The 57,110-nt window shown below is 70.9% G+C and carries 50 protein-coding genes and 2 riboswitches (2 of these 52 only partly in view); of the genes, 15 read left to right on the plus strand and 35 right to left on the minus strand.

Translation table 11 applies throughout. The annotated features are described in order from the left end of the window. The 3 genes in view from IFU19_RS09340 to IFU19_RS09350 are tightly spaced (each overlapping or abutting the next) and all read left to right on the plus strand, a layout consistent with a single transcriptional unit that may run on beyond the window. Positions 1-185 carry the 3' portion of an ABC transporter ATP-binding protein gene (locus tag IFU19_RS09340; RefSeq protein WP_191915847.1) on the plus strand. The gene continues 532 nt to the left of window position 1, outside the view, so 185 of the gene's 717 nt are visible here — the last part of the coding sequence; the start codon falls outside the window, past its left edge; the stop codon is at positions 183-185. Beyond that, positions 182-910 (plus strand): ABC transporter permease, encoded by a 729-nt coding sequence (locus IFU19_RS09345; RefSeq protein WP_192013509.1) that lies wholly within the window; start codon positions 182-184, stop codon positions 908-910. The genes IFU19_RS09340 and IFU19_RS09345 overlap by 4 nt, the downstream gene beginning before the upstream one ends. Further along, positions 907-1,800 carry a hypothetical protein gene (locus IFU19_RS09350; RefSeq protein WP_192013510.1) on the plus strand — a complete coding sequence of 298 codons (894 nt, stop codon included), beginning with the start codon at positions 907-909 and terminating at the stop codon, positions 1,798-1,800. The genes IFU19_RS09345 and IFU19_RS09350 overlap by 4 nt, the downstream gene beginning before the upstream one ends. Positions 1,801-1,817: 17 nt before the next feature. Here the strand turns inward: IFU19_RS09350 and IFU19_RS09355 are convergent, their stop codons facing one another. Beyond that, positions 1,818-2,270, minus strand: coding sequence for a GNAT family N-acetyltransferase (locus tag IFU19_RS09355; RefSeq protein ID WP_191915850.1), 453 nt, complete (start codon positions 2,268-2,270; stop codon positions 1,818-1,820). Between the two features lie 272 nt (positions 2,271-2,542). On the opposite strand from IFU19_RS09355, the gene IFU19_RS09360 reads away from it, so the two are divergent. Together IFU19_RS09360 and IFU19_RS09365 are read left to right on the plus strand one after the other, a co-directional pair. Next, on the plus strand, positions 2,543-3,049 hold the full coding sequence (locus tag IFU19_RS09360) for a hypothetical protein (protein WP_191915852.1): 507 nt from the start codon (positions 2,543-2,545) through the stop codon (positions 3,047-3,049). A gap of 120 nt (positions 3,050-3,169) precedes the next feature. Beyond that, positions 3,170-5,389 (plus strand): NADP-dependent isocitrate dehydrogenase, encoded by a 2,220-nt coding sequence (locus IFU19_RS09365; protein WP_192013511.1) that lies wholly within the window; start codon positions 3,170-3,172, stop codon positions 5,387-5,389. A gap of 272 nt (positions 5,390-5,661) precedes the next feature. On the opposite strand, the gene IFU19_RS09370 is transcribed toward IFU19_RS09365, so the two are convergent. The 3 genes from IFU19_RS09370 to IFU19_RS09380 all read right to left on the minus strand — a co-directional run bounded on the left by IFU19_RS09370 (position 5,662) and on the right by IFU19_RS09380 (position 8,916). Further along, positions 5,662-7,062 (minus strand): L,D-transpeptidase family protein, encoded by a 1,401-nt coding sequence (locus IFU19_RS09370; RefSeq protein WP_192013512.1) that lies wholly within the window; start codon positions 7,060-7,062, stop codon positions 5,662-5,664. 106 nt (positions 7,063-7,168) lie between these two features. After that, on the minus strand, positions 7,169-8,533 hold the full coding sequence (locus tag IFU19_RS09375; protein ID WP_192013513.1) for an FAD-binding oxidoreductase: 1,365 nt from the start codon (positions 8,531-8,533) through the stop codon (positions 7,169-7,171). Continuing rightward, positions 8,530-8,916: a YrdB family protein gene (locus tag IFU19_RS09380; RefSeq protein WP_342343398.1), complete on the minus strand. Its 387-nt coding sequence runs from the start codon at positions 8,914-8,916 to the stop codon at positions 8,530-8,532. Before IFU19_RS09380 ends, IFU19_RS09375 begins: the two co-directional genes overlap by 4 nt. 126 nt (positions 8,917-9,042) lie before the next feature. Continuing rightward, a riboswitch (ZMP/ZTP riboswitch) is annotated at positions 9,043-9,128 on the plus strand. Between the two features lie 59 nt (positions 9,129-9,187). On the opposite strand from IFU19_RS09380, the gene glyA reads away from it, so the two are divergent. The 3 genes from glyA (at position 9,188) to IFU19_RS09395 (ending at position 12,205) form a co-directional block, all read left to right on the plus strand. Next, positions 9,188-10,462, plus strand: a complete 1,275-nt coding sequence (gene glyA, locus IFU19_RS09385; RefSeq protein WP_191915855.1) for a serine hydroxymethyltransferase — start codon at positions 9,188-9,190, stop codon at positions 10,460-10,462. 279 nt (positions 10,463-10,741) lie between these two features. Next, on the plus strand, positions 10,742-11,626 hold the full coding sequence (locus IFU19_RS09390) for a bifunctional methylenetetrahydrofolate dehydrogenase/methenyltetrahydrofolate cyclohydrolase (RefSeq protein WP_191915856.1): 885 nt from the start codon (positions 10,742-10,744) through the stop codon (positions 11,624-11,626). 90 nt (positions 11,627-11,716) lie between these two features. Further along, positions 11,717-12,205 carry a cytochrome C5 gene (locus tag IFU19_RS09395; RefSeq protein ID WP_156458725.1) on the plus strand — a complete coding sequence of 163 codons (489 nt, stop codon included), beginning with the start codon at positions 11,717-11,719 and terminating at the stop codon, positions 12,203-12,205. A gap of 68 nt (positions 12,206-12,273) precedes the next feature. Here the strand turns inward: IFU19_RS09395 and hxlA are convergent, their stop codons facing one another. Then, positions 12,274-12,897, minus strand: coding sequence for a 3-hexulose-6-phosphate synthase (gene hxlA / locus IFU19_RS09400; protein WP_055834260.1), 624 nt, complete (start codon positions 12,895-12,897; stop codon positions 12,274-12,276). A 37-nt stretch (positions 12,898-12,934) separates the two neighbouring features. Further along, the gene (gene hxlB / locus IFU19_RS09405; RefSeq protein WP_191915857.1) at positions 12,935-13,510 is read right to left on the minus strand and encodes a 6-phospho-3-hexuloisomerase; all 576 of its coding nucleotides are present in this window, start codon (positions 13,508-13,510) and stop codon (positions 12,935-12,937) included. Between the two features lie 101 nt (positions 13,511-13,611). Between hxlB and IFU19_RS09410 the strand changes: the two genes are divergently transcribed. Continuing rightward, complete coding sequence (locus IFU19_RS09410; RefSeq protein ID WP_055936443.1) at positions 13,612-14,451, plus strand: helix-turn-helix transcriptional regulator; 840 nt, start codon at positions 13,612-13,614, stop codon at positions 14,449-14,451. Here the strand turns inward: IFU19_RS09410 and IFU19_RS09415 are convergent. The 6 genes from IFU19_RS09415 to IFU19_RS09440 form a co-directional block, all read right to left on the minus strand. Then, complete coding sequence (locus tag IFU19_RS09415) at positions 14,445-15,245, minus strand: aldolase/citrate lyase family protein (RefSeq protein WP_191915858.1); 801 nt, start codon at positions 15,243-15,245, stop codon at positions 14,445-14,447. The genes IFU19_RS09410 and IFU19_RS09415 overlap by 7 nt on opposite strands. After that, the gene (locus tag IFU19_RS09420; RefSeq protein WP_191915859.1) at positions 15,230-16,015 is read right to left on the minus strand and encodes a fumarylacetoacetate hydrolase family protein; all 786 of its coding nucleotides are present in this window, start codon (positions 16,013-16,015) and stop codon (positions 15,230-15,232) included. The genes IFU19_RS09415 and IFU19_RS09420 overlap by 16 nt, the downstream gene beginning before the upstream one ends. A 231-nt stretch (positions 16,016-16,246) precedes the next feature. Further along, positions 16,247-17,407, minus strand: coding sequence for a 3,4-dihydroxyphenylacetate 2,3-dioxygenase (gene hpaD / locus IFU19_RS09425; protein ID WP_192013514.1), 1,161 nt, complete (start codon positions 17,405-17,407; stop codon positions 16,247-16,249). A 48-nt stretch (positions 17,408-17,455) separates the two neighbouring features. Next, positions 17,456-18,952 carry a 5-carboxymethyl-2-hydroxymuconate semialdehyde dehydrogenase gene (gene hpaE, locus IFU19_RS09430; protein WP_191915861.1) on the minus strand — a complete coding sequence of 499 codons (1,497 nt, stop codon included), beginning with the start codon at positions 18,950-18,952 and terminating at the stop codon, positions 17,456-17,458. 44 nt (positions 18,953-18,996) lie between these two features. Further along, positions 18,997-19,689 carry a GntR family transcriptional regulator gene (locus IFU19_RS09435; RefSeq protein WP_191915862.1) on the minus strand — a complete coding sequence of 231 codons (693 nt, stop codon included), beginning with the start codon at positions 19,687-19,689 and terminating at the stop codon, positions 18,997-18,999. After that, positions 19,686-21,149 carry a fumarylacetoacetate hydrolase family protein gene (locus IFU19_RS09440; protein ID WP_192013515.1) on the minus strand — a complete coding sequence of 488 codons (1,464 nt, stop codon included), beginning with the start codon at positions 21,147-21,149 and terminating at the stop codon, positions 19,686-19,688. The genes IFU19_RS09435 and IFU19_RS09440 overlap by 4 nt, the downstream gene beginning before the upstream one ends. 118 nt (positions 21,150-21,267) lie before the next feature. Here IFU19_RS09440 and IFU19_RS09445 point away from each other — a divergent pair, with 118 nt between their 5' ends. Then, on the plus strand, positions 21,268-22,650 hold the full coding sequence (locus IFU19_RS09445; RefSeq protein WP_055834288.1) for an MFS transporter: 1,383 nt from the start codon (positions 21,268-21,270) through the stop codon (positions 22,648-22,650). A 97-nt stretch (positions 22,651-22,747) separates the two neighbouring features. Here IFU19_RS09445 and IFU19_RS09450 read toward each other — a convergent pair whose 3' ends face one another. The 6 genes from IFU19_RS09450 to IFU19_RS09475 form a co-directional block, all read right to left on the minus strand. Further along, positions 22,748-23,263, minus strand: a complete 516-nt coding sequence (locus tag IFU19_RS09450) for a hypothetical protein (RefSeq protein ID WP_192013516.1) — start codon at positions 23,261-23,263, stop codon at positions 22,748-22,750. Between the two features lie 275 nt (positions 23,264-23,538). Further along, a complete protein-coding gene (locus tag IFU19_RS09455; protein ID WP_191915866.1) occupies positions 23,539-24,087 on the minus strand; it encodes a hypothetical protein in 549 nt (182 codons plus the stop codon). A gap of 32 nt (positions 24,088-24,119) precedes the next feature. Continuing rightward, on the minus strand, positions 24,120-24,353 hold the full coding sequence (locus tag IFU19_RS09460; RefSeq protein ID WP_191915867.1) for a hypothetical protein: 234 nt from the start codon (positions 24,351-24,353) through the stop codon (positions 24,120-24,122). Between the two features lie 80 nt (positions 24,354-24,433). Continuing rightward, positions 24,434-25,867 (minus strand): FAD-binding oxidoreductase, encoded by a 1,434-nt coding sequence (locus IFU19_RS09465; RefSeq protein ID WP_342343399.1) that lies wholly within the window; start codon positions 25,865-25,867, stop codon positions 24,434-24,436. Continuing rightward, the gene (locus IFU19_RS09470) at positions 25,864-27,516 is read right to left on the minus strand and encodes a thiamine pyrophosphate-binding protein (RefSeq protein ID WP_192013517.1); all 1,653 of its coding nucleotides are present in this window, start codon (positions 27,514-27,516) and stop codon (positions 25,864-25,866) included. The genes IFU19_RS09465 and IFU19_RS09470 overlap by 4 nt, the downstream gene beginning before the upstream one ends. A 212-nt stretch (positions 27,517-27,728) precedes the next feature. Beyond that, positions 27,729-28,433 (minus strand): IclR family transcriptional regulator, encoded by a 705-nt coding sequence (locus IFU19_RS09475; RefSeq protein ID WP_192013518.1) that lies wholly within the window; start codon positions 28,431-28,433, stop codon positions 27,729-27,731. Between the two features lie 117 nt (positions 28,434-28,550). On the opposite strand from IFU19_RS09475, the gene IFU19_RS09480 reads away from it, so the two are divergent. Then, positions 28,551-30,410, plus strand: a complete 1,860-nt coding sequence (locus IFU19_RS09480) for an FAD-dependent monooxygenase (RefSeq protein ID WP_192013519.1) — start codon at positions 28,551-28,553, stop codon at positions 30,408-30,410. Between the two features lie 222 nt (positions 30,411-30,632). Continuing rightward, the gene (locus tag IFU19_RS09485; RefSeq protein WP_192013520.1) at positions 30,633-32,105 is read left to right on the plus strand and encodes an NAD-dependent succinate-semialdehyde dehydrogenase; all 1,473 of its coding nucleotides are present in this window, start codon (positions 30,633-30,635) and stop codon (positions 32,103-32,105) included. 206 nt (positions 32,106-32,311) lie between these two features. Here IFU19_RS09485 and IFU19_RS09490 read toward each other — a convergent pair whose 3' ends face one another. Further along, positions 32,312-33,235, minus strand: coding sequence for a helix-turn-helix domain-containing protein (locus IFU19_RS09490; RefSeq protein ID WP_192013521.1), 924 nt, complete (start codon positions 33,233-33,235; stop codon positions 32,312-32,314). A 213-nt stretch (positions 33,236-33,448) separates the two neighbouring features. On the opposite strand from IFU19_RS09490, the gene IFU19_RS09495 reads away from it, so the two are divergent. After that, the gene (locus IFU19_RS09495) at positions 33,449-34,465 is read left to right on the plus strand and encodes a carbon-nitrogen hydrolase family protein (protein WP_192013522.1); all 1,017 of its coding nucleotides are present in this window, start codon (positions 33,449-33,451) and stop codon (positions 34,463-34,465) included. Between the two features lie 165 nt (positions 34,466-34,630). Here the strand turns inward: IFU19_RS09495 and IFU19_RS09500 are convergent, their stop codons facing one another. Then, positions 34,631-36,070 carry a helix-turn-helix transcriptional regulator gene (locus IFU19_RS09500; protein WP_055834316.1) on the minus strand — a complete coding sequence of 480 codons (1,440 nt, stop codon included), beginning with the start codon at positions 36,068-36,070 and terminating at the stop codon, positions 34,631-34,633. A gap of 117 nt (positions 36,071-36,187) precedes the next feature. Here IFU19_RS09500 and IFU19_RS09505 point away from each other — a divergent pair, with 117 nt between their 5' ends. Beyond that, positions 36,188-38,071 carry a phosphoenolpyruvate carboxykinase (GTP) gene (locus IFU19_RS09505; protein ID WP_191915875.1) on the plus strand — a complete coding sequence of 628 codons (1,884 nt, stop codon included), beginning with the start codon at positions 36,188-36,190 and terminating at the stop codon, positions 38,069-38,071. A gap of 288 nt (positions 38,072-38,359) precedes the next feature. Here the strand turns inward: IFU19_RS09505 and IFU19_RS09510 are convergent, their stop codons facing one another. The 15 genes from IFU19_RS09510 to sdhC form a co-directional block, all read right to left on the minus strand. Beyond that, positions 38,360-40,240: an ABC transporter ATP-binding protein gene (locus IFU19_RS09510; RefSeq protein WP_192013523.1), complete on the minus strand. Its 1,881-nt coding sequence runs from the start codon at positions 40,238-40,240 to the stop codon at positions 38,360-38,362. A 238-nt stretch (positions 40,241-40,478) separates the two neighbouring features. Beyond that, the gene (locus IFU19_RS09515; protein ID WP_055834326.1) at positions 40,479-41,930 is read right to left on the minus strand and encodes an MFS transporter; all 1,452 of its coding nucleotides are present in this window, start codon (positions 41,928-41,930) and stop codon (positions 40,479-40,481) included. A gap of 353 nt (positions 41,931-42,283) precedes the next feature. Next, the gene (gene ribH / locus IFU19_RS09520) at positions 42,284-42,757 is read right to left on the minus strand and encodes a 6,7-dimethyl-8-ribityllumazine synthase (protein ID WP_192013524.1); all 474 of its coding nucleotides are present in this window, start codon (positions 42,755-42,757) and stop codon (positions 42,284-42,286) included. After that, entirely contained in the window at positions 42,757-44,025 is a 1,269-nt protein-coding gene (ribA, locus tag IFU19_RS09525) for a GTP cyclohydrolase II (RefSeq protein WP_192013525.1), read from the minus strand. The genes ribH and ribA overlap by 1 nt, the downstream gene beginning before the upstream one ends. Beyond that, entirely contained in the window at positions 44,022-44,678 is a 657-nt protein-coding gene (locus tag IFU19_RS09530; protein WP_192013526.1) for a riboflavin synthase, read from the minus strand. The genes ribA and IFU19_RS09530 overlap by 4 nt, the downstream gene beginning before the upstream one ends. Then, complete coding sequence (gene ribD / locus IFU19_RS09535; protein WP_192013527.1) at positions 44,678-45,709, minus strand: bifunctional diaminohydroxyphosphoribosylaminopyrimidine deaminase/5-amino-6-(5-phosphoribosylamino)uracil reductase RibD; 1,032 nt, start codon at positions 45,707-45,709, stop codon at positions 44,678-44,680. Before ribD ends, IFU19_RS09530 begins: the two co-directional genes overlap by 1 nt. A gap of 56 nt (positions 45,710-45,765) precedes the next feature. Next, positions 45,766-45,914: riboswitch (FMN riboswitch) on the minus strand. Between the two features lie 85 nt (positions 45,915-45,999). Beyond that, complete coding sequence (locus IFU19_RS09540; RefSeq protein ID WP_192013528.1) at positions 46,000-46,863, minus strand: Fpg/Nei family DNA glycosylase; 864 nt, start codon at positions 46,861-46,863, stop codon at positions 46,000-46,002. An 80-nt stretch (positions 46,864-46,943) separates the two neighbouring features. Beyond that, entirely contained in the window at positions 46,944-48,746 is a 1,803-nt protein-coding gene (locus IFU19_RS09545; RefSeq protein ID WP_192013529.1) for a S8 family serine peptidase, read from the minus strand. 73 nt (positions 48,747-48,819) lie between these two features. Beyond that, the gene (gene trpS / locus IFU19_RS09550; protein ID WP_082516487.1) at positions 48,820-49,824 is read right to left on the minus strand and encodes a tryptophan--tRNA ligase; all 1,005 of its coding nucleotides are present in this window, start codon (positions 49,822-49,824) and stop codon (positions 48,820-48,822) included. Between the two features lie 127 nt (positions 49,825-49,951). Beyond that, positions 49,952-50,800, minus strand: a complete 849-nt coding sequence (locus tag IFU19_RS09555; protein WP_055936531.1) for an exodeoxyribonuclease III — start codon at positions 50,798-50,800, stop codon at positions 49,952-49,954. An 80-nt stretch (positions 50,801-50,880) separates the two neighbouring features. Beyond that, positions 50,881-52,080 (minus strand): YhjD/YihY/BrkB family envelope integrity protein, encoded by a 1,200-nt coding sequence (locus IFU19_RS09560; RefSeq protein ID WP_192013530.1) that lies wholly within the window; start codon positions 52,078-52,080, stop codon positions 50,881-50,883. 153 nt (positions 52,081-52,233) lie between these two features. After that, positions 52,234-53,019: a succinate dehydrogenase iron-sulfur subunit gene (locus tag IFU19_RS09565; RefSeq protein ID WP_055834355.1), complete on the minus strand. Its 786-nt coding sequence runs from the start codon at positions 53,017-53,019 to the stop codon at positions 52,234-52,236. A 1-nt stretch (position 53,020) separates the two neighbouring features. Further along, positions 53,021-54,850 carry a succinate dehydrogenase flavoprotein subunit gene (gene sdhA / locus IFU19_RS09570; RefSeq protein ID WP_055834358.1) on the minus strand — a complete coding sequence of 610 codons (1,830 nt, stop codon included), beginning with the start codon at positions 54,848-54,850 and terminating at the stop codon, positions 53,021-53,023. A 46-nt stretch (positions 54,851-54,896) separates the two neighbouring features. Further along, a complete protein-coding gene (locus tag IFU19_RS09575; protein WP_055834361.1) occupies positions 54,897-55,355 on the minus strand; it encodes a succinate dehydrogenase hydrophobic membrane anchor subunit in 459 nt (152 codons plus the stop codon). After that, complete coding sequence (sdhC, locus tag IFU19_RS09580) at positions 55,355-55,789, minus strand: succinate dehydrogenase, cytochrome b556 subunit (RefSeq protein ID WP_082509292.1); 435 nt, start codon at positions 55,787-55,789, stop codon at positions 55,355-55,357. The genes IFU19_RS09575 and sdhC overlap by 1 nt, the downstream gene beginning before the upstream one ends. A 243-nt stretch (positions 55,790-56,032) precedes the next feature. Between sdhC and IFU19_RS09585 the strand changes: the two genes are divergently transcribed. Continuing rightward, positions 56,033-57,110 carry the 5' portion of a mannose-1-phosphate guanylyltransferase gene (locus IFU19_RS09585; protein ID WP_055834364.1) on the plus strand. Its footprint extends 41 nt past the window's final position, so only the first 1,078 of its 1,119 coding nucleotides appear in the window; it begins with the start codon at positions 56,033-56,035; its stop codon lies beyond the right edge, outside the window.

The following is a 57,110-nucleotide window of genomic DNA, read 5'->3' on the forward strand; positions in this document are numbered from 1 at the left end:
CCGATGCCGGAGGCAGCGTATTGATCTCGAGTCATCAACTCGCCGAGCTCGAACACATCGCCGACGAGGTCGTTGTGCTCAAGCGCACCGTCCTGTACGACGGGCCGCTGGGCGAGCTCGTGCGCGGCGACGGCGATTCCCTCGAAGACCGCTACTTCGACCTCGTCGAAGGAGAACGGGCATGAGGGCCGCGGTTCGCGCCGAGATGCTCCGGGCGCATAGCGGGTTCAGCACGATGGCGGTGGTCGTGTTGGCCCTATTCATCCCGGTGATCGTGCTCACGAGCGACGACACGCTCGGCAAGATGAACGTCCTCGATGCGCGCCGTGCGACGCTGCTCGTGGTCGCTCCGCTCGCGTGGTCGTTCGTCGCCGCCGCATTCGCCGGGTCGTTCTCGGTCACCCGCGAGTACTACTACGGCTCGATGAGTCGATCGGCGACGCAGGTCGGGTTCGCCCGCTTGTTCGCGGGCAAAGCCCTCGCCGCCATGGTGACCGGGCTCGTGCTCACGGCGGGTCTCGCTATGGTCTGGGCCGGTGTCGTCGTCGCCGTGCTCGGGGTGAACGGCCTGACTCCCGTCTTCTCGAGCGGGGTCATCCGTACGCTCGTCGGGGCGCTGCTAGGCGCCGTGGCCGGCGCCCTTCTCGGCACCGCGGTGGGGTGGATCGCGGGCAATTACTATGCAGCGGCCGCCGTTGTGCTGGCCGGTCCAACGGCCCTCGAGCTGGCGTTGTTGGGCACGGCGCCCGATATGGCGCGCTTTCTTCCCGGGCTGTCGCTAGCCGCGCTCGCCGACCCGCAGAACCATCTCAATCTTTTGCCGGCTGTGGCGGCCGTTCTCGTGGCCACGGCCTGGACGGTACTTCTCTCGGCGCTGGCCTGGATTGTCGGACGACGGAGGCTGACGTGACCGACGATCGCTCGCGCGACCCACGCGCGAAGGGAATCAACCGTCAGGGCAAGAGCGTCGAGCACGGGGTGCCGGCGGGGGACGGACGCGGCGGCGGGACGAGTCAGTGGGCGAGGGCGGCCGCAGCCCGTCGATCATCGGTGCCGGTGTTCGCTCAAGCGATCGCTGCCCAGGCTCGCGGCGCGGTCGCCGACATGACGTTGCTCGGTGTCACCGTCTCGGCCCTGCTGCTGTCGCTGTCGCTCGCGGCCGGGGTTCCGTCCGACCTCGGTACCGCTTCGGCGGCCGAGAAAGAGCTTGCCGTCGTTCCCCTGTCGGCTGTCGTGGCTGTGTACGCGGCCGTGATGGCCACGATCTACGGGTCGTTCCGCTACACAATCGACCTGCGTGTGGGCGTCGTCGCCCAGCGCGCCACGCTTCAGCCGCGCGGGGCCGCCATCGCCGCGCGAGTGCCGTTCACTGCGCTCGGGGGCGCGGTCGTCGCTGGACTCGCCCTAGCCGGCGGTCGTGTCGCTCTGGCGCCTGTCCTCGGCACGACGGGCCTCGGACCGGGCGTTGTGGCGGGGACGCTTGTCGTCGGCGCCGTCGCGGCGCTGTGGGGACTCGGCGTGGGGCTGCTGGTGAGGGCTCACCTTTTCGCCCTGTTCGTCGCTCCGCTTAGTCTCAGCGTGGCCCTCTTCGTCGGCGCCATGTGGCCGGAGCCAGCGGGATGGATGCCGCTGCCGGCTATGCTCCACGCTGTCGGTTTCGACCTCGCCTCGCTCGGGATCGTTCCCGCGGCATCCGGTCACATATTAGAACCAGCGGTCTCCACTGCGATTACGGCGACGTGGACGAGCGCTACGCTGGGGGCCGGGATCGTGTCGTTCTTGCGCCGCGATCTGGCCTGATCGCTTCGCCTGTCCGTTCAGACGCTGGCGCGCGCGATGACCTCGCCGTACTCGGTCTCGCCGACGGGCTCGAATCCCACGCGCTGGAAGAAGGCCTCGGGGCCGCCGACGCCGGGTTCGTAGATGACGTCGACGTGATCCATCCCACGCCCGCGCGCCTCTTCGAGGACGGCCGAGATGGCGTAGCTGCCGACGCCGCGGCCCTGCTCGTCGGCGTCGACGTTGATGCGCCACAGCACGGAGCGGAAGTGCTCCTCGTGGGCCTCGGGGTCGAAGTTGGCGCTGACGAAGCCGACGACCTCGTCGCCGTCGAGCACCACGCGCTGCCACGACGTCTGGGGATCGCTCACCGTCGCGGCGATGCCGTAGCTGACGGGAGCGAGGAACTGCTCCTGCCCGGGCTTGAGCGACAGGGTGTTCACGGCCACGATCGTGGCGGCGGACAGTTCGACGAGACGCAGGTCAGCCATGCGCCCAGGCTAGCGGCACCGCGCCCCAGTCCCAAGATCGCATGCCGCCGCATGGGAACCTGCGACGAAACAGAGGGGTTGCGGGTACCCCCGGGAATAGCCTTATCGGATGCATGGGACGACGGCATAGTGCGGGGAAGTATCAACCCGGGCGAGGCGTCTCGCGCCGCCGGAACGGCGCGGAGGAATGCCCTGCGCCTCGGGGTGCGACGGGCGCCCCGGGTGGGCGAGGTGGAGCAGCTCGAGGCCGACCTGGCCACCGGGTGGCCCGGATGAGCGCCGCCGCGCGCGCGGTCCCGCTCTGGCGCGAGTCGCTCGTCGGGGGCCACAAGATCCGCGCCGCGTGCCGTTTCACGGTCCCGCCCTCCGAGGCGACGGCCGGCATCGTCGCGGTGGGCGAGCTTCTCGGCCGGGCGGGTTTCACCCGCGCCGACGCGCCCGACGGCGTCATCGTCCTCCGCCGCGGGAGCGCCGTGGGCGACACGATCCTCAACGGCACGGGACTGTCGCTCCTCACCTCCCGTCTGGGCCCGCTGTCGCTGGAAGCCGTGGTCGTCGTCGAGGCGACGCCGCGCGACGATCTCACCGAGATCGTGGTGTCGATGGTCCTCGGCGACGAGTTGGCTCCGACCGTGGCCGTGGCCGTCGACGCGGTCATCGACGGCCTGGTCGCCCGCGGCGTCGCCGTCGGCGGCGCCGGCTGGGGCAGGGCGGTGGATCTGCCCGCCGAGAGCCTGGGCAATCCCAAGACCGCTCGCGAGCACGGCCTGCGCCGCTGACCGGCGCAGCGCGGGTCGGGGCAGGGCGCGGATGCCGGGAACTATCTCGACATCAAGAGACTTTGCCGCGGTGCGATAGGCTGAAACACAACCCTGGCCGCCTCTACGGAGAGATCTGACGTGCCCGATTCCACCATCATTTACACGTACACCGACGAGGCGCCGGCTCTTGCCACGGCGTCGTTCCTGCCCATCGTGCAGGCCGTCACGAAGCAGGCGGGCGTCGACGTCGAGACCCGCGACATCTCGCTCGCCGGCCGCATCCTCGCCGCCTTCCCGCAGCGCCTGACCCCCGAGCAGCAGGTGGGCGACGCCCTCGCCGAGCTCGGCGGACTCGCCACGCTGCCCGAGGCGAACATCATCAAGCTGCCGAACATCTCGGCATCCATCCCGCAGTTGAAGGCGGCCATCGCCGAGCTGCAGGCGCAGGGATACGACATCCCCGACTACCCCGACGAGGCGTCGAGCGTCGAAGACAAAGACGTGCGCGCCCGCTACGACCGCATCAAGGGTTCCGCCGTGAACCCCGTGCTGCGCGAAGGCAACAGCGACCGCCGTGCCCCGCTCGCCGTGAAGAACTACGCCAAGAAGCACCCGCACCGCAACAAGGCGTTCAGCGCGGGCTCGAAGACGCGCGTCGCCACCCTCGGGCACGACGACTTCCGCTCGAACGAGAAGTCGGTCGTGCTGGCCGACGACGACGTGCTGACGATCCAGCACGTGGCGGCCGACGGCACCACCACGACGCTCAAGGAGGGCCTCAAGGTCCTCCAGGGCGAGATCGTGGATTCCACGTTCCTCTCGGCCGCGGCGCTCGACGCGTTCCTCGCCGACACGTTGGCCGAGGCGAAGGCCGACGACGTGCTCTACTCGGTGCACCTCAAGGCCACGATGATGAAGGTCAGCGACCCGATCATCTTCGGTCACGTCGTGAAAGCCTTCTTCGCCGACGTGTTCGACCGCCACGGCGACGCCCTCGCGGCCGCCGGTCTCACGCCGAACGACGGCCTGGGCTCGATCCTCGCCGGTCTGTCGAACGTCGACGGCGGCGACGCGATCGCGGCCGAGATCCGCGACGCGCTCGCGAACGGCCCGCGGCTGTCGTACGTCAACAGCGACAAGGGCACCACCAACCTGCACGTGCCCTCCGACGTCATCGTGGATGCCTCGATGCCGGCGCTCGTGCGCAACGGCGGCAAGCTGTGGGGCGTCGACGGGGGAGAAGACGACACCCTCGCCGTCATCCCCGACTCGTCCTACGCCGGTGTGTACCAGGCGACCATCGAGGACGTCATCGCGAACGGCCCGCTGGATCCCGCCACCATCGGCTCGGTGCCCAACGTGGGTCTCATGGCCCAGGCCGCAGAAGAGTACGGCAGCCACGACAAGACGTTCGAGATCGCGGCCCCCGGCCGCGTGCAGGTCGTCGCCTCGAACGGCGACGTGCTGCTCGAGCACGAGGTCGAGACGGGCGACATCTGGCGCGCGACCCAGACCAAAGACGTCGCCGTGCGCGACTGGGTGAAGCTCGCCGTCACCCGTGCCCGCGCCGCGGGCGTTCCGGCCGTGTTCTGGCTCGACGAGAGCCGCGCGCACGACAAGAACCTCATCGCCAAGGTGCACGAGTACCTCGCCGACCACGACACCGAGGGCCTCACCATCGAGATCCTCGAGCCGGCCGAGGCCACGCGCTACTCGCTCGAGCGCATCCGCCGCGGCGAGGACACCATCTCGGTGACCGGCAACGTGCTGCGCGACTACCTCACCGACCTGTTCCCGATCCTCGAGGTCGGAACCAGTGCCAAGATGCTCTCGATCGTGCCGCTGCTCGCCGGCGGCGGACTGTTCGAGACGGGCGCCGGCGGTTCGGCCCCGAAGCACGTGCAGCAGTTGCTCGAAGAGGACTACCTGCGCTGGGACTCGCTGGGCGAGTTCTTCGCGCTGGCCGCCTCGCTCGAGCACCTCGCCGACACGACGGGCAACGAGAAGGCCCGCGTGCTCGCGCAGACGCTCGACGCCGCGACCGGCACGTTCCTCGAGAACGACAAGTCCCCCGGCCGCGCGCTCGGCACCATCGACAACCGCGGCAGCCACTTCTACCTCGCCCTGTACTGGGCGCAGGAGCTGGCCGGGCAGTCGAGCGACGCCGAACTGGCCGGAGTCTTCGCCCCGGTGGCCGAGAAGCTGGCCGCCGAAGAAGAGACCATCGTCGCGGAGCTCAACGCGGTGCAGGGCCACACGGCCGAGATCGGCGGCTACTACCGCCCCGACACCGCCCTCGTCGAGAAGATCATGCGTCCCTCGGCCACGCTGAACGCGGTGGTCGACGCTCTGCGCTGAGCCGCTGACACGCTGACGGGAGAGGGGTGGATGCCGCGGGCATCCGCCCCTCTTCCGTTTCCCGGCGCGGGGCCGGGGTCTGACCGGCCGCGTCGCGTGCGCCTCGTGCACGACCCCGGCACACCGGCGTGACCCGCGGGCTGTGTCGCGGTTCGGCGCTGTTCCGCAGGAGTCGTGCGCGGACACGTGCGCTCGTGCCGCGGCGGTGACGCGGGGCTAGGAACGACGAAGGGGCGGATGCCATCGGCATCCGCCCCTTCTCCGTTGCGGGCTCAGTAGTGGACCGAGACCTCGGTGCCCTTGTACGCCCAGTCGTAGAGTTCCTTGGCGTTGTTCACCGTGAGGTTGACGCAGCCGTGGCTCATGGGGGTGCCGAAGTTGTTGTGCCAGTACGTGCCGTGGAACGCCTCGTCGCCGTTGAAGTACGCGACCCAGGGGACGTCCTTCGTGCACCAGTCGTAGCCGGGAGCGCAGCCCATGTCCTGCATGGTGGTCTTCCAGCCGATGCGGTAGGTGCCCGTGTGGGTCTCCCACCCGCTCTTGCCCGACGACATCGACCAGTTGCGGTAGACCTGACCGTTCTCGTACAGGGTGACCGTCTGCGCGCTGAGGTTCACGTCGATGCGACGCTCGGTCTTCGCGGTCTCGAACGGCGTCTCGGAGACGGCGAGGGAGTACTTGGCGTTGCCGTCGGCGAGCTGAGCGGCGAAAGCGGCGGCCACGCCGGCGGTGTCGCCCAGGGCGCGACCGGTCTGACCCTCGGTGAGCGTCTTGATGACCTCTCCACCGCTGTCGACGATCACGTCGGCGTTCACGGCTCCGCGGTCGACGGCGCCGGGAAGACCGGCGACGGCCTGCTCGATGGCGGAGGTGTCGGCCGAGATGGCGAAGTCGCCCTTGCCGTCAGGGGTGACGGTGAGCCACGAGGCGGCGGTGGCGCGATCGACGGTGACGGTGCGCTCGTCGCCGACGTAGAAGCCGGCGGTGTCGAGCACGCCGTTGAGCGTGGCGACGGCCGCGTCGGCCTCTTCGGTGCTGACGGGGGCTTCGACCGGCACGAGCGCCGCGTCGACCGTGGTCGCGGGGGTGCCGGAGTCGAAGGCCGACTGCAGGGCGGCGGTGACGGCGGCGACGTCGATGCCCTCGCCCGCCTCGGCGGGGGAGGTGACGTACGTCTGCGAGCCGGCGTCATAGGCGACGGTGGCGTCGACGGGCGCGCGGTACGTGCCGGGGGCACGGTCGCGCAGGGCTACGGCGGCGGCCGACGGGTCGACGGCGACGGTGACTCCGGTGCCCTGCGGGAACCACGACGACGGCTTCCACATCGGGTTCTCGGAGAACGCCTTGTCGGCCAGGGCGGCCGCGTCGACCGAGGCGCCCAGATCGGCGCCGGTGACGGTGACTTCTCCGGCGGGGCTCTCGACCGTGATGGCCGTCTGCGCCAGTCGCGTCGAGATGGCCTGCGCGGCGGCGCCGGCGGTCAGACCGCCGATCTGCACGCCGGCGACCGAGGCCCCGGGAGCGATGAGCACGAGCGAGGCCGCGATGAGGGCCACGGCCGTCGCGCCGGCGGGGATGCCGATCCACAGGCCGGAGCGGTTCTTGCGCTTCGTGGGCTCGGGCGGAGCCCAGGCGTAGGTCGCGCCGTCGGTGCCGTTTGCGCCGTCGGTCATGTGTCAAACCCCCCGGTAGTCAGTCTTCCCATGGTAAGTGGGTCTGCTGCGCAATCGCCGGGAGCATTATCACGGTCTGGTCACGCCGCAGAAATGCAGGGGGCGATCACGGCGCGAAGACCTTGCCCGGGTTCAGGATGCCGAGCGGGTCGAACACTCGGGCGATGTCGCGCTGCAGCCGCCACTGGTCGTCGCCGAGCTCATCGGCCAGCCAGCGGCGCTTGAGCACGCCGATGCCGTGCTCGCCGGTGAGCGTTCCGCCCAGGCGCAGGGCCGCGTGGAACAATTCTTCGGCGGCCTGCCACACCACGGGCGGCACCTCGGGCCCCTCGAAGACGAAGTTGGGGTGCAGGTTGCCGTCGCCCGCGTGCGCGACGGTCGGGATGACCAGGTCGAACCGGCGCTCGATCCGGGCGATCTCGTCGAACACGTCGGGCAGGGCGCTGCGCGGCACCGAGACGTCTTCGATGAGGGCGGTGCCGAGGGTCTCCATCGCGGGGTGCATCGCGCGGCGGACGGCCAGCAGCTCCTCGCCCTCCGCGTCGTCGGCGGCGACGGACACGCGCCCACCCGCGGCCGTCAGCACGTCGGCGATCGCGCGGGCCTCGTCGGCCGCGACCGGTCCGTCGGTCTGGATCGTCAGCTGTGCCGCGCCCACCGGCGGGGCCGGCAGCGACAGCAGGCGGTGCACGGCGGCGAGGCTCGTGGCATCCATCAGCTCCATGATCGCGGGCTGGAGTGCGGATGCCGTGACCGCGACCGAGGCGACCGCGGCGGCGCGCACGCCGTCGAAGAGGGCGGTGAGGGTGACGCGCTCGCCCGCGATGAGGCGGCGGAGCTTGAGCGTGGCGCCCACCACGATGCCGAGCGTGCCCTCGGACCCGATCACGAGCGAGGTGAGGTCGAGCCCGGTGACGCCCTTCACGCTGCGATGCCCCAGGTGCATCAGACGCCCGTCGGCGAGCACGAGGTCGACTCCCAGGACGGCGTCGCGCACGACCCCGTACTTGGCGCACAGCAGACCGCCCGCGCCCGTCGCGATGTTGCCGCCTACGGTCGAGATCGCCCGACTGGCCGGGTCGGGCGCCCACCACACGCCGTGCGGTTCGAGCAGCGCATTGAGCTCGGCGTTGAGGATGCCGGGTTCGACGACGGCGAGAAGGTCGTCGGGGCGTACCTCGATCAGTCGGTCCATGGCGCGCAGCGACAGCGAGATCTCGCCGCCCCCGGTGTTGGCACCGCCGGCGAGGCCCGTACCGGCGCCCCGCGGGACGACCGGGGTGCCGGTGGCCGAGGCGATGCGCATCACCGCTTGCACGTCGGCGACGGAGGTCGCGCGCACGACGGCGAGGGGGACGCCCTCGGCCGCGTGGCCGGACTTGTCGGCCCGGGCGGCGTCGAGGGCGGCGGGCGAGGTGTCGACGCGCGCGCCGAGCTCGGCACGGAGCTGCGCGACGACGTCGGCGGTCATGCCAGGCGCCGGCGACCGTTCAGCGCGCCCACCACGACGGCGACGATGGCGAAGACGAGGCCGATCGCGGCCTGGCCCATGCTCCACCACGCCACGGTCGCGGCGGCGTAGACGAACAGTTCGACCAGCGCGCGGATGAACGGGTGCACGGCGAGCACGGCGCGCGGCGAGACGAAGAGGGCCCACACGATCACGGCGAGGGCGGGTGCGCCGATGCCGACGACGATGTTCCACGGGAACGGCCACGCGAGGAAACCCCAGACGGCCAAGGTCACGAAGGCGAACAGCCCGCACAGCACTCCGACGATCTCGAGCGCCGACGGCCGCGGACGCATGCCGGGAGCGAGAGGCGCCTGGGCGCGGACGTTCGATGAGTCGGTCACCCCGTCATTTTACGTGGGCGCCGGGCCGCGGCATCCGGGGTCTCTCGGCATCGAGCGGAGAACGACCCTGTGGAGGACCGGTGGATGCCGGGACACGCGGGGGAGCGGACGCTTTACCCGCTAAAGTGGCACCGTCGCGACTGGCGTTGAGGTGGGCCACCACCGGGGAGCGACCGCTTGGCGGTATTCGACCGTACGCCTGGGTCGATGCGGTATTCACGCGGACTCGACCGAGCCCGCGGCATCCGGAAGCCATCGTCAAGGAGATCGCATGACCGATCAGTACTTCAACGCCCCCCTCTCCGAGGTCGACCCCGAGATCGCCCAGGTGCTCGAGCGTGAGCTCGACCGCCAGCGCAGCTTCCTCGAGATGATCGCCTCCGAGAACTTCGTGCCCGTGTCGGTGCTGCAGTCGCAGGGCTCGGTGCTCACGAACAAGTACGCCGAGGGCTACCCGGGTCGCCGGTACTACGGCGGCTGCGAAGAGGTCGACGTCGCCGAGTCGCTCGCCATCGAGCGCGCCAAGGCCCTCTTCGGCTCCGAGTTCGCCAACGTGCAGCCCCACTCCGGCGCCACCGCGAACGCCGCCGTGCTGCACGCGATCGCCCGCCCCGGCGACACGCTGCTCGGCCTCTCGCTCGACCAGGGCGGCCACCTGACCCACGGCATGAAGATCAACTTCTCGGGCCGTCTGTACGACATCGTCGCCTACGGCGTCGACCCCGAGACCTCGCTCATCGACATGGACGAGGTACGCCGCCTCGCCGTCGAGCACAAGCCCAAGGTCATCATCGCCGGCTGGTCGGCCTACCCCCGTCAGCTCGACTTCGAGGCGTTCCGCGCGATCGCCGACGAGGTGGGCGCGTACCTGTGGGTCGACATGGCGCACTTCGCCGGTCTCGTCGCCGCGGGCGTGCACCCGAACCCCGTGCCGCACGCGCACGTCGTGTCGACCACGGTGCACAAGACGATCGGCGGCCCCCGCTCGGGCCTCATCCTCACCAACGACGCCGATCTCGCCAAGAAGATCAACACCGCGGTCTTCCCCGGCCAGCAGGGTGGTCCGCTCATGCACGTGATCGCCGCCAAGGCGACCGCGTTCAAGCTCGCCATGACGCCCGAGTTCAAGGAGCGCCAAGAGCGCACCCTGCGCGGCGCGTCGATCATCGCCGACCGCCTCACGCAAGACGACGTCATGAATGCCGGCATCGCCGTGCGCTCGGGCGGCACCGACGTGCACCTCGTGCTCGTCGACCTGCGCGACGCCGAGATCGACGGCAAGCAGGCCGAAGACCTGCTGCACGAGATCCACATCACTGTCAACCGCAACGCGGTTCCGAACGACCCGCGTCCGCCGATGGTGACCTCGGGCCTGCGCATCGGCACCCCCGCGCTCGCGACCCGCGGCTTCGGCGACGCCGAGTTCACCGAGGTGGCCGACATCATCGCCCTGGCCCTGCAGCCCGGCGCCGAGCTCGAGGCCCTGCGCGCGCGTGTGGCCGTGCTGGCCGACGCCTTCCCGCTGTACCCCGACCTGAAGCAGTGAGCCGCGGCCGGGACGGCCGCCGCGTCGCGCGGCGGTTCGTCCCGGCACCCGCCCCGCGACGCACGGCGGCGGGGTCGCGGCATCCGCTGCCGCGTTCCTGCGCCGGGTGTGTCGCGACGTCGCGGGTCCGGCATCCCGATGCCTCGACCACCGACCCCCACGCATAAACGCCGTCCATGCGCATAAACGCGCAGAGAGAGTGTTTCTGCGCAGCAAGAGCGTTTATGCGTCCTCGAACACCCCCGCACGACGATGACCGACACCAGGAAGAGGGATGCCATGACGGCGACGATTCTCGACGGCAAGGCCGCTTCGGCGGCGATCAAGGACGAGCTCGCCGAGCGGGTGGCGGCCCTGCGTGAGCGCGGGGTCGTGCCGGGCATCGCGACGGTGCTCGTCGGCGCCGACCCGGCCTCGCAGCTGTACGTGGGGATGAAGCACCGGCAGTCCGAGGCGATCGGCATGAACTCGATCCAGGTGGAGCTGCCCGCCGAGGCCACGCAGGCCGAGGTCGAGGCCGTCATCGACCAGCTCAACGCCGACCCCGCCTGCCACGGGTACATCGTGCAGCTGCCCCTGCCGAAGCACATCGACACCGACGCGATCCTCGAGCGCATCGACCCGGCCAAGGATGCCGACGGCCTGCACCCCACCAACCTCGGTCGCCTGGTGCTGAACGTCAACGCGCCGATCACCACTCCGCTGCCGTGCACGCCGCGCGGGGTCATCGAGCTGCTGCTGCGAGGCGGCTACGACCTGAAGGGCAAAGAGGTCGTCGTCGTCGGCCGCGGCGTCACCATCGGCCGCTCGATCGGGCTGCTGCTGACCCGCCGCGAGATCAACGCGACCGTCACCCTCACCCACACGGGAACAGTCGACCTGGCGAAGCACCTGCGTCAGGCCGACGTGATCGTCGCCGCCGCCGGCGTGAAGCACATCGTGCGCGCCGAAGACGTCAAGCCGGGCGCCGCGGTGCTCGACGTGGGCGTCACCCGCGAGACCGACCCCGAGACGGGCAAGTCGCGCGTCTTCGGTGACGTGCACCCCGACGTGGCCGAGGTCGCCGGGTTCGTCTCGCCGAACCCCGGAGGCGTCGGTCCGATGACCGTGGCGCTGCTCATGACGAACGTCGTCGAGGCCGCGGAGCGTGCCACCGCCCTCTGACGGTGAACCGCTCGGTGCCGCCGGTTGAACACACGGCGCGGCGTACGCAAGAGGCGGGCGCGAAGCCCGGCGACGTGGGATCGTAGAGACATGACTGAGTCAGTGCTGAACGACCTCCTCCGCCGCGTCACCGAGAGCGGTCTGCTCGACGACGCCCAGATCGACGAAGACAGCGTCATCGGCGTGGGGCACCTGGATGCCGCCGGCGTCGAGGTGGAGGTCGACCTCGACCCCGAGCTCGACGACGAGAGCGACTCCGACCTCGACGCGATCATGGTCGCGCTCAAGGACGTGTTGTCGGTGAGCGAGGACCGCTGGCGCGCGATCGTCGAAGAGGTCGCGAGCGACATCGAGGACGCCCTCGACGATGACGAGCTCAGCGCCGACATCGACCTGCGCACCGACCTCGAAGCGATCGGGGTGGGCGTGTTCGCCGACGCCATCATCGTCGTGTTCGCCGGCCAGACGTCGTTCCCCGACGCGCTCGTGCACGTGCAGCTGACCCCCGAGCTCGAGGTCGAAGACATCGAGATCATCGGCGACGACGAAGAAGACGACGAAGAGACCACCGAGGGCTGATCCTCGAGACGACAAGAGGGACCGAGCCGCGCGGCTCGGTCCCTCTTGTCGTTCTGCTCGGGCTGCGGTCAGACGATCGCGGCGCGGAGCGCGGCCGCGGCGGCGCCCACGTCGGGAGCGCTGTAGATCGCGCTGCCGGCGACGGCGACCTGCGCGCCCGACTTCTGCACGTCGGCGATGCTCGCGACGGTGACGCCGCCCGCGACCGAGAACGGCACCCCGGCCGCTTCGCCATCGCGCAGCAGCGTGCCGAAGGTGAAGCCCTCTTCGGCCTGCTCGTCGAGGCCGGCGTGCATCTCGACGAACTCGGCGCCGAGGGCGATGACCTCCCGCGCGCGGGCGGGCTTGTCGGCCACCCCGATCAGGTCGACGACGACGCCCTTGCCGTGCTTCTTGGCCGCGGTGACCGCGCCGACGATCGTGCTGTCGCCGGCCGAGCCGAGCACGGTGACGAGGTCGGCACCGGCGCCGAAGGCGATGTCGGCTTCGAGCTCACCGGCATCCATCGTCTTCAGGTCGGCGAAGACGATCTTGTCGGGGTGCGCCTTCTTGATCGCGGTGATGGCCGACAGGCCTTCGCTCTTGATGAGCGGCGTGCCCAGCTCGAGGATGTCGACGTGGGGCGCCGCGGCGGCGGCGAGGTCGAGGGCGGCCTCGGTCGTGAGGGTGTCCATGGCGAACTGCAGCTTCATGCGGGTGTCCTTACTTTCTGCGGTGGGGAGGGAGGAATCATTCGAGGTTCGCGTGGCGCGGCCAGAGGTCGTCGGCCGAGAGTCCCGAGCGCTGCCACAGCGCGTCGAAGATCGCATCGCCGACGAGCACGACGGCCTGCTCGAAGAGACCGCCCGCGTACTGCGTCGAGGCGGCTCCCGAGCGGTCGAGCTTGTCCGCGGCGGGAACCACGACGAGCGCGTCGGCGGCGCGGCCGAGCGGCGAATCGGCGGCCGTGGTGATCGCGACGATGCGCGCGCCGACCTCGGTCGCGGTGTCGGCCGCGCGGACGATCCCCGCCGTCGTGCCCGAGCCGCTCGCGGTCAGGAGCGCGTCGCCGGGGCCGATGGCCGGGGTGGTGGTCTCGCCGACGACGTGCACGTCGAGGCCGAGGTGCATGAGGCGCATCGCGGTCATGCGCAGCGCCAGGCCCGAGCGACCGGCGCCGAAGACGAAGACGCGGTCGGCGTCGGTCAGCACGTCGAGGACGCCGTCGAGACCGGCGGGCTCAGTGACGAGACGGTCGACGACCGCGGTCAGCTCGCCGGAGATCCGGGCGAGGGAGTCCGCGATGCGGGCGTCGGATGAGGTCATGCCTCCATGCTCCGCCTCGCCGGGCGTGACCGTCGCCGGTCGATGGCACGGGCCTACCTACCCGAACGGGTAGGTGCCTGCCGGTGGGCTAGGTTAGGCGCGTGAGTGAGTCACCCGAACTGTCGTCGACCGCGTCGCGCGCGCTCGTCATCGAACACGAACGCATCGTCGCCGAACAGGCCGACCGTCACGCGGTGACCCTCGAGTCGATCCTGGCGATCCTGCGGTCGGCGCGACTCGACGATCGCGCCGCCCGTGCCCTGGCCGTCGAGACCGCGGCCGCCGCCCTCGTCGTTCTGCGCACCTCGACCGACCAGCAGCGCAGCGCCCTGCTCGAACCCGTGACCGGCGCGTTCGCGCGGCTGCGCACCGACCTGCGCCCGCTCGTGCGACACGGCGACCTCGACGTGCAGTTCGTCGAGCCGCCCGCGACCGGACGCGCCCTGCCCGGCGAGGTCGCCCACGAGGCGCGGGCCATCGTGCGCAGCGCCGTGCTGGCCCTGCTCGACCGGGGGACGCCCCACCGCGTGCGCATCCAGTGGGATTGCGACGGACTCAACCTGCTGATCGGCATCCGTGACGACGGGGCGGGCACGCTCACCGCCCACGACGATTCGCTCGGACCGATCGTCGAGCGGGTGAGCGCCCTCAACGGGGCGTTCGACGTCGCGTCGACGCCCGGGTGGGGCTCCGAGCTGTCGGTCGTTCTGCCGCTCGATCCGCCGCCGCGGCCCGACTTCCTCGACGAGGCGGTCGACCTCAGCCCCCGCGAGAGCGAGGTGCTCAGCCTGGTCGTCGCGGGTTCGCGCAACCGCGCGATCGCCGAACGTCTGGGGATCAGCGAGAACACGGCGAAGTTCCACGTGTCGAACCTGCTGCGGAAGGCCGGCGTCTCCACGCGTGCGGAGCTGGCGGCGCTGGGGACGGCGCGCGCTCAGTAGCTCTCGCGCAGACCCCCGCGCGGGCTGATGAAGCGCGCGGCCAGGGCTTCCGACGCCCGCGCCAGCAGCGCCACGTCGGCCCCCACCGCGACGAAGTCGGCGCCCGCGTCGAGATAGGCCTCGGCCACCGCCGGGTCGAAGGCGTTCACGCCGACCGGGGTACCGGCATCCCGCGCCGCGGCGAACACCGCGTGCACCGCCGCCACGACCTCGGGGTGCGACTGCTGCCCCAGGAGCCCCATGGACGCCGACAGGTCGGAGGGGCCGACGAAGACGGCATCCACCCCCTCGACGGCGGCGATCTCGGCCGCGGCGGCGACACCCGCGGTGGTCTCGATCTGCACCGTCAGCGACACGTGCTCGGCGGCCTCGGCGAGGTAGCCGTCGATGCGGTTCCAGCGGGCGCTGCGGGCCAGGGCACTGCCCACGCCGCGCACGCCCTGCGGCGGATACCGGGTCGCCGCGACGGCGGCCCGGGCCTCGTCGGCGGACGAGACCATGGGCACGATGAGGCTCTGCGCGCCCACGTCGAGGACGCGTTTGATGGTGACGACGTCGTTCGCGGGCACGCGCACCACGGGGGTGATCGGGTAGGCCGCGACGACCTGCAGCTGCACGAGCACCTGCTCGATCGAGGTCGCCGAGTGCTCCATGTCGATGAGCAGCCAGTCGAGGCCGGAACCGGCGGCCACCTCGGCGACGACGGGATTGCCCGTGCAGAGCCACATGCCGGCGAGCGGACGATCGGATGCCGCCAACGCGGCCCGGAAGGTGGGGGTCAGACGAAGCGGCACGAGATCGTTCCCATCGGTCCGTAATCGCACAGCACGTCGTCGCCGCGCGACACCCACATCGGGCGTGTGAACGATCCTGCCAGGATGATCTCGCCCGCCTCCAGGCGCGCGCCGTGCTGGTGGAACTTGTTGGCGAGCCACGCGACGCCGGTCGCCGGGTGACCGAGGACGCCGGCGGCGACCCCCGTCTCCTCGATCTCGCCGTTGCGGCTCAGCACGCCGGGGACCCAGCGCAGGTCGATCTCGTCGGGGCGTCTGTGCACGTCGCCGAGCACCATCGCGCCGTACGCGGCGTTGTCGCTGATCGTGTCGACGATCGTGCGGCCCTCAAGCTCGATGTGCGAGTTCAGCACCTCGAGCGCGGGCACGGCGTAGTCGATCGCGGCGAGGGCGTCGTCGAGCGTGCAGTCGGGGCCTTCGAGCGGCGCCTTCAGCACGAAGGCGAGCTCGACCTCGATGCGCACGTTCGAGAAGTGGTCGACGGGGATCGCCGCCCCGGAGTGGTGGACGGTGTCGTCGAACATCACGCCGTAGTCGGGCTCGGTGATGCCCGTCGCCTGCTGCATCGCTTTGGACGTCAGGCCGATCTTGCGCCCCACGAGCGTGCGCCCCGCGGCGATCTGCGTATCGCGCCAGCGGCCCTGGATCCGATACGAGTCGTCGACCGTGGCATCCGGGTACCTCGCCGTGATGCGCGGGATGACCGCGTGGGCGCGGTCGGCCTCGGCGAGCTCGGCCGCGATGGCGTCGATCTGTGCGTCGGTGAGCATGCTGTCCTTCTTGCGTCGTGCGGACGTCGTCCCGATTGTGGTCAGAGCGCGTCCCTGTTTTTGCGGCGTGGGTCCCACTTTTGGTTGCTTGGAGAGGCCTCAGCCAGCCATAAGTGGGACGAGGTTCGGTGGGGCGGGTCGTGTCCCACTTTGTGCGGGGCGTGTCCCACTTTTGGTTGCTTGGAGAGGCCTCAGCCAGCCATAAGTGGGACGCGGTTCGCGGGGCGCCTGCTAAAGCTGGTTGCCGAGCTTGAACTCGGCGGAGGGGGTGGCGGATGCCGCGTCCTCGGGCGCGCGGGTGTAGCTGAAGCCGTCGGCGCCGATCGTCACGGCCATCTCGGACGAGTCCTCGCGGGCGCGGACCGGCTGCGGGCGGCCGTCGAGGTCGAGCACGAGCGAGCCCTCGGTGTACCACGACGGCACGACGGGGTTCCCCCACCAGTCGCGGCGCTGGTTGTCGTGCACGTCCCACGTGATGACGGGGTTGTCGGGGTCGCCGGTGTAGTAGTCCTGCGTGTAGATCTCGACGCGGTGGCCGTCGGGGTCGCGCAGGTACAGGTAGAACGCGTTCGAGACGCCGTGGCGGCCGGGGCCGCGCTCGATGGCATCCGATCGGCGGAGGGCCCCGAGCTTGTCGCAGATGGCGAGGATGTTGTGCTTCTCGTGCGTCGCGAAGCACACGTGGTGCATGCGGGGGCCGTCGCCGCCGGTCATGGCGGTGTCGTGCACGGTGGGCTTGCGGCGCATCCAGGCCGCGTAGACGACGCCCTCTTCGTCTTGGATGTCCTCGGTCACGCGGAAGCCGAGCGACTGCATGAAGTTCACCGCGCGGGGCACGTCGGGGGTGATCTGGTTGAAGTGGTCGAGGCGCACGAGCTCGCCGGGGGAGTGCAGGTCGTAGCGCCACGAGAGGCGTTCCTGGTGCTCGGTGTCGAAGAAGAACTCGTACGGGAAGCCGAGCGGGTCGACGACGCGCACCGAGTCGCCGATGCCCTTCGTGAAGCCGCCGGGCTCCCGACGCACGTCGCAGCCGAGCTCTTCGTAGAAGGCGACCGCCGCGTCGAGGTCGTCGGACGAGCGCACGCGGTACGAGAACGCGGCGACCGCGGCGACCTCGCCCCGCCGCAGCACCAGGTTGTGGTGGATGAACTCCTCGGTCGAGCGCAGGTAGATCGCCTCGTCGTCTTCTTCGGTGACGTGCAGACCCAGCACGTCGACGTAGAAGACCCGGGATGCCGCGAGGTCGGTGACCACGAGCTCCATGTAGGCGCAGCGCAGGATGTCGGGCGCGGGGGAGGAGGGCGTGGGGATGGGGTTCTCGGAGACGATGGGGGCTTCCTGGGTCACCCAGAACCCCGAGGAGGTCTTCTGTTCTTCGGTGTGCTTTGCCATGGTGCGCGTCCTTGCGTATGACGAGTGGGGGATGGGGCGGGGGCGGGGTCAGTGCGCCTTGCCGAAGGTGGGGTTGTGGGCACCGCCGAGCGTGATGTGCACGGCCTGCTGGTCGGTGTAGAAGTCGATCGAGCGGTAGCCGCCCTCGTGTCCGAGGCCCGAGGCCTTCACCCCGCCGAAGGGGGTGCGGAGGTCGCGCACGTTGTTGCTGTTGAGCCACACCATGCCCGCCTCGACGTTCTGCGCGAACAGGTGCGCGCGCTTCAGGTCGTTCGTCCACACGTAGGCGGCCAGCCCGTAGCGGGTGTCGTTCGCGAGCGCGAGAGCCTCGGCATCGGTGTCGAAGGGCGTGATCGCCACGACCGGGCCGAAGATCTCCTCCTGGAAGATCCGCGCATCGGGGGCGACGTCGGCGAACACCGTGGGTCGCACGAAGTTTCCCTCGTCGAACCCCTCGGGGCGGCCGCCGCCGGCGACCAGGCGCCCCTCGGTCTTGCCGAGCTCGACGTACGACATGACCTTGGCGTAGTGCTCGGGGTGCACCAGCGCCCCGACCTCGGTCGCGGGATCGTCGGGGTAGCCGACGCTCACCCGGTCGGCCTGCGCGGCGTAGCGCTCGACGAACTCGTCGTACACGGAGCGCTCGACGAGGATGCGGCTGCCCGCGGTGCAGCGCTCGCCGTTGAGCGAGAAGACGCCGAAGATCGTGGCGTCGATCGCGGCGTCGAGGTCGGCGTCGGCGAACACGATCGCGGGGCTCTTGCCGCCGAGCTCCATCGACAGGCCCTTGAGGAAGGGGGCGGCGTTGGCGAAGATCAGCTGCCCGGTGCTGCTCTCGCCGGTGAACGAGATGAGCGGCACGTCGGGGTGCTTCACGAGCGCGTCGCCGGCGTCTTCGCCGAGCCCGTTGACGAGGTTGAACACGCCCTCGGGAAGGCCCGCCTCCTCGAAGATGCCCGCCCACAGCGACGCCGACAGGGGCGTGAACTCCGCGGGCTTGAGCACCACGGTGTTGCCGGTCGCAAGAGCGGGGCCCAGCTTCCACGACTCGAGCATGAACGGGGTGTTCCATGGGGTGATGAGCCCCGCGACGCCGATCGGCTTGCGGTTGACGTAGTTGAGCTGGCGACCGGGGACCTTGAACGCGTCGTCGGTCTGCGCCACGATCAGGTCGGCGAAGAAGCGGAAGTTCTCGGCCGCTCGACGCGCCTGGCCGAGGGCCTGGGTGATGGGCAGGCCCGAGTCGAAGCTCTCGAGCTCGGCGAGGCGCTCGTCGCGCGACTCGACGAGGTCGGCGATGCGGTGCAGCACGCGCGAACGCTCGCGCGGCAGCATGCGCGGCCACGGGCCCTCGGTGAAGGCCGTGCGCGCGGCGGCGACGGCGAGGTCGATATCGGCCTTCTTGCCGGCGGCGGCCGAGACGTAGGTCTGGTTCGTCACCGGGTCGAGCACGTCGAAGGTGTCGCCGTCGACCGAGTCGACGAAGGCGCCCCCGATGTAGTGCTGGATGCGCTCGGGCAGGTCGGCCGGGATGCGGCGGGTCATGGATGCTCCTTCGTTGGAGGGGCGGATGCCGGTGGCATCCGGAATCAGAAAGCGGGAAGGCCGAGCACCTGGTCGGGGTGCTCGTGGATCATGTACGCGTCGAGGGTGGCCGAGCGATGGCGCCGCGACGCCTTCTCGATCTCGGCGAGCGGGGCGCCGGTCTCGATGAGAACGAGGATGTTCTCGTGCTCGCGCACCGATTCGGCGGCGCGTCCGGGCACGAAGCTGAACGTCGAGTCGCGCAGGTGCCCGAGCCGTGCCCACTCGGCCTGCACCAGCTCGAGCATGCGCGGGTTGGCGCACTTCTCGAAAAGGATGGCGTGGAACTCCTGGTTCAACGCGGTGAAGGCGCGGGGATCGAAGTGCTCGAGCGTCTCGACCATGAGCTCGTTCACCTGCCGCGCGCGACGCACGTCGTCGGTGGCGAGCGCCCGGGCCGACAGGGCGGTCGCCGCCCCCTCGAGCAGGCTCAGCGCCTGCATGCTGAAGCGGTACGCGGTGTCGTCGACCATCGAGACGCGGGCGCCGACGTTGCGCTCGAACATCACGAGTCCCTCGGCCTCGAGCTGACGGATCGCCTCGCGCACCGGCACGACGCTCATGTCGAGCTCGCCGGCGATCGAGCCGAGGACCAGGCGGTAGCCGGGGGTGAACTCCTGCGACGCGATGCGCTGCTTGATCCACTGGTAGGCCTGCTGCGACTTGCTCTTCGTCGCCGGGGTCGTGACGTCTCTCATGAGCGCCCCTCGCTCTCGTAGCGCGCGCGCCATTCGGCGTTCATCGGGAAGAGCCCGTTCACGGGGTGACCGGATGCCACCTGCTGGGCGACCCACGCGTCTTCGGCCTCTTGCGCGAGGGCGGAGTCGACAACCTCTTCGGCGAGGGCGGGAGGAACGACGATGACGCCGTCGCCGTCGCCGACGAGGATGTCGCCGGGCTCGACGGTGGTGCCGCCGCAGCCGACGGCCACGTCGGTCTCCCACGGCACGTGCCGGCGGCCGAGGACCGCGGGGTGGGGGCCGGCGGTGAACACGGGGATGCCGACCGCGGCCACGGCCTCGGCGTCGCGGACGCCGCCGTCGGTGACGATCGCGGCGGCCTTGCGGGCGTGCGCGCGGATCGCGAGGATGTCGCCGAGGGTGCCGGATCCGGTCTCTCCGCGCGCCTCGATGACGATGACCTCGCCCTCTTCCACCGCGTCGAACGCGCGCTTCTGGGCGTTCTGGCCGCCGCCGTGCGCGGCGAAGAGGTCTTCGCGGTGGGGGACGAAGCGCAGGGTGCGGGCCGTTCCGACGAACCGGCTGCCCGGGGTCAGCGCGTGGACGCCGTCGATCGTGACGTCGTTGAGGCCGCGCTTGCGCAGCTGTCCGCTGAGGGCCGCGACGGGAACGCGCGAGAGCTTGTCGCGGAGGGCGGCGGTGAGGACGGGGGCGGCGGGCACGAGCCCGGCGGCCTCGGCCGACCCCCACGCCTCGGTGCGCTGGGTGTCGTCCACCGCGGGCAGGGAGCCGAGGGCGGCGTCGAAGGCGCGGTCGCCCTGGACCACCGCGGTGCGGAGTCGGCCGGTCGACAGGGAGCCGGCATCCACCTGCACCTCGACGACCTGGCCCGGCGTGACCACCGACGAGCCCGCGGGGGTGCCGGTGAGGATGACGTCGCCCGTTTCGAGGATGAAGTGCTGAGACAGGTCGGCGACGATCTGGGCGAGGGGGAAGAGCAGGCCCGCGGTCGAGTCGTCTTGTACGAGCTCGCCGTCGACCCAGGTGCGCAGGCGCAGGGCGGCGGGATCGACGTCGCGGGCATCGATCAGCGCGGGACCGAGCGGGGTGTAGCCGTCGCCGCCCTTGGAGCGGACGTTCGATCCCTTGTCGTTCGCGCGCAGGTCGTACAGACCGAAGTCGTTCGCGGCGGTGACGGATGCCACGTGCGCCCAGGCGGCATCCGGAGTCACCCATCGGGCGGGCTCGCCGATCACGAGCGCGATCTCGCCCTCGAAGGCGAGGAGTTCGGTGCCGGCGGGGCGCACGATCTCGGATCCGGAGGCGGCGAGCGAGCTCGACGGCTTGAAGAAGTACGACGGGGCGGCCGGGCGGCGGCCGCGCTGGTCAGCGCGGGACGTGTACGAGAGGTGGACGGCCACGATCTTTCCCGGGCGGCCGCCGAGGGCGGTGAACCGGGGGTCAGCGGTGTCGTTCATGGAGCTCCCTTGCGTCGTATCTGAAATCGTATACGATGACGAACGCCCCAGCAACACCACGCCTCGTCACCGACGACGACGTCCCGGGGCCCGACGATGACGTCTCGAAGGAGTCCCCATGTCCCGCTCTCAGCCGCAGGGCTTCACGCCCACCGGCACGATCTCCACCACGAAGGACCGCCGCCGCGTGGTCTTCGCCACCGTTGTCGGCACCACCGTCGAGTGGTACGACTTCTTCCTCTACGCCTCGGCCGCGGGCCTGGTCTTCGGCCAGCTGTTCTTCGCGCCCGCCGGCCCCGGCATCGCGCAGATCCTGGCGTTCCTCACCGTGGGTCTGAGCTTCCTGTTCCGGCCCCTCGGCGCCTTCCTCGCCGGCCACCTCGGCGACAAGTACGGTCGCCGCGTCGTGCTCATGCTGACCCTGATCATGATGGGCGCCTCGACCACGCTCATCGGCGTGCTGCCCACCTACGAGGTGATCGGCGTCGCCGCCCCCGTGCTGCTGATCCTGCTGCGCGTGCTGCAGGGCATCTCGGCCGGTGGCGAGTGGGGCGGCGCGGTGCTCATGGCCGTCGAGCACGCCCCCAAGACCAAGCGCAGCCTGTTCGGCGCCTCGCCGCAGCTCGGCGTGCCCCTCGGCCTGCTGCTCGCGAGCGGCATGCTCGGGCTGATGGCCCTGATCGCCCCCGGCGACGCGTTCTTCGCGTGGGGATGGCGCGTGCCGTTCCTGCTGTCGTTCGTGCTGATCCTCGTCGGCTACTACGTGCGCCGGAAGGTCGAGGAGAGCCCGGTGTTCGTCGAACTCGCCGAGCGCAAGGAGCAGACCCGCATGCCGATCGTGCAGCTGTTCCGCAAGCACTCGCTGCTCGTGCTCATCGCCGCGTTCGTCTTCGCCGGCAACAACGCCGTGGGCTACATGACCACCGGTGGGTACATCCAGCGCTACGCGACCAACCCCGACGGTCCCCTCGGTCTCGCGACCGCCGACGTGCTCGGCGCCGTGACCCTGTCGGCGGTGACCTGGCTCATCTTCACGTGGCTCGGCGGGTGGCTGGGCGACAAGATCGGCCGCCGCAACACGTACATCATCGGATGGATCTCGATGCTCGTGGCGATCGTGGCGCTGTTCCCGCTCGTCAACTCCGGCAGCATCGTGCTGCTGACGGTCGGCCTCATGCTGCTCACGGTCGGCCTCGGCCTGACCTACGGCCCCCAGGCCGCGCTGTACGCCGAGCTGTTCCCGGCATCCATCCGCTTCTCGGGCGTCTCGATCGCCTACGCTCTCGGCGCCATCCTCGGCGGGGCGTTCGCCCCGACCATCGCGACGGCACTCGTGGAGCAGACCGGAACGACCGTGTCGGTGACGGTGTACCTGGCGATCATGGCGGTGCTGGGCCTCGTCGCGACGCTGCTGCTGCGCGACCGCAGCGGCATCCCCCTCGGCCCCGACCACGAGGCCGAGCAGGAGGTCAGCCCGATCCGCGGGCTCTCGCGCGTCTGACCCGGTGAGAGAACGGCCTCGTCGCGCACAGCCGCGGCGGGGCCGTTCGTCGTGCGGGCGCGGGGGAACGGTCTCACCGGATCGCGCAGGGTGCGGCTCACAGCAGCGCCGCCAGGGCCATCATCGCGGTCGATCCACCCATCGCGGCATGGTGCGCGCGATCCGCGCGTGATCCGCTCAGCGCCCGGTGCGCTGAAGCGACGACGTGCGCGACGGCGAGGGCCACGCAGAGCCACACCAGGGTCGCGGAGCCGACAGTCATCCCGCCGTGGGCGTGGGCGGCGGCGGGGGCGGCGCCCGGGTCGCCGTGCGTGGTCGACGCGATCAGGGCGGCCATGACGACGAGCCCTACAGGGGTGTGGATGCCGTGACCGCCGCGCCCCGAGCGCAGCTGGCGCCCCGCGCTCACGACGAGCGCGACCCCGAGGAGGACGGCCGCCCAGACGATGGGAGGGGCCGCGTGCAGGACGGCGGAATCGATCATCGCGGCGGTCATGAGCGCCGACGTGGCGACCCGCTCTCGACGCTCCGCCGGGGGACCCGATCTCGCGCAGCACGCAGCGATCCCCGAGCAGAAGAGGGCGGCGCCGTGCGTCAGGACCTCCATCGTCATCGCGCGCCCTCGACCCGCGCGCCCTCGACCCGCGCGCCCGACGGCAGGACCGGGGTCCCATGTCGTCGGATTCTGCGCATGACGCGAGCGTAGGAAGAGGGGCGCCCCGGCGACAGGGATGAGGATCGATCGTGCGCGCACAGCACATTCGCGTGCACGGGTGGGCGAGGGGTCGCGACGTCCGTGCGCGGCGGCACGGCTCCTGCGGAATAGCTCTGCTTCTGGCCGGGGACCGTGACGTCAGCGACCGCCGACGCGTCGAGAGGACATCTGCCTCACCCGGAAAAGGTCGAGGGAACCATGTACACCGAGTCGGATGGCATCCGTGAGACCAGGAGGCTCGGACACGCGCGCTCGTCGGCTCCGGCGACGGAGGGTGGGGAGGAACCCGTGAACGTCACGGTCACTCCGTAACAGGTGAAGTACGCCGAGGACTCCCACGGCAGCCGGGCTCGCTGGCCGGGGGGACCGGGGCGCTCTCCCGACGAGAGGAAGACCCGGAAGGCGACCGCGTTCGTGTGCTCCTCGATGTCGTGGATGACCAGAGTGGGTCGGGAGAAGTCCAGGGCGTCCGCCCCCTCCGGGCTGCCATCCCATCGGTCGCCGTCGAGCGCGTCGAGAAGGGCCGTGACTGAGCCGGCCGTCGGTGAGTACAGCGCCCTGTCGAAGGGGTCCTCGACCGATGCCACCTGGCGCCAGAGGACGCCGTCCACGTCGGGGCCGTTCTCGTACTGGTGCCGAGCCCAGAGGTATGAGCCGGCCAAGACGACGGGGCCCATGATCAGGACACCGCACACCACCGTGATCCACCAGACGCGAGGCAACTTTCCCCTCGTCGCGAGGGTGCGCGGTTCGATCACGTGGGTACCCGGCGCATCAGCAGGCCCGCCGCGAGAACGACGACCCCCACGACGAAGATCAACGCTGCCACACCCATCGCGGCGGCGTCGTTCGGGAGCATCGAGCAGCCCGCGGAGGTGTCTTCGTACTCGCAGCTCCGCCACGGCTGGAAGAAGTACAGCACCACCACGGCGCCGCTGATCATCGCGATTGCGGTACCCGAGGCGATCAGGCGCGTTCTGGTCCCCATGCGTCACCACCGTACCGGCGGCCCGCGACGCCGGCGGGCCGGTCCGCCACGGGCGGTCGGCTCCTTGCGGCGTCCGGTCCCTAGATCGCCCGCTCCGGTGTCAGGATGCCGCGGGGATCCAGCGCGGCCTTGATCGCGCGCTGCACGTCGAGGGCCACGGCATCCTGCTGCCAGGGGAGCTCGTGACGCTTGACCGAGCCGATGCCGTGCTCGCCCGAGATGGTGCCGCCGAGCGAGAGCGCCAGGTGCGTGATGTCGTCGATCACCAGCTCCGCGGCGGCGTACTCGGCGGGGCTGTCGCCCGCCTCGACGGTCGGGTGCAGGTTGCCGTCGCCCGCGTGCGCGACGATCGCGATGCGCCGGCCGTGGCGCTGCGCCAGCTCGCCGATGCCGCGGAACACCGTCGCCAGCTGCGAGACCGGCACGCCGACGTCGCACGACACCCGCAGCCCCTGCGCGGTGAGCGCCGGGTTGGCGAGGCGCCGGGCCTCGAGCAGGCTGTCGGAGTCCGAGACCTCGGTCTCGACGGCGCCGTGCGCGCGACAGATCGCGGTGATCGCCTCGGCGGAGTCGTGGGCGGTGAGCCCGACGGTCTGACCGACCAGCATGGCCGCGCCGGGGGAGGGGAGGCCGCTCGGGTGGAACGCCTCGATGATCTCGACGCTGCGCGCGTCGATCAGCTCGAGCACCTCGGGGGCGGCGGGGCCCGACACGATCGCCGTGACCGCTCGGCCGGCGTCTTCGATGTCGTCGAAGCTCGCGCGGAAGGTGCGGGGCTGCCCCGGCGGCACGGGCTTGAGGCGCACGGTCGCCGCCGTGATCACGCCGAGCGTGCCCTCCGACCCGCAGAACAGGCTCGTGAGGTCGTAGCCGGTGGTGTTCTTGCGGGTGCGGGCGCCGGTGCGCATGATCCGCCCGTCGGCGAGCACCACCTCGAGGGCGGCCACGACGTCGGTGGTCACGCCGTGGGCGACGCAGCGCAGGCCTCCGGCGTTGGTGGCGATGTTGCCGCCGATCGTCGACCACTGCGCGCTCGCCGGATCGGGCGGGAAGAAGAGGCCGTGCGCGTGGGCGGCGGCATCCAGGTCGGCCGTGACGACGCCCGCCTCGACGTCGGCGAGACGGTTGTCGGCGTCGATCGAGACGATGCGGTCCATCGCCTCCAACGACACCACGAGCCCGCCCGCGTAGGCCACGGCCCCGCCGGAGAGCCCGGTGCCCGCGCCGCGGACGGAGACCCGGATGCCGCGGGCGTGCGCCCACGCCAGAGCGGTCGACACGTCTCCGGTCGAGGTCGCCCGCACCACGGCGATCGGCAGGCCCTCGGGCTGTGCGCGCGAGCTGTCGACGGCGTAGGCGGCGAGACTCGCGGGGTCGTCGAGCAGGCGCTCGCCGAGGGCGGCGCGCAGCTCGTCGAGGACGTCACCCGATTCACCCGTGCCGCCGCTCGGCGCGTCGAGGCCGTCGCCGGGGTCGCCGGAGCCTCCCGGAGCGGCGAGCCCGACGATGCTCACGAGTTCACCCGGATGATCTCGCGCTGGTACGGCGCGATCACGGTGCCGCTGATGCGCAGGTCGAGCAGCAGGAACGGCCGCTCGGCGGGGTCGCGCCGGGTCCACTCCGCCAGCGCGTCGAGGTCGGCGACTGCGCGCACCACCACTCCCTCGGCGCCGAAGCCGCGCGCGACGGCCGCGAAGTCGACCTCGGGGATGAGCATCGGCTCGCGGGCGAGGCCTTTGAGGCCGTACAGGTTGATCTCGGCGCCGTAGGCGGCGTCGTTCCACACGACGGCGATGCCGTGGCCGGCGGCCGTGCGTACCGCGCTCTCGAGGTCGGCGATGGCCATGAGTCCGCCGCCGTCGCCGGTCGTCAGCACGACGGTGGTGTCGGGGCGGGCCGCGATCGCCCCGGCGACCGAGGGGAAGCCGAGGCCGATCGACTGGTACGCGGTGCCGATCATCATGACGCGGTCGGGTGAGGAGACGGGCCAGTACATGTTCGACCAGCCGAGGAAGTGCCCGCCGTCCGACACCACGATGCGGTCCTCGGGGAGCAGCTCGCCGATCCGGGCGGCGGCGGAGCGCGGGTCGAGTCGGCCGTCGGGGGCCAGACCCTCGCCGCTCTCCTGCTCGCGCAGCGGCGCCACGTCGACGCGGTCGCGCCACCCCGACGACACCGCGCCGCGGGAGCGCAGGCGGTTCCCGATCTCATCGGCCGCCAGCGCGGCATCCGCCCGCACGAACCCGCCCACCTGCGCGTGCGTCGCCGTCGGCGCCACGTCGACCTGGAACACCCGCGTGCCGGGGGCGAAGAGCTCGCCGAAGCGCATCGTGAACTGGTTCAGCCCCGCGCCGAAGACGACGGCCACGTCGGCCTCGCGCACGAGCTCCATCGCGCCCTCGGCGCCGAAGCCCCCCGTGACGCCGAGGTCGTGGGTGGTGTCGGGGAAGATGCCGCGGCCGAGGGCGGTGGATGCCGTGATCGCCCCGGTCAGCGCGGCGAGCCGACCGAGCGCGGGGCCGGCGTCGGCGAGCCAGGCTCCCCGTCCGGCCAGCAGGAAGGGGCGCGCGGCGCCGGCGAGGGCGTCGGCGATGCGGTCGAGTGCGGCGGAGGCCGCGGGTCCCTGCGGGGGCAGGGGGGCGGGGATCGTCACGGTGCCGGCATCCGTCAGCGGCCCCGCTTCGCGCATGACCACGTCGTACGGGATCGCCAGCACGACGGGGACGCGGTACGTCAGGGCGTGCTCGAGGGCGATGAGCACGGTGGCCGAGGCGTCGCGATCGCCGACGGTGTACGTGCGGACCCCGACCGCCGACGCGAGCGCGACCTGGTCGACACCCCAGGGGCGCGGGCCCGACGTGGGCTCGTCGCCGACGACGAGGAGCAGGGGGATGCGCGCCTGGGCCGACTCGGCCAGAGCGGTGAGGGTGTTGGTGAAGCCGGCGCCATAGGTGGCGGTGGCGGCGGCGATGCGCCCCGAGGCGCGATAGTGCGCGTCGGCGGCGACCACTCCGCCGGCCTCGTGCCGCATCGCGGTGAAGGCCGCGTCGGTGTGGCGGTGCAGGGCGTCGAGGAAGTACGCGTTGCCGTTGCCCATCACGCCGAAGACGTGGTCGAGGTGGCGGCCGAGGGTGTGGGCGACGTGCGCGGAGACGATGGGCATGACGAGCCTTTCGCGAAACAGGAACGGGAATGAGCCGTATGTGTCTCGCGCGGTTCTCGCGCTACGTGCCCTTTTTTCGAGCAGCGACGCACGACCTCGTGCGCCTGACGGGAGTGATCATATACGATCCGCGGGCGCGGGGCGACGGGACGGCCGCACCCGCCGCCCGGCCCGCTCGCTCGGCCACGCGCCGCCTTGGGTGTCGGGCCGGACTACAGCGCCGAGCGGATCGCGTCGGCCGCAGCCTCGAGTCGCCCCGCGATCGCCGCGTCGTCGAGGTCGGTCGCCACGTGCACGGCGGCGACGGCGGCGGGCTCGCGCCCCTGCACGGCGAGGGGCACCGCCACGGCGCGGAACGTGGGGATCACCTCGTCGTGGCTCGTCGCCCACCCGCGCTCCGCGGCATCGGCGACCTCCGACGCGAGCCGCGCGTCGACGTCGTCGGGCCACCGGCGCGGGGGGAGCTGCGCGAGGATCGCGCGGCCGGGGGCGCCCCGGGTGACCGGATGCCGCGACCCGGGCCGCTGCGCCACGGCGGTGACCGTGTGCCGGGGCTCGACGCTGACCAGGGTCACGCATTCGTCGTGGTCGAGCACGACGAGGAAGCACGTCATGCCCAGGTCGTTCGCCGCGGCGGTGAGTTCGGGCAGGGCCTCGGCCTGCAGGTCGGCGGCGACGCCCGCGGCGAGGGCCGCCAGGCCCGTTCCCAGGCGCACCGCGCCCGCGGCATCCCGAGAGACGAGCCCGTGGTCTTCGAGCGTGCGCAGCAGTCGGTACGTCACCGAGCGGTGCAGATCGACGCGTTCCGCGAGCTCGTCGATGGTGAGGGGGCTCCGAGCATCGGCGAGCTCTTCGAGCAGGCGGATGCCGCGACTCAGCGTCTGCGAGGCGGGGGAGGAGTCTTGCCGTGGGGGCATGGAGCGGCTAACCTTTCGTTCGATAGCAGAACGCTGCGTTCGAATATAGAACACAGATGGATCTGCCCGCAAGCATCGCGAGGTCGCGGTGCCCCCGACACCGACGTCAGGAGTCTCATGCAGTTCCACCACCACGGTTACGTCTCGGGCGACCCGCGCGTGCAGAACGCCACCGGCACGGGCCTCGACCGCCCGGCGGAGCTCCCCGACGAGGTCGACGTGCTCATCGTCGGCTCGGGTCCCGCCGGCATGCTGCTCGCGGCCCAGATGTCGCAGTTCCCCCAGGTCACGACGCGCCTCATCGAGAAGCGCGAGGGGCGCCTGCCGCTCGGCCAGGCCGACGGCATCCAACCCCGCAGCGTCGAGACGTTCCAGGCGTTCGGCTTCGCCGACCGCATCACCGCCGAGGCGTACAACATCGGCTGGATGAACTTCTGGGCCCCCGACCCCGAGGACCCCGACCGGATCGTGCGCACGACCCGCACCGAGGACTACGGGCTCAAGATCAGCGAGTTCCCCCACCTCATCGTCAACCAGGCGCGCGTGCTCGACTACTTCGCCGAGGCCGCCGCCCAGGGCCCCGCGCGCATCGCGCCCGACTACGGCGTGGAGTTCGTCGGCCTCACGGTCGGCGAGGGCGCGTACCCGGTCGAGGTCACGGTGCGAGACGCCACGGGGGAGCGCACCATCCACGCCAAGTACGTCGCCGGGTGCGACGGTGCCCGCAGTGGCGTGCGCCAGGCCATCGGCCGCCCGCACGTGGGCGCGGCGGCGAAGCACGCCTGGGGCGTCATGGACGTGCTGGTCGAGACCGACTTCCCCGACTGGCGCATCAAGTGCGCGATCAACGCCGCCGCGGGCAACATCCTGCACATCCCGCGCGAGGGCGGGTACCTCAGCCGCATGTACATCGACCTCGGCGAGGTCGCCGCCGACGACGATCACCGGGTGCGCCAGACGCCGATCGACGAGGTGATCGCGCGGGCGAACGCCATCCTGCACCCGTACACGATCGACGTGAAACAGGTCGCGTGGAGCAGCGTCTACGAGGTGGGGCACCGGGTGACCGACCGCTTCGTCGACGATGCCGAGAGCCCCCGCGTCTTCCTCACCGGCGACGCCTGTCACACGCACAGCGCCAAGGCCGGCCAGGGCATGAACGTCTCGATGCAGGACGGCTTCAACCTCGGCTGGAAGCTCGGGCACGTGCTCACCGGCCTCGCCCCGGTGGAGCTGCTGCGCACGTACAACGACGAGCGGCACCCCGTCGCCCAGCAGCTGATCGACTTCGACCGGGAGTGGTCCTCGCTCATGGCGCGCAAGCCCGGCGAGATCACCGACCCCGACGAGCTCGCGACCTACTACCTGGCGACGGCGGAGTTCCCCTCCGGTTTCGGCACGCGCTACGCCCCCTCGGCGCTGGTGTCCGACGCGCCGGCGCAGGAGCTGGCATCCGGGTTCCCCGTCGGTCGGCGCTTCCACAGCGTCGAGGTCGTGCGGGTGTGCGACGGCAACGCCGTGCACCTCGGCCATCATGCGAAGGCCGACGGGCGCTGGCGGATCTACGCCTTCGCGGATGCCGACGGCGCGGCGCTGCGCGACTGGGCCGAGGCCGCGCGCCCGATCGTGGAGCGCTTCACGCCCGACGGCGCCGACCTCGACGCGGTGTTCGACGTGAAGGTCGTCTACCCCGGCCGCTGGGAGGACGTGACCGAGGTGCCCTCGCTGTTCCGCCCGCAGTCCGGGCCGCTGGGCCTGACCGACCTCGAGAAGGTGTTCGCCGCCGCGCCCTCGGCGTGGACGAGCGCCGACATCTTCGCCGAGCGGGGAATCGGGGCCGAGGGTGCCGTCGTGGTGGTGCGTCCCGACCAGTACGTGGCGCACGTTCTACCGCTGTCGGCGCCCGAGAGCCTGGAGCGGTTCCTCGAGCGGGCGCTCCTGTCGTCGGGCCCCGCGTCTGCACCCCCTCTCGCATAAACGCCGTTCCTGCGCGTAAACGCGTCGGCTGAGCGTTTCTGCGCACGAATGGCGTTTATGCGTGGCGGCCGACGCCCCGGCGGTGGTCGGCGGCCCACCGCCCGACGGCACCGAGCCTCCACCGCGGCCATGGCAACACCCCGTTTGTACACGACGTATATCGGCACCGCCCCGCGGGCTGAGCAGAATGGCGGGGAACCCCGCCCCGATCCAGGAGGACCCATGACCGATTCACGCGAGAGCGAGCTGCTGGCATCCGTACCCACCGGTCTGCTGATCGGCGGCGAATGGCGCGCGGCCACCGGCGGCGAGACCGTCGCCGTGAACGACCCCGCCACGGGTGAGGTCATCCGCGAGATCGCCGACGCCACCGTCGACGACGGGATCGCGGCGATGGATGCCGCGGCCGACGCCTTCCCGTCCTGGGCGGCGACCCCCGCCCGAGAGCGGGCCGAGATCCTGCGCCGCGCCTTCGACCTGCTGCAGGAGCGCAAGGAGGACATCGCGCTGCTGATGACGCTCGAGATGGGCAAGCCCCTCGCCGAGGCCCGCGGTGAGGTTGCCTACGGCGGGGAGTTCCTGCGCTGGTTCAGCGAGGTCACCGCGCACACGCAGGGCCGCTACGGCGCCAACCCCGAGGGCACCGGCCGCATGATCGTGTCGCAGCACCCCGTGGGCCCCTGCTACCTGATCACCCCCTGGAACTTCCCCCTCGCGATGGCGACCCGCAAGATCGCGCCCGCGCTCGCCGCCGGCTGCACGGTCGTCATCAAGCCGGCGACCCTGACGCCGCTCACGACGCTCTTCTTCGCGCAGATCCTGCAGGATGCCGGACTGCCGGCGGGCGTGGTCAACGTGATCACCACGACGAACACCGGCCCGGTCTCGGAGCGCATCATCTCGGACCCGCGCCTGCGCAAGCTCTCGTTCACCGGCTCCACGCCCGTCGGGGTGAAGCTGCTGCAGCAGGCCGCTCCCGGTGTGCTCCGCACCTCGATGGAACTCGGCGGCAACGCGCCCTTCGTCGTCTTCGACGACGCCGACCTCGACAAGGCGGTCGAGGGGGCGATGCTCGCGAAGTTCCGCAACATCGGTCAGGCGTGCACGGCCGCCAACCGCTTCATCGTGCAGCGCAGCGTGGTCGAGGAGTTCTCGCGCCGCGTGACCGAGCGCGTGCAGGGCCTCACGATCGGCCGCGGCACCGAGGAGGGCGTGCAGATCGGACCCCTGATCGACGACCGCGCCGTCGACAAGGCGCGCACCCTGGTGGGCGATGCCGTCGAGCGCGGCGCCACGGTCACCACGGGTGGGTCGCCCATCGACGGGCCCGGCACGTTCTTCGAGCCCACCGTGGTCACCGACGTGCAGCCGGGCAGCGACATCCTGCGCGAGGAGATCTTCGGCCCCGTGCTCGCGATCGTCCCCTTCGATGACGAGGACGACGCGGTGCGCATCGCCAACGACACCGAGTACGGCCTCGTCTCGTACGTCTTCACCGAATCGCTCGCGCGCGGCCAGCGCATGATCGACCGCCTCGAGACCGGGATGATGGGCCTCAACGTCGGCGTCGTCTCCAACGCCGCCGCCCCCTTCGGCGGGTGGAAGCAGTCGGGCCTCGGCCGCGAGGGCGGCGACGAGGGCATCCACGAGTACCTGCAGACGAAGTACACGCTGACGGCGAACCCCTACGCCTGATCGGCCGAGCCGAGAACACCGGATGCCACGACCCGGCGCCCCGTGAGGGCCCGGGGTCGTGGCATCCCTCGTCCTGCCCCTCTCCGACGCGGGCCGAACTCCTGAGTTTCTGCCGGCGTCGGCCGGACGGGCCAGTCGTGGGCGCGTTGTGAGGCGGGCGGGCGTCGATTTCTCAGGAGTTCGGCCCGGACCGCCGGGCGCGCGCGTCAGGCGCCGGCGGCGCGGACACCGGCGGCGCGGACACCGGCGGCGCGGACGGAAGACGGCGTCTGGGTGAACTCGCGCTTGAACGCGCGGGTGAAGCTGTCGATGTCGAGGAAGCCGCTGCGCCGCGCGGCCTCGCTCACGCTCGCGCCACCGGCCAACAGCGACCGGCTGCGTCGCAGGCGGCAGCTGCGGATGAACGCCGCCGGGGACTCGCCCTCGGTGGCGAACAGTTTCTGCAACGTGCGCACGGCGATGTGGAAGTGGGCGGCCACCCGTTCGGGCGTGAGATCGGGATCGGCCGAGTTCTCGTCGATCCAGAGTCGGATCCCCTCGGCCAGGAGCCGGGGGTCGGTTGCGGGCGTGCGGGTGTCGCGCCCGCGGACGACCGCGCGCAGGAGCCCGACGAGCGCCTCGCCGATCTCCTCCGCCTCATCGTCTCCGGGCTGCTCGATGGACGCGGCGAGCATCGTGAGGGAGCGCAGCTGTGCCGAGTCCGGCAGCTCCACGGCGGTCAGCCCGGCGAAGGTGTGCCCGGTGCGGATGAGCGAGCGACGGGGGAGCTGCAGTACCACTTCGCTCATCGCACCGGGAAACGACAGGGCATAGGGCGAAGCCGCGTCGTACATGACCGCCGATCCGCATCCGAGCTCGGCGGTGCGCTCGTGCTGACGGATCGATCCCCGCCCGCGGCGGTGCAACGAGATGAGGACGTCGTCGCGAGGCTGGCTGCGGATGAGGTCCTGATCGCGGAACACCGTCGATGCCTCGCTGACCACCCGGGTCACCCGCACGGCGGGTCCGAGCCTGACCTGCGAGAGGCTGGCGCGGAAGGCCGGTGCCGCCGTGTGCACCCGCAGGGGGACGAAGGCCCCGCTGCATGCGCGCGTCCACTCCGCGACGGAGGAGACGGCCACAGGCGACATGCGGGGATGATACGCCCGGGGCCGCCTCGCCCGCGCGCCGTCGGGTGCGAGCGCCGGGAATCGTGCGCGGATCGCCGGATGCCGCGACGCGCCCCGGCACCGGGGCGTGCAACGCCGGGCGGTGTGCGCGCGAAGCCGGGTGCGCGCGCGGCACCCGCTCCTAACGTGTGGGCACCGCGGGGTATCCGACCCCGCTCACCCGAAGGAGTCGTCATGCCCGACTACCGAAAGAGCTTCCGCGCCGCCGCCGTCCAGGCCGAACCCGTCTGGAACGACGTCGACGGGGGCATCGACAAACTGGAGTCCTACGCCCGCGACGCCCGGGCCGGCGGAGCCGACATCGTCGCGTTCCCCGAGGTGTGGATCCCCGGTTACCCGTGGTTCCTGTGGTTGGACTCCGTGGCGTGGCAGTCGCAGTTCGTCGTGCCGTACGCCGCCAACTCGATCGAGATCGGCAGCCCCGAGTGGCAGCGGCTCGAGGGCATCGCCCGTTCGGTGGGCATCTCCCTCGCGTTCGGCTTCAGCGAGCGCGCGGGCGGGTCGCTGTACATGGGGCAGGCGGTGATCGGCGCCGACGGCCGCACCCTCAACACCCGGCGCAAGCTCAAGCCGACGCACGTCGAGCGCACGCAGTTCGGCGACGGCGACGGCTCCGATGTCGTGGTGGTCGACACCCCCGTCGGCCGCGTCGGTTCGCTCAACTGCTGGGAGCACCTGCAGCCCCTGACCAAGTACGCGATGTTCTCGCAGGACGAGCAGTTGCACGTCGCCGCGTGGCCGAGCTTCTCGATCTTCGGCGGTGCGGTCAACGCCCTCGGACCCGAGGTGAACATCGGCGCATCGCGGCAGTACGCCGTCGAGGGGCAGGCGTTCGTCCTCGCCCCCTGTGCCACGGTCGGTCCGGCGGCTCAGGAGCTGTTCACCGACACCGAGGCCAAGCGCGCCATGCTCCCGCTCGGCGGCGGCTACGCCCGCATCTTCGGTCCCGACGGCAGCTCGCTCGCCGACCCGCTCGCGCCCGACGAGGAGGGCATCCTCTTCGCCGACATCGACTACGCGGCCATCCTCGCCGCCAAGAACGCCGCCGACCCGGTGGGGCACTACTCCCGGCCCGACGTCTTCACCCTCCACCACCGCGACACGGGCCGGCTGCCCAAGGTCTCGGCATCCGGTCGCGACATCCCGCCCGCGGCGTCGGTCGAGGCCGACGACCTGGTCGGCGTGGAGTGAACACCTGAACTCCGGATGCCACGACCCCGGCACCCCGTGAGGGCCCGGGCTCGTGGCATCCGCCGCCGTCGGCCGGCGCCGATGCACGACTTCGGCAGCATCAACGATCCGGTCCTCGCGCGCACCGATCGCGCGTCGTTGCCGGAATCGTGCGGACGGCCCGCCTCAGCCGTCGGCGTGACGATCGAGGAAGGCGAAGACCTCGGCATCGTCGACGCCCGGGAACATGCCGCGGGGCAGCGGCGAGAACATGTACTGGTGCACCCGGGCGCTCGGCCAGGCCTTGCCCTGCCACCGCTCGGCGGCCTCGGCGTCGGGGCGACGGCAGCACGACTCGTCGGGGCAGCGTGAGACGCCGCGCGTGCTGGTCTCGCGTCCGCGGAACCATCGGGCGTCGTCGAACGGCACGCCCACGGTGATCGAGAAGTCGCCGGCCGAGGTGCTGCCGGTCTGGGTCGAGCACCAGAAGGTTCCGGCCGGGGTGTCGGTGTACTGGTAGTGCTCGGTGGTGCGGTTGTGCTCGTCGAAGGCCGAGCGCGCAGAGAACTTCTTGCACACGATCTGCCCCTCGACCGACCCGGTGACATCGGTGGGCAGGGGGAGGCCGTCGTTCTCGTACACGCGCGAGATCGCCCCGTCGCCGTCGACGCGCATGAAGTGCAGCCGAATGCCGAGGTGCGCCGTCATGAGGTTCGTCATGCGCATGGCCGCCGCCTCGTGGGTCACCCCGAACGCGTCGCGGAAGTCCTCGACGGCGAGGTTGCGGTCGCGCTTCGCCTGCGAGAGGAAGGCGACCGCGCTCGTCTCGGGCATCAGACAGCACGCGGCGTAGTAGTTGATCTCGAGACGCTGCTGCAGGAAGTCGGCGTAATCGGTGGGGGGACGGTGCCCCAGCAGGCGGTGCGCCATCGCCTGCAGAGCCATCGAGCGCAGGCCGTGGCCGCCGGGGATCGAGGCCGGCGGCAGGTACACGCGGCCGTTCTCGAGGTCGGTGACCGAACGGGCCGAGTGCGGCAGGTCGCTGACGTAGATGAGCTCGAAGCCCAGCTGCTCGGCCATGATGCTGACCGTGCGGTGCGTGAGGGCGCCCGTGGTGTGTCCGGCGGCCTTGAGCTGCTTCTCGGCGAGGCGCTCGATCTCGGGCAGGTGGTTGTCGGTGGAGCGCATGCGCAGGCGCAGCTCGGTGTTGGCGCGCCGGGCCTCTTCGGGGCTCGCGATCGTCTCGCGCTCGCGGCGCTGGAGTTCCCGGTGCAGGCCGAGTACGGCCTCGATCGTGTCGTCGCTGGTGCCCTTGGTGACCTTCATCGGGGGGATGCCGAGCTGTCGGAAGAACGGACTGGTCTGCGCCCGGTCGAGCTCGATCTCGAGGGCGGCCCGCCGGTTCGGCGGCTCGTTCGACAGCAGCTCGGCGACGTCGGTCTCGGTCGCGCCCGCGATCTGCTGCAGCAGAGAGAGCTTGGGTTCGCGTTTGCCGTTCTCGATGAGACTCAGCTGGCTGCCGGCGACTCCGACCATCGCGCCGAGCTCGTCGAGCGTGTACCCCCGGGCGAGGCGGTGGTGCCGGATGCGATGCCCCAGGGTGGTGAGTTCGAACGACGATGCCATTCCTTGACCATATCGAAAGAATGCCGATTCTTGTTGCCGTTTTCGCCGGAAAGAACCCGCACACACCCGCACCATGGAGGAAGACCACCGATTTCGCTCTCAACCGAGGAGAACGACATGGCACTCGCCGACATCTTCAGCTCCACCCCGCGCAACGCCGCGTCCCCCACCCGCGCCCCTCGTGCCGGTCACGGCGTGCGTCCGGCCGTCGAGGGCCCGGGTCTCGCCGCGCTGACCGCGTGGGTCGACCAGGTCGCCGCCCTCACGCAGCCCGACCGCATCCACTGGGTCGACGGCTCGGCCGCCGAGAACGACGCCCTGCTGCGCGAGATGGTCGACGAGGGCAAGCTCATCAAGCTCAACCCCGAGTGGCGTCCGGGTTCGTACCTGGCCCGCTCGCACCCCGGCGACGTCGCCCGTCTCGAGTCGCGCACCTACATCGCCTCCGAGAGTGAAGAGGATGCCGGGCCCACCAACAACTGGATCGCCCCGGCCGAGATCCGCGAGACGTTGAACGGCGTCTTCGAGGGTTCGATGCGCGGGCGCACGATGTACGTCGTGCCCTTCTCGATGGGCGCGGTCGGCGGCCCCCTCAGCCACATCGGCGTGCAGATCACCGACAGCGCCTACGCCGTGGCATCCATCGGTGTGATGACGCGCGTCGGCACGGCCGTCACCGAGCAGATCGCCGCCGGGGCCCCGTGGGTCAAGACCGTGCACTCGGTCGGAGCGCCGCTCGCGGCCGGTCAGGACGACGTCTCGTGGCCCTGCAACGACGAGAAGTACATCGTGCACTTCCCCGACACCCTTGAGGTGTGGTCGTTCGGCTCGGGCTACGGCGGGAACGCGATCCTGGCGAAGAAGTGCTTCGCCCTGCGCATCGCGTCGGTCATCGGCCGCGACGAGGGCTGGCTCGCCGAGCACATGCTGCTCATCCGCGTGATCGACCCGAAGGGCAAGGCGTACCACGTGGCCGCCGCTTTCCCCTCGGCCTGCGGCAAGACCAACCTCGCCATGCTCCGCCCCACCATCCCCGGCTGGCGCGTCGAGACCCTCGGCGACGACATCACCTGGATCCGTCCGGGAGAAGACGGGCGCCTCTGGGCCATCAACCCCGAGGCCGGCTTCTTCGGCGTCGCACCGGGCACGGGCGAGTCGACCAACGTCACCGCCATCGAGACGCTCTGGGGCAACACGATCTTCACCAACGTCGCGCTGCGCCCCGACGGCGACGTCTGGTGGGAGGGCCTGACCGACGAGGCGCCCCCGCACCTCACCGACTGGGAGGGCAACCCCTGGACGCCCGCGTCGGGCCGACCCGCCGCGCACCCCAATTCGCGCTTCACCGTCGGCGCCGCGCAGTGCCCGCAGATCGCCGAGGACTGGGAGGCCCCCCAGGGCGTGCCGCTCGACGTCATCCTGTTCGGCGGCCGACGCGCCACGAACGTGCCGCTCGTGGTCGAGGCCACCGACTGGTCGCACGGTGTCTTCATTGGCTCGACGGTGTCGTCCGAGAAGACGGCCGCGCAGGAGGGCACGGTCGGCGAGCTGCGTCGCGACCCCTTCGCCATGCTCCCGTTCTGCGGCTACAACATGGGCGACTACTTCGGCCACTGGCTCTCCGTCGGCCAGAAGCTGCGTTTCGACCGCGCACCGCGCATCTTCCAGGTCAACTGGTTCCGCAAGGGCGACGACGGACGCTTCCTCTGGCCCGGCTTCGGAGACAACGCCCGCGTGATCGACTGGATCATCCGCCGCGTCGACGGTCAGGTCGACGCCGTCGAGAGCCCCATCGGTCGCCTTCCGCGCATCGAGGATCTGCAGCTGTCGGGTCTGGACCTGCCGGCCGCCGACCTCGACGAGCTGTTCTCGATCGACCGCGCTTCGTGGCTCGCCGAGGCCGACCTCACCGAGGAGTTCTACGACACGTTCGGCAGCCACCTTCCGGCCGCCCTGCGCGCCGAACTCGCCGCGCTCCGCTACCGCTTGCAGCGCGCCTGAACCTCTGCTCGTCCCGCGCCGCGAGACGAGCCCCGACTCCGATGCCCCTCCCGCTCTTGGCGCGCGCGAGGGGCATCGGCATGGGCGCATGCCACGTGCCGGGGATGCGGGTAGAGGCCCGGGTGTCGGCGCCGGCGGAGCGCTCGCGCACCGCGCACACCCGGGTAGAGGCCGGGTTCTCGGCACCGACGGAGAGCGCGCGCATCGCGCTGGCGTGCGGACGATAGTGATTCCTCCGGCCGCGCCACCGCGCGGAGGGCGACTCCTCTTCCGGCCGAGCCGCCGCCCTCACACGAGCAGCTGGTGCTTCGCCAGATCGCGGTAGAGCGGGGTGGATGCCACCAGCTCGCTGTGCGTGCCCTGTCCGACGACGCTGCCGTTCTCGAGCACCACGATCACGTCGCTGTCGACGACCGTCGACAGGCGGTGCGCGATGACCAGCAGCGTGCGGTCGGTGGCGACGGCGTCGATGGCTTCGCGCATGCGCTGCTCGTTGACGCCGTCGAGCGACGAGGTCGATTCGTCGAGCAGCAGCACCGGGGGAGCGGCCAGCAACGCTCGCGCGATCGCGAGGCGCTGACGCTCGCCGCCCGAGAGCATGACGCCGTCCTCGCCGACGGGCGCGTCGACGCCCAGCGGATTGCGCTCGAGCACGTCGCCGAGGTTCACGGCATGCAGCACGCGCTCGCAGTCGGCGTCGGAGGCCGACGGCGAGGCGAGGCGCAGGTTGTCGGCGATGGTGCCGGCGAGCGTCGGGGCGTCCTGCTCGACGTAGCCGAAGCGGGCGCGCAGGGCGTCGCGTCCCAGGTCGCGGGCGTCCACGCCGTCGACGAGGATCGCCCCTCCGGTGGGGTCGTAGAAGCGCTCGACGAGCGAGAGGATCGTGCTCTTGCCCGCGCCCGACGGGCCCACCAGGGCGACGCGTGCCCCGCGGGGCACGGTGAACGACACGCCTCGCAGCACCTCGCGGTCGGTGTCCTCGACCTCGGTGCCGGCGTCGGCGGTGGCGGAGTCGAGGTGCACCTCGGCGAGCACCGAGCGCGCTTCTCTCGCCGCGGCCTCGCGGGCCTCGACGACGTGGTCGGGGTAGCGGAACCGCACGTCGCGGAACTCGATCGCCGCGGCATCCGTCACCGGCGACGCCCCGGCGGCGCGGTCGCCGTCGTCCTCCAGGGGCAGGTCGAGCACCTCTTGGATACGCCCGAGCGCCCCGAGCGCCTGATTGACCGACGTGATGGCCCCGATCGCCGAGGCGAGAGGTTGCACGAGCAGGAACAGGAAGATCACGAACGTCACGAGGGCGGCCACGTCGATGGCTCCGGATGCCACGCGGAACCCGCCGACGCCGAGCACGACGAGCAGCGACACCTGCAGGGCGATCCCCGCGACGGGCACGATGAGGGCCGACACCTTCGCGATGCGCACGCCCGCGGTGTAAGCCTCGGTGGCCGTCTCGGTGACGGTGGCGGTCTCGCGCTCGGTCGCGCCCGCCGCGCGGATGGTGCGGATCGACCCGACCGCGCGCTCGACGCCCGACGACAGCTCGCCGACCTTCTCTTGCTGCACCGCCGATGCCGCGCGGATGCGCGTGCTCAGCCCGACGACCACCGCGATCGAGGCGCCGATCACGACGACGATGAGTCCGAGCAGCAGCGGGTCGATGAAGGCCATGGCGATGACGGCGCCGACCAGGATGAGGGCGTTGCCCACGGCATCCGCGAGTCCCTGCGTAAGCACCGCGTACAGCAGCGTGGTGTCGGTACCCACGCGCGAGACGAGGTCGCCCGTGCGGCGCGCGTCGAACTCGCTGATCGGAAGGCGCAGGATGCGGGCGATCAGGCGCCGACGGCTCGAGTAGACCACGGCGGTGCCGGTGCGCTGCAGCAGGTAGTGCTGGTAGCCCGAGATGAGCGACGACAGCACCACGAAGCCGATGAGCAGCCAGACCAGCGCCCCGAGGGGCACGGTGTTCTGCACGCGTTGGATGACCTCGCCCACCAGCAGCGGCTGCACCAGGGTGGTGGCGGCGCCGAGCACGCTCAAGACGGCGACGACCACGAGGGTGCGCTTGTGCTCGAGAAGGAAGGGCAGCAACTGACGGAACGACGCGCGCGGGCCCTGGGGCACGCGGCGGCCGCGCCGACCGCGCGCGGGAGCGGGAACGGACATGCTCACCTCGGGAAGAAGAAAGGGATGCTTCGACCGTACCTCGCGCCACCGACACCGCTCGGCACCTGGTCTCGCCGGTGTACCAAACTCCTGAGATATCGGCCGCTCCCCCCGCGCACGGGTGCCTCCAGGTCCTGAGGAGTCAGGAACTCAGGAGTACGGCCCGCCCGGCCGCCCCGCAACGACGGATGCCACGAGGCCCAGGCCCCGTGGCATCCGTCGTACGAAGAACCGGCGATTACGGCGCGGTCGCTCCGGCGGCGATGTTGTCGTCGTAGTCGACGTCCTTGGTCTCGGGCGAGAGCACGAGCGCGATGAGCGTCAGCACACCCATGGCCGAGAGGTAGACGCCGACGAGCCACGGGTTTCCGTCGCCGGCCGCCCACAGGGCGACGGCCACGATCGGTGCCAGGGCCGCGCCGAGGATCGACGAGACGTTGTACGAGATCGCCGAGCCCGTGTACCGCACGTTCGTCGGGAACAGCTCGGGGAGCACGGCGCCCATCGGACCGAAGGTCGCGCCCATGAGCAGGAATCCGACGATGAGGAACGACTGCACGAGTACGCGGGTGAACGCGGGGTCGGCGTGCGGCACGAGGAAGAACGAGAACGTCAGGCCGAACACGATGATCGCGAGCGTCACGCCGATCAGCAGGCGCTTGCGCCCGATGCGGTCGGCGATCGGGCCCGACAGCATCGTGAAGATCCCGAAGAACACCACGCCGATGATCTGCATGATCACGAAGTCGGTGTAGCCGAAGCCCAACCCGGGAACGTAGGCGGCGGCATCGAACGGCGTGCCGGCCTTCTCGGCCGCGGCCTGCGCGCCCTCGAGGGTCGCCTTGGTGCCGTACGACAGCGTGAAGCTCGTCATCAGGTAGAACAGCACGTAGGTCGCCAGCATGATGAACGTGCCGAGGATGAGCTGCTTCCAGTTGCGGCGCAGCGCTTCGCCGAGCGGGAACTTCTTGATCGCGCCGGTCTTCTCGGCCTTGGCGAACGACTCGCTCTCGACGAGGCGCAGGCGCACCCACAGGCCCACGATCACCATGACGGCCGAGAAGAGGAACGGCACGCGCCAGCCCCACGCGAGGAACTCGGCCGAGCGCTGCGCGGTGCCGTCGGGGTGCGGCAGGGCGAAGTTGATGAAGAGGAACACGCCGTTGGCGATGATGAAGCCGATCGGCGCGCCCAGCTGCGGGAAGGTGCCGAACAGCGCGCGCTTGCCCTTCGGGGCGTTCTCGGTCGCGACCAGCGCCGCACCCGACCACTCGCCGCCGAGGGCGAAGCCCTGGGCGAGGCGCATCACCAGCAGCAGGATGGCCGCCCACACGCCGATGTCGTTGAACGTGGGGAGCAGGCCGATGAGGAAGGTCGCGACACCCATCGTCAGCAGGGATGCCACGAGGGTGGCCTTGCGGCCGAACCGGTCGCCGAAGTGGCCGAACACCACCGCGCCGAGGGGACGCGCGACCATGGCCGCGCCGAAGACGCTGAACGACAGCAGGAGCGACGTGGTCTCGTTGCCGGTGGGGAAGAAGAGGATCGGGAAGACGAGCACCGCCGCGGTGGCATACGCGTAGAAGTCGTAGAACTCGATCGTCGTTCCGATGAGGCTCGCGGTGATGACGCGCGAGCGCGGGTTCGCCGGAGCCGAGGAGGAACGGGTGGAGGGGGAAGAGGTGGTCATGACAGCCTGACGGGAGGGTCGATCGTTCGCGTCCGAGGTGGGGCGCAGCGGTGGCGCGGAACGATCGCGGGGGTGTGCGAGATCGAGCGCGCGGCGGGGGCACCGGGAACGTCCCCGTGTGAGGGGCGTGAGGCGAACCAGTCTATGCGTGCGCTGAGCGTTCGTCGGGTTTCGCCTGGCAATGCGTGCCGCCTGTCGCGCGCTCCGAGCCAGATGACACCGTCACCGGCTCACACCGGGGCGCGGAATGTTCACCGGGGCGTCCGTCGACCGCCCCGGTGCACGTTTCGCGCCCCGAACCCGCGCCCGCCCGCCGCGCCGCCCGCCGCGCCGCCCGCCCGCCGCGCCGCGCGTCAGCCGCGCAGCTCCCGCAGAACCAGGGCGGTGCGGACCGCCGCGTCGGCGGCCTCCTCGCCCTTGTCCTCCTTCGAACCTTCGAGCCCGGCCCGATCCAGACCCTGCTGCTCGTCGTCGAGGGTCAGCACGCCGAATCCCACGGGCTTGCCCGCGTCGAGGGCGACGCGGGTGAGGCCGTCGGTCGCCGCCGACGACACGAACTCGAAGTGCGGCGTGCCGCCCCGGATGATCACGCCGAGGGCGACGACGGCGTCCGCGCCGCCCTCGAAGGCGGCCCGGGCGGCGACCGGCAGCTCGAAGGAGCCCGGAACCCGCACGACGCGGTACGTCGCACCGGTGGCATCCAGGACGCGCTTCGCCCCCGCGATCAGGCCGTTCGTGATGACCTCGTGCCAGGTACCGGCGATGACGACGACGTTCAGGTCCGACGCGTCGACGCCGCCGGTCTCGGGTGCTCCACTGCCGGCCATCAGGCGCTCTCTTCCTTCATGTGCGCGAGGGCGTCGCGCAGGTCGTCCTCGGCGATGATGTGACCCATGCGATCGCGCTTGGTCTCGAGGTACTGGTGGTTGTTGGGACCGACGCCCACGAGCAGGGGGACCTGCTCGACGACGTCGAGGCCGAGGGCGCGCAACTGCATCACCTTGTCGGTGTTGTTCGTCAGCAGGCGCACCTTGTCGACACCGAGGTCGGTCAGGATGCCGGCGGCGGCGGCGTAATCGCGGGCGTCGGCGGGCAGGCCGAGCGCGAGGTTGGCGTCGACGGTGTCGAGGCCGCGCTCCTGCAGGTTGTACGCGCGCAGCTTGTTGATGAGGCCGATCCCGCGCCCCTCGTGACCGCGCATGTAGATGACGATGCCGCCGTCGCGGTCGATCGTGTCGAGGGCGGCGTCGAGCTGCGGGCCGCACTCGCACTTCAGCGAACCGAAGGCTTCACCGGTCAGGCACTCGGAGTGCACCCGCACCAGCGGGGCCTGCTCGGTCAGGTCGCCCGAGACGACCGCGAGGTGGTCGGTCCCGGTCACGCGGTCCTTGTAGGCGAGGAAGCGGAACGTGCCGTGCGAGGTGGGCACGTTGGACTCCGCCCGCAGGCTCACCCGGCGCCGCGCGGGAGCCGTGACCGGCAGCGGGTCGGTCTCGTTCAGGTAGCCGATGAGCTGCTCGATGGTGATGACCGGGATGCCGTCGCGCTCGCCGAGCTCGAAGAGTCCGGGCAGGCGCATCATGCTGCCGTCCTCGGCGACGACCTCGGCGATCGCGCCGACCGGCTCGAGGCCCGCGAGACGCATGAGGTCGACGGCGGCCTCGGTGTGACCGGCGCGCTCACGCACACCGCCGTCGACGGCCCGCAGCGGCAGCACGTGCCCCGGACGGATGACGCTGGTCGGCACCGACGCGGGGTCGGCGAGCACGTTGAGCGTGCGCGCGCGGTCCGAGGCGCTGATGCCGGTGGTCACGCCGGAGGCGGCGTCGACGCTCACCGTGTACGCGGTGCCCCGGGCGTCTTCGTTCACCGCCACCATGGGCGGCAGATCCAGGCGGTCGGCCCACTCGCCCGGCATGGGGGCGCAGACGTAGCCGCTCGACCAGCGGACGGTCCAGGCGAGGGCCTCGGGGGTCGCGAGCTGGGCCGACAGGATCACGTCGCCCTCGTTCTCGCGGTCCTCATCGTCGGCGACCAGGATCGGTCGGCCCTGACGCAGGGCCTCCAGGGCCTCGGGGATGGTGGACAGGCTCATGCGGAGCCCCTCTCGGTCGATGCGGCCGCAGCCGCGGGATTCTCGGTCGTACGGAAGGCGAGCATGCGCTGCACGTGGCGCGCGAGGATGTCGGTCTCGAGGTTGACGGGGGTGCCGGCCTGGGCGCGGCCCAGGGTCGTCGCCTCGAGCGTCTCGGGGATGAGCGAGACCTCGAGCCACGGGTCGGACTCCGCGGCGTCGCTGACCGCGCTGACGGTGAGCGAGACGCCGTCGATCGCGATGGAGCCCTTGTCGACGACCAGGGGGGCGAGGTGAGCCGGTATGCCGACCCGCACGACGCTCCACTGCGCACCCGGACGCACCTCGCGCACCACCCCGGTGCCGTCGATGTGGCCCTGCACGATGTGACCGCCCAGGCGCCCGTGCGCGGCGGTGGCGCGCTCGAGGTTGACGGGGAGACCGGGGGCGACGCCGGCCAGCGTCGACATGTCGAGCGTCTGCTTCATGACGTCGGCGGTGAACCAGTCGTCGCCCTGGTCGACGACGGTGAGGCACACGCCGCTGACCGAGATCGAGTCGCCGTGGCCGGCATCCGATACCGACAGCGGCGCGCGCAGCGTCAGCCGCACCCCGTCGCCCGAGGGCTCCACGGCGGTGACGGCGCCGATCTCTTCCACGATTCCGGTGAACATCAGGATTGTCCCTCTCGATCAGAGCTGGGGTGGGCGACGATCAGCAGGTCGTCGCCGAGGTTCTGGATGGATGCCACGCTCAACCGCCGGGCGTCGGCGATGGTCGGCACGCCCACGTCGCCGAGCGCGAGGCGCGATCCGCCGAGCAGCACGGGGGCGACGTAGACGAGCAGCTCGTCGGCGAGGCCCGCGCCGACGACCGCGCTCGCGAGCGTCGGACCGCCCTCGACGAACACCCGCTGAACGCCTCGCGCTCCGAGGTCGGCCATCACGGCGGCCACATCGTGGGTGGCGTAGAACAGGGGCTCCCGCGGGTGGCGGCGCACCGCGGCATCCGGGGCCGTGTCGCGTCGTCCGACGATCACGGGCGTGGGCTGCGCGTCGAGCAGCGAGCCGTCGTCGGCGCGGGCGGTGAGAGCGGGATCGTCGGCGTGCACGGTGCCGGTTCCGGCGACGATCGCGTCGGCGGCCGCGCGTCGCGCGTGCACGTCTCTCCGGGCGGCGGGGCCGGTGATCCACTGGCTCGTGCCGTCGTCGGCGGCGGCACGACCGTCGAGGCTCTGCGCCCACTTCACCGTGACGTGCGGGCGGCCGGTGCGCACGAGGGCGGTCCAGTCGTGCACGACGGACTCGGCGGCATCGCGCTCGATCCCGGACTCGACGTCGACGCCCGCCCGACGCAAGCGATCGGCTCCGCCCGAGGCGGCGTCGGTGGGGTCGTCGAGGGCGTAGACGACGCGGGTCACACCGGCGTCGATGAGGGCGAGCGCGCACGGACCGGTACGGCCGGTGTGATTGCACGGCTCGAGGGTCACCACGGCGGTCGCGCCGCGGGCCGCGCCCGGGGCGAGCTGCGAGAGCGCGTCGACCTCGGCGTGCGCGGTTCCCGCGCCACGGTGGAAGCCCTCCGCCAGCACCTCGCCGGCGGGGGAGAGGATCACGGCGCCCACCTGGGGGTTCAGCCCGCGCGGGCCGCGCCGGGCGAGCTGCAGCGCTCGCCTCATGGCGTCGATCTCGACGGCGGATGCCATTCCCTTGTCCTTCCCGCGAAGTCGGGGCAGGGCCAGCGGGAAGGCGTGTCACGCCGTCCGTGCTGCCTCCTATCCGGACTAGCGACGGATACCCGTCGCATCACCGTCGGTCCCGGAATTCCACCGGATCGGCCCCACCACCGAGGTGGAGGGGTTCGCGGACTGTCACCGCCGGTTCGGATTCTCACCGACCCCGGAGCACGTTGTTGCTCTTCGAAGTCTAGTCAACGCATCGTTTCGAGGTTCATTCCCGAAACGCAGTGACACGCGACGGGGGCTCGTCCGCGCGTCTACTTGAGCAGCCGCGACAGGCGCCGGTCGGCGAGGAGCTTGCCGCCGGTCTGGCACGTGGCGCAGTACTCGAGCGAGTTGTCGGCGAAGAACACGCTGCGCACCTCGTCGCCGCAGACCGGGCATTCTTCGCCGCGTCGGCCGTGCACGCGCATGCCGCGTCGCTTCGCATCCTTCAGCTGGGCGGGCGGTTTGCCCCGAGCTTCGTGGATCGCCTCGGCCAGGGTCTCGGTCATCGCGGTGAAGAGGCGGTCAACCTCGTCGTCGGTGAGCGTCGCCGCCAGAGCATAAGGAGACATTCTCGCGGCGTGGAGGATCTCGTCGGAGTACGCGTTGCCGACGCCGGCGATGATCGACTGGTCGCGCAGCACGCCCTTGATCTGCGTGCGTCGCCCGGCGATCAGCGCGCCGAAGGCGGCGCGGTCGAAGCCCGCGCCGAGGGGGTCGGGGCCGAGCCGTGCGATGCCCGGAACCTCGTCGGGCGTGCGCACCGCGTACACGGCCAGTGACTTCTTGGTGCCGGCCTCGGTGAGATCGAACCCCGAGCCGTCGTCGAAGCCCACGCGCAGCGCGATCGGCGTCTTGCCGGGCTTGATGATCGTGGTCGGCAGGGCGTCGTACCACCGCAGCCATCCGGCCTTGGCGAGATGGAACACGAGATGGAGCCCGGCATCGGTCGTGACGTCGAGGAACTTGCCGTGACGATCGACGGCGGTGATCGTGGACCCCACCAGCGCGGTGAGCGGGGGGTCGTAGGTCTTCAGCGCGTTGATCGCCGACACGGTGGCTTTGTCGACGCGCAGCCCCGTGATGCGTCCGCGCAGGAACTCGACGAGTCCTTCGACCTCTGGCATCTCCGGCATGGGGCCATCGTGTCACGCAGCCCCGACATCGCGGGCGGGTCTTGCGCGCGGGCAGGATGCCGTGCGGCCGCTCCCCGCGGTCACCGGCGTCCGGTGACCGCCGCGTCGCTGCCGTTTCGCCGACGCGTGCGGGCACGCACGACGACGAGTCCCGCGACCAGGCTCAGCACGCCGGCGCCGAGGGCGACGCCGTCGATCGACGTCCCGCTCTCGGCGAGCCGGCCCGGGGGAGGCGCCGCGGCCGGCGCGGCGGTCGGGTCGGGCGCGGGCACGGCGGTCGGTGTGGGAACGGACGTCGGCGTGGGCACGGACGTCGGCACGGGCGTGGGCGTCGGCGTCGGCGCGGGCGGCAGGACGGCGGCGACCGTCGCGACCGCGTCGGTCAAGCCGGCCCCCGAGAAGCGCGACGCGTCGAGCGTCGACGGCCACGGCGAGGCGAACGCGTCGGCGCGGGCACCGTCGACGAGCGCGTCGCGCAAGGCAGCCGGCGTCGTGCCGGGTGCCGCCTGCACAGCGAGAGCGGCGACGGCGGCGACCGTGGGAGCGGCGGCAGACGTGCCGAAGAAGAGGTTCTCCTCACCGTCCATCGGCAGACTCACGGGCAGGCCGTCGACTCCCGCGAGCGCGGGACCGGGCACCGTCGTCGCCGTCGGCACGCCGAACAGGGTGGTGGCCGGGCCGGCCGACGAATAGGTGCCGAGCGTGAGGTCGGAGGCGTTGACCGCGGCCACGGCCAACGTCGCGGGGTCGGCCTCGTGGCCGATCAGGCTCGCCCCGATGTCGTCGGTTTCGGTGGAGTGGAAATACTCCAGAGCGGCGACCGCGAGGAACCTCACGACGTTCGGCATCACGATGCTGACCGCCGGCGTCGACGCCTCGGGTGTCACCCGACGCACGATCGACACCTCCCATTCGGTCGGATCCGCCGATCCGAGGCCTGACAACGCCGAGGGAACGAGCGGCCGCTCCGGATCGGAGGCCCAGACGACCTTCAGCTCTCCGGTCGAGAGGTTCTTGACGCCCAACCCCAGGTGCGTCGTCACGGAACCCGCTTTCTGCGCCCAATGCAGGTTGGACAGGGTGGCGAAGCCCGGCAAGAGCGTCACCCCCAGACCCGGATCGCTCCCGGGGCCGGGGTCGACATCCATGCAGTCCACCGCGGTGATCTCCGGGGCCGAAGCGAGGGCGGACTGCTCGACATCGGCGGCGCAGGGCATCGGGCGGTACCGGCTCGACGACCATCCCGAGACCGGGTAGCCCGCGCTGGGGTATCCCTCCGCGCCGGGACGGCCGAAGTTCCCCGCGGCGGAGACGTACAGGACGCCGGCGTCCACGGCTCGCTGGACGGCGTATCCCGCCGCGAGACGCTCGTACGCGAGGTCGTCGTCGGCGGCGAGGTCGTCGACGATGATGTCGGCGCCCGCGTCGCGGAGGGCGTCGATGGCCACGGCGAGGCCCGCGTTGTCGCTCGTGGGGGGAGCGGCGAACATCAGTTCGGCCCCCGGCGCGATGCCGTGGACGAGCTGGGCCATCGCCCGGCCCTCGTCGCTCGCGCTCGTGGAATTCTCGAGCACCACCCGCGTGGGCGTGGTCCATCCGCAGGGGTTGCCCGGCCCGGGAAGCCATCCCGCTGCGACGTCGGCGGCGACCACGTCCTCGCCGGCCGTGCCGAACGAGTCCGAGATGACGCCCACTCGCACGCCGCTGCCGTCGACCCCGAACGTGCTCCAGGCATCACTGGCACGCAGGATGTCGGCCGCGGGCGCCGGCACGGGACGACAGTCGGTGCGGGCGGCCGCCTGAGCGGTGGTCGGCACGCTCAGGCCGACCAGCGCGATCAGTGCGATGAGAGCGGCGCGGCGCGAGGACGTCGGCGAGGGCACGGGGACTCCTGTCGGGACGGCGTCCTGCCGTCGCGCCATCGTACCGTCGGCGTGGCGGCTCGAACGGCCCGGCTCAGCCGCGGCGCAGCAGCCCGATCTTGTCGTACACGTCGGTGAGGGTCTTCTCGGCGACGGATGCCGCCCGCTCGGCGTTCGTGGCCAGCACGCGGTCGAGCTCGGCGGGGTCGGACAGCAGCTCGAGGGCGCGCTCGCGCACCGGCTCGAACTCGTTCACCACGACCTCGGCGAGCCCCTTCTTGAAGTCGCCGTAGCCGCGACCGGAGTACTCGTCCTCGATCGAGGTGATCTCGCGACCGGTGAGGGCCGAGTAGATCACGAGGAGGTTCGAGACGCCGGGCTTCTCGTCACGGTCGAAGCGCACGGCTCCCTCGGAGTCGGTGACCGCGCGCATGATCTTCTTGGCGCTCACCTTCGGCTCGTCGAGCATCCACAGCACGCCCGCGTCGGACTCGGCCGACTTCGACATCTTCGAGGTCGGGTTCTGCAGGTCGAAGATGCGGGCGGTTTCGCGCTGGATCATCGGCTTCGGCATGGTGAACGTCTGGCCGAAGCGCTGGTTGAAGCGCTCAGCCAGATCGCGGGTGAGCTCGATGTGCTGCTTCTGGTCGTCGCCGACGGGAACGACGTCGGTCTGGTACAGCAGGATGTCGGCGGCCATGAGCACCGGGTAGGTGAAGAGGCCGACGTTCGTGGCATCCGTGCCGTAGCGGGCCGACTTGTCCTTGAACTGCGTCATGCGCCCGGCCTCGCCGAAACCGGTGAGGGTCGACAGCACCCACTGCAGCTCGGCGTGGGCGGGGACGTGCGACTGCACGTAGAGAGTCGAGCGCGAGGGCTCGATGCCGGCGGCGATGTACTGGGCCGCGGTGCGGCGGGTCTTCTCGCGGCGCTCGGCGGGGTCGCCGGGCTGCGTGAGCGCGTGCAGGTCGACGACCGAGAAGAACGCGTCGTATTCGTCCTGCAGCTCGCGCCACTGCAGCAGCGCACCGATGTAGTTGCCGATCTGGAGGCTGTCGGCGGAGGGCTGCATTCCGGAATAGAGGCGCTGCTGAGTCACCCCTCGATCCTAGGCGTCGGTGCGGGGAGCACCGTTCTCGGGACGGCGTCGGCGGCGGTCGATGCCCCGAGCGCCACGCGACGACGACGCGACGGCATCCGGATGCCGGTGGGACCGGCGCCGGGCCTCAGGCGCCGAGCGTGTACTCGACGATCACCGGAGCGTGGTCGCTCCAGCGGGTGTCGTACGAGGCGGCGCGCTCCACGTGATAGCTCGTGACGCGCTCCGCGAGGGCCGGAGTGGCGACGTGGTAGTCGATGCGCCAGCCGCTGTCGGTGTCGAACGCCTTTCCGCGCATCGACCAGAACGTGTACGGGCCGTCGACCTCGCCGACGGCGCGACGACCCACGTCGACCCAGCCGAGGCCCGCGCCGGTGGAACCGTCGACGCCCTCGACCTGCTCGCCGGCCGGTCCGAAGAACCGGTCGAAGTACGCGCGCTCACGCGGGAGGAAGCCGGCGTTCTTGCGGTTGCCGCGCCAGTTCTTGATGTCGAGCTCGCGATGGCCGACGTTGAGGTCACCCGTGACGAGAGCCAGCTCGCGCTCCGAAGCCAGATCGGCCAACCGCTGCTCCATGGCATCGAGGAACACCCACTTCGCGTCTTGCTTGGGAGTGTCGACCTCGCCGCTGTGCACGTACGCGCTGACGATGGTGACGGTTTCGCCGTCGATGTCGAAGTCGGTCTCGATCCAGCGGCCCGAGGCGTCGAGCGGCTCGGGCCCGAGGTGGGTGCGCGTCGCGATACCGGGCAGCCGACTGATGATCGCGACACCGGCGCGGCCCTTCTGCAGGGCCTCGTCGTTGACGATCTGCCAGCCGGGCAGCGCCTCGGCCAGCTGTTCGGCGGTCGCCCGCACCTCTTGAAGGGTGACGATGTCGGCGCCGGAGGCGTCGAGCCATTCGGTCATGCCCTTGCGGACGGCGGCACGGATGCCATTGACGTTGACGGAGACGATACGTACGGAACGAGCCACCCGTCGAGCCTAGCCGCGGGGTCCGACATCGCCGCGGGTCTCGACGCCGCGCCGGAAGGCCGCCACCTCTCCGCTCTGCGTCAGTCGGGGATCAGCGACATGCGGCGGGGCGCGGGAACGTCCGCCTCGGCCCGGGCGAGGGTCTTCTCGGCCGCGGACAGCGCCCGCTTCGCGCGCCAGCGCCACGGCCACCGGGTGAGTGCCAGGGTCTTCCCGGCCTCGCGCACGCCCACCTGCGCCGCGATCACGAGGGCCGCCTGCTCCATGGCGCGACGGTCCTCGGGCGAGCGCAGGGGAACGTCGCGGTCGCCCGCCGCCACCGCGATCCACGCCGCCGAGACCAGGATGACGATCCCGATGAGGCGGAACCACAGAAGGAAGCCGATCAGGACCGCGAACGTGCCGAGCAGCGGGTTCGTGGGGGAGTACACGACGAGGAATCCCGCACCGACCTGCAGCAGCACCATGCCGGTCGCCCCGACCAGGGCTCCGGGCCAGGCGCGGCGCCACGTGAGGGTCGTGCCGGTGAGGAACCGGAACAGTGCGGCGAGGGCGACGGTGTTCACGGCGAACGCGACGAGCAGCGAGACGACCCGCGCGCCGACGGACCACCCGAGTGTCTCCCGGTCCCACCCGATGAACCCGAACACCAGGTCGACGGCACCGGTCGTGACCGAGCCGAGCAGGGCGCCCACGAGCAGCGCGAGCCCGAAGAGGATCGAGGCGACGAAGTCGCGGGCCTTGAGCAGCACGTAGTTGCGCATGTCGAAGGGAAGGCCGAAGGTGTCGCGCACCGCCCGGCGCGTGAACGTGACGAAGCCGATGGCCGTCCAGACGACGACGACCACGGCGACGATGCCCGTGATGGTGAGAAGCCGTCCGCTCTCCTGGGCGACGGACTCGACCTGCTCGCGATCGACGAGCCCGTTCTTGCTGATGATGCCGGGGATGTAGCTGTTGATGATCCCGATGAGCCCGTCGATGGCGCTCTTGCTGCCGCCGAGCCAGATGCCCACCCCGGCGAAGGCGAGGTACAGCGCCGAGAAGACGGCGAAGATCCCCTGGTAGCTCATACCCGCCGCGAGCAGGAAGCCGTTGTGCTGCAGGAAGTGCCGCCACACCCGGATCGGGAACCAGCGCGCGATTCGGGCGGCGCGGGCGATGGGCTGATCGAGGCGGCTGCGCACGGCGCTCTGCGCGGCCTCGAGCCGATCGCGCAGCGACGTGTCATCCTCACGGACCGCGGGCAGCGGCCGCGGATCGGGGTGGGTCTCGGTCACCCGTCGAGCCTAATGAATGGATGCCGTGGCCTCGCCGCGCGGGGACGCACGCCCGTGACGGCGACCTCCGTCGACGCCGGACCGCGTCGGGCCCCGGGGTCGAACGCCGAACGGCGGGGCGCCGAAGCGCACCCGCCGTTCGAGGGGGAGGGGTCAGCGACCGCCGCGGAGGACGGCCTGCTTGACCTCGGCGATGGCCTTGGTGACCTCGATGCCGCGGGGGCACGCCTCGGTGCAGTTGAAGGTGGTGCGGCAACGCCACACGCCCTCTTTGTCGTTCAGGATGTCGAGACGCACGTCGCCGGCGTCGTCGCGCGAGTCGAAGATGAAGCGGTGCGCGTTGACGATCGCGGCGGGGCCGAAGTACTGCCCGTCGGTCCAGAACACGGGGCACGACGAGGTGCACGCGGCGCACAGGATGCACTTGGTGGTGTCGTCGAAGACCTCGCGGTCGACGATCGACTGCACGCGCTCCTTGCCGGCCTCGGGCTTCGAGCTCGAGATGAGGAAGGGCTGCACCTCGCGGTAGGAGGCGAAGAACGGCTCCATGTCGACGATGAGGTCCTTCTCGAGGGGCAGGCCCTTGATCGCCTCGACGTAGATGGGCTGCGAGATGTCGAGATCCTTGATCAGCGTCTTGCAGGCCAGGCGGTTGCGGCCGTTGATGCGCATGGCATCCGATCCGCAGATGCCGTGCGCGCACGAGCGGCGGAACGACAGCGAGCCGTCGGTCTCCCACTTGATCTTGTGCAGCGCGTCGAGCACGCGGTCGGTGGAGTAGAGCTCCACGTCGTAGTCGACCCAACGCGGCTCGTCGTCGACCTCGGGGTCGAAGCGACGGATGTTGAAGGTGACGAGGAACGACTGGATCCCGGTGTCCTCCGGGGTCTGCTCGACCTTGTCGGAGGTGTCGACGCTCTCGATGACGGTGGATGCCATCTCAGTACTTCCTCTCAAGCGGCGGGTAACGCAACTCGCCCGCCTCGTTCTTGGTGAACACCACGGGCTTCCAGCCCAGCTCGATGTGATCGGCCGGGTGCGACGAGTGGGGGTCGCCCGACAGGTACGCCATGGTGTGCTGCATGTACTTCTCGTCGTCGCGCGTGGGGAAGTCGTCGCGCATGTGACCGCCACGGCTCTCTTCGCGGTTCTGCGCCGAGTAGACGACGACCTCGGCGAGGTCGAGCAGGAAGCCCAGCTCAACCGCTTCGAGCAGGTCGGTGTTGAAGCGCTTGCCCTTGTCGTCGACGTGGATGTTCTTGTAGCGCTCGCGCAGGTCGGCGATCACGTCGAGCACCTTCGAGAGCGAGTCGTGGGTGCGGAACACCTGCGCGCCCTTATCCATCTCGTCCTGCAGCGTCTTGCGCAGGACGGCGATGCGCTCGGTCCCGCTGTTGTTGCGGAGCCCCTCGATGAGTCCGCGCACCTCGGCGGCGGGGTCTTCGGGCAGGGGCACGAAGTCGGCCGTTTTGACGTACTCGACCGCGTTGCGTCCGGCGCGCTTGCCGAACACGTTGATGTCGAGCAGCGAGTTGGTGCCGAGGCGGTTCGAGCCGTGCACCGAGACGCAGGCGCACTCGCCGGCGGCGTAGAGGCCGGGCACGACGGTGTCGTTGTCGGCGAGCACCTCGGCCTTGATGTTGGTCGGGATGCCGCCCATCGCGTAGTGCGCGGTCGGCATGACGGGGACCGGCTCGACGACCGGGTCGACGCCCAGGTACGTGCGGGCGAACTCGGTGATGTCGGGGAGCTTGGTCTCGAGCACCTCGGCGCCCAGGTGGGTGCAGTCCAGCAGCACGTAGTCGCGGTGAGGGCCCGCGCCGCGGCCCTCCGAGACCTCCTGCACCATGCAGCGCGCGACGATGTCGCGGGGCGCGAGGTCCTTGATGGTCGGGGCGTAGCGCTCCATGAAGCGCTCACCGCTGGCGTTGCGCAGGATCGCTCCCTCGCCGCGGGCGCCCTCGGTGAGCAGGATGCCGAGACCGGCGAGGCCGGTCGGGTGGAACTGGAAGAACTCCATGTCCTCGAGCGGCAGGCCCTTGCGCCAGACGATGCCGACGCCGTCACCGGTCAGGGTGTGCGCGTTGGACGTGGTCTTGAAGATCTTGCCGAAACCACCGGTGGCGAAGACGACGGCCTTGGACTGGAAGACGTGCAGCTCGCCGGTGGCCAGGTCGTAGGCGACGACGCCGGCGACCTGGGTCGCGCCCGCCGCGTCCTTGACCGTGATCAGGTCGAGCACGTAGAACTCGTTGAAGAAGTTGATGCCGAGCTTGACGCAGTTCTGGAACAGCGTCTGGAGGATCATGTGGCCGGTGCGGTCGGCGGCGTAGCAGGCGCGGCGCACGGGCGTCTTGCCGTGGTCGGCGGTGTGACCGCCGAAGCGCCGCTGGTCGATCTTGCCCTCGGGCGTGCGGTTGAACGGCAGGCCCATGTTCTCGAGGTCGATGACGGCGTCGATGGCCTCTTTGGCGAGGATCTCGGCGGCATCCTGGTCGACCAGGTAGTCGCCGCCCTTGATGGTGTCGAAGGTGTGCCACTCCCAGGAGTCCTCTTCGACGTTCGCCAGCGCTGCGGCCATGCCGCCCTGTGCTGCGCCCGTGTGGGAGCGGGTGGGGTAGAGCTTCGAGATGACCGCGGTCTTCGCACCGGGTCCGGCCTCGATCGCCGCGCGCATGCCTGCGCCGCCGGCGCCGACGATGATGACGTCGAACTGGTGGTAGTGGACACCGTCTTTGACGGTGGAGTCCGCGGTGGTCTGAGTGCTCACGTGTGCAATACCTCTGCTGTCGGTCGAAAGAAGGGATGCCGTCGGCTCACGCCGCCTGGCACACGTCCCACAGGGAGCTGCTCTCGGTCACGCCGAGGCAGGGGTCGAAGGTGAAGACCACGAGCGTGCCGAGCACGATCAGGAAGCCCGCCGACAGCCACAGCGACCACACGAGGATCTTGCGGACCGTGGCGTGCGTGACGTAGTCGTTGACGATGGTGCGCATGCCGTTGGCTCCGTGGATGAGGGCCAGCCACAGCATCAGGACGTCCCACCACTGCCAGAACGGCGAGGCGAGCTTTCCCGCGACGAACGCGAAGTCGATCTGGTGGATGCCGTCGCCCGTCATGAGGTTGACGAACAGGTGGCCGAAGATCAGGACGATCAACAGCACGCCCGAGGCGCGCATGTAGAGCCAGCCCCACTTCTCGAGGTTGGCGCCCTTCTTGCGCACACTGGGCGTGCGCGGAGCGGGGATCGTGGCGGCTTCTTGGGCGACGGACATCAGTGGCTCCCGGTGACGGCGCTGAAGACGTTGATCAGGTGGCGCGGCGTGAAGCCGAGCATCGTGACGACCCAGAGGCCGAGCACGCCCCACCACAGCTGGCGCTGGTGGCGCGTGGCCCAGGGCCAGAAGTCGACCAGGATGATGCGCAGGCCGTTGAAGGCGTGGTAGGCGATCGCACCGACGAGGGCGACCTCGCCGAGACCCATGATGGGGTTCTTGTACGTGCCGATCACCGCGTCGTACGCCTCGGGGGACACGCGGATGAGCGCCGTGTCGAGGATGTGCACGAGCAGGAAGAAGAAGATCGCCACACCGGTGATGCGGTGCAGAACCCACGACCACATGCCTTCGCGGCCGCGGTACAGCGTTCCGCGCGGCCTCTTCGAGGTGGTCGCTTTCACTGACGGCGTGGCACGTGCTGGTGCTGACACGGTCGTCCTCCCTGATCGAACACGAGGTGAGGCCGACACAGGCCTCGAGCGTCACACGGGCGCCATTGAATACTACGTCCGGGCTATGAACGGCGGGGATTAGGGGCGCCTAACACTCTCTCGATGTCGAGATATCTCCGGTGCTGCGCCGCGCGCCCGGACGAGACCTGCGCCCACCTCACCCGGGTGGCGCTGCGCACCGCTTCTCGGGGGTGCGGGCCCCCGACCGCTAGGGTCGGGGCCATGGCTGACCCCGCTATCGAAGACTTCTACGCCGTGATCCCCGCCGGAGGCATCGGCAGTCGCCTCTGGCCGCTCTCGCGCGCCGACGCACCCAAGTTCCTGCACGACCTCACCGGGTCGGGGCAGACGCTGTTGCGCGACACGTGGGACCGGCTCGCGCCGCTCGCCGGCGAGGACCGCATCGCCGTCGTGACGGGCCGCGCCCACCGTGCCGCCGTCGAGCGGGAGCTCCCGGGCGTCCCCGACCACAACGTGTTCCTCGAGTCGGAGCCCCGCGACTCGTCGGCCGCCATCGGCCTCGCCGCCGCGATCCTCGTGCGCCGCGAACCCGACGTCATCATCGGATCGTTCGCCGCCGACCACGTCATCCGCCAGACCCGGCAGTTCGAGTTCGCCGTGCGCCAGGCCGTCGCCGTCGCGCGCGAGGGGTACATCTGCACCATCGGCATCCAGCCCAGCGAGGCCTCGGTGGGCTTCGGCTACATCAAGCAGGCCGGTGAGCTCATCGTCGACGGCGCCCCCGAGGCCTACATGGTGGAACGCTTCGTCGAGAAGCCCGACCTCGACACGGCGAAGCAGTACTTCGAAGACCGCGCGTACCTCTGGAACGCCGGCATGTTCATCACCCGCGCCGACGTGCTGCTGGCGGAGCTCGCCGTCAACGAGCCCGAACTGCACGCGTCGTTGATCGAACTCGCCGACGCCTGGGACGACCGCGATCGCCGGGGTCCCGCGGTCGACCGCCTGTGGCCGAGCCTGAAGAAGATCGCCATCGACTACTCGGTCGCCGAGCCGGCCGCCGAGAAGGGGCGCCTCGCCGTGATCCCCGGCCACTTCGACTGGGACGACGTGGGCGACTTCGCCAGCCTGTCCAAGCTCAACTCGCACGGTGGCCGCAACGAGCTCGCCATCCTCGGTGAGGACGCCCGCGTGCTCTCCGACGCCTCGAGCGGCATCGTCGTCTCGCAGACCAAGCGCGTGATCAGCCTCATCGGCGTACGCGACATCGTCGTCGTCGACACCCCCGACGCCCTCCTGGTCACCACCAGCGAGAACGCGCAGCGGGTCAAGGGCGTCG

The sequence above is a fragment of the Microbacterium sp. CFBP 8794 genome, assembly GCF_014841235.1.
GTDB lineage: Bacteria > Actinomycetota > Actinomycetes > Actinomycetales > Microbacteriaceae > Microbacterium.

Bases quoted from the DNA above. Each gene is read 5' to 3' on its own strand.
- hpaE (WP_191915861.1), bottom strand. From the start codon at position 18,952: ATGACCCGCCGCATCCCGGCCGACCTGCCCGAGCGCATCCAGCACTAC.
- ribH (WP_192013524.1), bottom strand. From the start codon at position 42,757: ATGGCCGGCAGTGGAGCACCCGAGACCGGCGGCGTCGACGCGTCGGAC.
- IFU19_RS09540 (WP_192013528.1), bottom strand. From the start codon at position 46,863: ATGCCGGAGATGCCAGAGGTCGAAGGACTCGTCGAGTTCCTGCGCGGA.
- IFU19_RS09440 (WP_192013515.1), bottom strand. From the start codon at position 21,149: ATGAACGACACCGCTGACCCCCGGTTCACCGCCCTCGGCGGCCGCCCG.
- IFU19_RS09435 (WP_191915862.1), bottom strand. From the start codon at position 19,689: ATGAGAGACGTCACGACCCCGGCGACGAAGAGCAAGTCGCAGCAGGCC.
- IFU19_RS09420 (WP_191915859.1), bottom strand. From the start codon at position 16,015: ATGCTCACCGACGCACAGATCGACGCCATCGCGGCCGAGCTCGCCGAG.
- IFU19_RS09470 (WP_192013517.1), bottom strand. From the start codon at position 27,516: ATGCCCATCGTCTCCGCGCACGTCGCCCACACCCTCGGCCGCCACCTC.
- glyA (WP_191915855.1), top strand. From the start codon at position 9,188: ATGACCGATCAGTACTTCAACGCCCCCCTCTCCGAGGTCGACCCCGAG.
- IFU19_RS09445 (WP_055834288.1), top strand. From the start codon at position 21,268: ATGTCCCGCTCTCAGCCGCAGGGCTTCACGCCCACCGGCACGATCTCC.
- IFU19_RS09355 (WP_191915850.1), bottom strand. From the start codon at position 2,270: ATGGCTGACCTGCGTCTCGTCGAACTGTCCGCCGCCACGATCGTGGCC.
- IFU19_RS09505 (WP_191915875.1), top strand. From the start codon at position 36,188: ATGGCACTCGCCGACATCTTCAGCTCCACCCCGCGCAACGCCGCGTCC.
- IFU19_RS09370 (WP_192013512.1), bottom strand. From the start codon at position 7,062: ATGACCGACGGCGCAAACGGCACCGACGGCGCGACCTACGCCTGGGCT.
- IFU19_RS09485 (WP_192013520.1), top strand. From the start codon at position 30,633: ATGACCGATTCACGCGAGAGCGAGCTGCTGGCATCCGTACCCACCGGT.
- IFU19_RS09490 (WP_192013521.1), bottom strand. From the start codon at position 33,235: ATGTCGCCTGTGGCCGTCTCCTCCGTCGCGGAGTGGACGCGCGCATGC.
- hpaD (WP_192013514.1), bottom strand. From the start codon at position 17,407: ATGGCAAAGCACACCGAAGAACAGAAGACCTCCTCGGGGTTCTGGGTG.
- ribD (WP_192013527.1), bottom strand. From the start codon at position 45,709: ATGGCATCCGCCGTCGAGATCGACGCCATGAGGCGAGCGCTGCAGCTC.
- IFU19_RS09575 (WP_055834361.1), bottom strand. From the start codon at position 55,355: ATGTCCGTCGCCCAAGAAGCCGCCACGATCCCCGCTCCGCGCACGCCC.
- IFU19_RS09360 (WP_191915852.1), top strand. From the start codon at position 2,543: ATGAGCGCCGCCGCGCGCGCGGTCCCGCTCTGGCGCGAGTCGCTCGTC.
- IFU19_RS09390 (WP_191915856.1), top strand. From the start codon at position 10,742: ATGACGGCGACGATTCTCGACGGCAAGGCCGCTTCGGCGGCGATCAAG.
- IFU19_RS09345 (WP_192013509.1), top strand. From the start codon at position 182: ATGAGGGCCGCGGTTCGCGCCGAGATGCTCCGGGCGCATAGCGGGTTC.
- IFU19_RS09395 (WP_156458725.1), top strand. From the start codon at position 11,717: ATGACTGAGTCAGTGCTGAACGACCTCCTCCGCCGCGTCACCGAGAGC.
- IFU19_RS09510 (WP_192013523.1), bottom strand. From the start codon at position 40,240: ATGTCCGTTCCCGCTCCCGCGCGCGGTCGGCGCGGCCGCCGCGTGCCC.
- IFU19_RS09375 (WP_192013513.1), bottom strand. From the start codon at position 8,533: ATGACCGCCGACGTCGTCGCGCAGCTCCGTGCCGAGCTCGGCGCGCGC.
- hxlA (WP_055834260.1), bottom strand. From the start codon at position 12,897: ATGAAGCTGCAGTTCGCCATGGACACCCTCACGACCGAGGCCGCCCTC.
- IFU19_RS09500 (WP_055834316.1), bottom strand. From the start codon at position 36,070: ATGGCATCGTCGTTCGAACTCACCACCCTGGGGCATCGCATCCGGCAC.
- IFU19_RS09515 (WP_055834326.1), bottom strand. From the start codon at position 41,930: ATGACCACCTCTTCCCCCTCCACCCGTTCCTCCTCGGCTCCGGCGAAC.
- IFU19_RS09495 (WP_192013522.1), top strand. From the start codon at position 33,449: ATGCCCGACTACCGAAAGAGCTTCCGCGCCGCCGCCGTCCAGGCCGAA.
- hxlB (WP_191915857.1), bottom strand. From the start codon at position 13,510: ATGACCTCATCCGACGCCCGCATCGCGGACTCCCTCGCCCGGATCTCC.
- IFU19_RS09460 (WP_191915867.1), bottom strand. From the start codon at position 24,353: ATGGGGACCAGAACGCGCCTGATCGCCTCGGGTACCGCAATCGCGATG.
- IFU19_RS09475 (WP_192013518.1), bottom strand. From the start codon at position 28,433: ATGCCCCCACGGCAAGACTCCTCCCCCGCCTCGCAGACGCTGAGTCGC.
- IFU19_RS09530 (WP_192013526.1), bottom strand. From the start codon at position 44,678: ATGTTCACCGGAATCGTGGAAGAGATCGGCGCCGTCACCGCCGTGGAG.
- IFU19_RS09565 (WP_055834355.1), bottom strand. From the start codon at position 53,019: ATGGCATCCACCGTCATCGAGAGCGTCGACACCTCCGACAAGGTCGAG.
- IFU19_RS09450 (WP_192013516.1), bottom strand. From the start codon at position 23,263: ATGACGATGGAGGTCCTGACGCACGGCGCCGCCCTCTTCTGCTCGGGG.
- ribA (WP_192013525.1), bottom strand. From the start codon at position 44,025: ATGAGCCTGTCCACCATCCCCGAGGCCCTGGAGGCCCTGCGTCAGGGC.
- IFU19_RS09480 (WP_192013519.1), top strand. From the start codon at position 28,551: ATGCAGTTCCACCACCACGGTTACGTCTCGGGCGACCCGCGCGTGCAG.